Source organism: Nitratireductor sp. OM-1, assembly GCF_003296175.1.
Classification (GTDB): domain Bacteria; phylum Pseudomonadota; class Alphaproteobacteria; order Rhizobiales; family Rhizobiaceae; genus Nitratireductor; species Nitratireductor aquimarinus.
Genome location: NZ_CP029208.1, coordinates 2146006 through 2203676 on the forward strand (window position 1 = coordinate 2146006; position 57671 = coordinate 2203676).

The 57671-nt window shown below is 63.2% G+C and carries 43 protein-coding genes (2 of these 43 only partly in view); 25 read left to right on the top strand and 18 right to left on the bottom strand.

The features are described 5' to 3' along the window. The 5 genes from DEJ54_RS10115 to DEJ54_RS10135 all read left to right on the top strand — a co-directional run. A protein-coding gene (locus tag DEJ54_RS10115; protein ID WP_113154454.1) for a polysaccharide biosynthesis/export family protein crosses the window boundary here: on the top strand, positions 1–256 show its 3' portion. 1085 nt of this gene lie to the left of the window's left edge; the window shows 256 of its 1341 coding nt (coding positions 1086–1341); its start codon lies beyond the left edge, outside the window; the stop codon is at positions 254–256. A gap of 46 nt (positions 257–302) precedes the next feature. After that, a complete protein-coding gene (locus DEJ54_RS10120) occupies positions 303–2567 on the top strand; it encodes a polysaccharide biosynthesis tyrosine autokinase (RefSeq protein ID WP_113154455.1) in 2265 nt (754 codons plus the stop codon). Further along, a complete protein-coding gene (locus tag DEJ54_RS10125) occupies positions 2557–3480 on the top strand; it encodes a glycosyltransferase family 2 protein (protein WP_113154456.1) in 924 nt (307 codons plus the stop codon). The genes DEJ54_RS10120 and DEJ54_RS10125 overlap by 11 nt, the downstream gene beginning before the upstream one ends. A 9-nt stretch (positions 3481–3489) precedes the next feature. Further along, positions 3490–4800: a glycosyltransferase family 4 protein gene (locus DEJ54_RS10130; protein WP_113154457.1), complete on the top strand. Its 1311-nt coding sequence runs from the start codon at positions 3490–3492 to the stop codon at positions 4798–4800. A 199-nt stretch (positions 4801–4999) separates the two neighbouring features. Then, positions 5000–5677, top strand: coding sequence for a sugar transferase (locus tag DEJ54_RS10135; RefSeq protein ID WP_113154458.1), 678 nt, complete (start codon positions 5000–5002; stop codon positions 5675–5677). Between the two features lie 82 nt (positions 5678–5759). Here the strand turns inward: DEJ54_RS10135 and DEJ54_RS10140 are convergent, their stop codons facing one another. Beyond that, positions 5760–6026 carry a hypothetical protein gene (locus DEJ54_RS10140; RefSeq protein ID WP_113154459.1) on the bottom strand — a complete coding sequence of 89 codons (267 nt, stop codon included), beginning with the start codon at positions 6024–6026 and terminating at the stop codon, positions 5760–5762. 111 nt (positions 6027–6137) lie between these two features. On the opposite strand from DEJ54_RS10140, the gene DEJ54_RS10145 reads away from it, so the two are divergent. After that, positions 6138–7631, top strand: a complete 1494-nt coding sequence (locus tag DEJ54_RS10145) for an oligosaccharide flippase family protein (protein WP_113154460.1) — start codon at positions 6138–6140, stop codon at positions 7629–7631. Between the two features lie 21 nt (positions 7632–7652). Here DEJ54_RS10145 and DEJ54_RS10150 read toward each other — a convergent pair whose 3' ends face one another. Next, positions 7653–9308 carry a GMC oxidoreductase gene (locus DEJ54_RS10150; protein WP_113154461.1) on the bottom strand — a complete coding sequence of 552 codons (1656 nt, stop codon included), beginning with the start codon at positions 9306–9308 and terminating at the stop codon, positions 7653–7655. Between the two features lie 318 nt (positions 9309–9626). On the opposite strand from DEJ54_RS10150, the gene DEJ54_RS10155 reads away from it, so the two are divergent. Beyond that, positions 9627–10805, top strand: a complete 1179-nt coding sequence (locus DEJ54_RS10155) for a DegT/DnrJ/EryC1/StrS aminotransferase family protein (protein ID WP_113154462.1) — start codon at positions 9627–9629, stop codon at positions 10803–10805. Next, positions 10795–11601, top strand: a complete 807-nt coding sequence (locus DEJ54_RS10160) for a 4'-phosphopantetheinyl transferase superfamily protein (protein ID WP_113154463.1) — start codon at positions 10795–10797, stop codon at positions 11599–11601. The genes DEJ54_RS10155 and DEJ54_RS10160 overlap by 11 nt, the downstream gene beginning before the upstream one ends. Here the strand turns inward: DEJ54_RS10160 and DEJ54_RS10165 are convergent. From DEJ54_RS10165 to DEJ54_RS10185, 5 genes are all read right to left on the bottom strand, one after another. Continuing rightward, a complete protein-coding gene (locus DEJ54_RS10165) occupies positions 11571–13277 on the bottom strand; it encodes a hypothetical protein (RefSeq protein ID WP_245447480.1) in 1707 nt (568 codons plus the stop codon). The two genes, DEJ54_RS10160 and DEJ54_RS10165, sit on opposite strands and share 31 nt — an antisense overlap. Continuing rightward, positions 13180–16002 carry a condensation domain-containing protein gene (locus tag DEJ54_RS10170; protein WP_113154464.1) on the bottom strand — a complete coding sequence of 941 codons (2823 nt, stop codon included), beginning with the start codon at positions 16000–16002 and terminating at the stop codon, positions 13180–13182. The genes DEJ54_RS10165 and DEJ54_RS10170 overlap by 98 nt, the downstream gene beginning before the upstream one ends. After that, positions 16002–24062, bottom strand: a complete 8061-nt coding sequence (locus DEJ54_RS10175) for a non-ribosomal peptide synthetase/type I polyketide synthase (protein ID WP_204360790.1) — start codon at positions 24060–24062, stop codon at positions 16002–16004. The genes DEJ54_RS10170 and DEJ54_RS10175 overlap by 1 nt, the downstream gene beginning before the upstream one ends. Beyond that, positions 24059–26032, bottom strand: a complete 1974-nt coding sequence (locus DEJ54_RS10180; RefSeq protein WP_113154465.1) for a non-ribosomal peptide synthetase — start codon at positions 26030–26032, stop codon at positions 24059–24061. The genes DEJ54_RS10175 and DEJ54_RS10180 overlap by 4 nt, the downstream gene beginning before the upstream one ends. A gap of 305 nt (positions 26033–26337) precedes the next feature. After that, positions 26338–27093, bottom strand: coding sequence for a glycoside hydrolase family 16 protein (locus tag DEJ54_RS10185; RefSeq protein ID WP_113156208.1), 756 nt, complete (start codon positions 27091–27093; stop codon positions 26338–26340). Positions 27094–27367: 274 nt separating this feature from the next. Between DEJ54_RS10185 and DEJ54_RS10190 the strand changes: the two genes are divergently transcribed. The 4 genes from DEJ54_RS10190 (at position 27368) to DEJ54_RS10205 (ending at position 32244) form a co-directional block, all read left to right on the top strand. Then, the gene (locus tag DEJ54_RS10190) at positions 27368–28777 is read left to right on the top strand and encodes a hypothetical protein (protein ID WP_245447484.1); all 1410 of its coding nucleotides are present in this window, start codon (positions 27368–27370) and stop codon (positions 28775–28777) included. Continuing rightward, positions 28774–29988 (top strand): polysaccharide pyruvyl transferase family protein, encoded by a 1215-nt coding sequence (locus DEJ54_RS10195; protein WP_162742253.1) that lies wholly within the window; start codon positions 28774–28776, stop codon positions 29986–29988. The genes DEJ54_RS10190 and DEJ54_RS10195 overlap by 4 nt, the downstream gene beginning before the upstream one ends. A 377-nt stretch (positions 29989–30365) precedes the next feature. Beyond that, positions 30366–31043, top strand: a complete 678-nt coding sequence (locus DEJ54_RS10200; RefSeq protein WP_245447486.1) for a Crp/Fnr family transcriptional regulator — start codon at positions 30366–30368, stop codon at positions 31041–31043. 442 nt (positions 31044–31485) lie between these two features. Then, positions 31486–32244, top strand: a complete 759-nt coding sequence (locus DEJ54_RS10205) for a response regulator transcription factor (RefSeq protein WP_113154468.1) — start codon at positions 31486–31488, stop codon at positions 32242–32244. Between the two features lie 134 nt (positions 32245–32378). Here DEJ54_RS10205 and mtnA read toward each other — a convergent pair whose 3' ends face one another. Next, a complete protein-coding gene (gene mtnA, locus DEJ54_RS10210; protein ID WP_113154469.1) occupies positions 32379–33488 on the bottom strand; it encodes an S-methyl-5-thioribose-1-phosphate isomerase in 1110 nt (369 codons plus the stop codon). Further along, complete coding sequence (mtnK, locus tag DEJ54_RS10215; protein ID WP_113154470.1) at positions 33485–34750, bottom strand: S-methyl-5-thioribose kinase; 1266 nt, start codon at positions 34748–34750, stop codon at positions 33485–33487. Before mtnK ends, mtnA begins: the two co-directional genes overlap by 4 nt. 212 nt (positions 34751–34962) lie before the next feature. Here mtnK and DEJ54_RS10220 point away from each other — a divergent pair, with 212 nt between their 5' ends. Genes DEJ54_RS10220 through DEJ54_RS10230 form a run of 3 tightly spaced genes read left to right on the top strand, consistent with a single transcriptional unit; the run spans position 34963 to position 38646 of the window. Next, positions 34963–36480, top strand: coding sequence for a sugar ABC transporter ATP-binding protein (locus DEJ54_RS10220; protein WP_113154471.1), 1518 nt, complete (start codon positions 34963–34965; stop codon positions 36478–36480). A gap of 3 nt (positions 36481–36483) precedes the next feature. Then, positions 36484–37551, top strand: coding sequence for an ABC transporter permease (locus DEJ54_RS10225; protein ID WP_245291769.1), 1068 nt, complete (start codon positions 36484–36486; stop codon positions 37549–37551). A 39-nt stretch (positions 37552–37590) separates the two neighbouring features. Beyond that, a complete protein-coding gene (locus tag DEJ54_RS10230) occupies positions 37591–38646 on the top strand; it encodes a substrate-binding domain-containing protein (RefSeq protein ID WP_113154472.1) in 1056 nt (351 codons plus the stop codon). 963 nt (positions 38647–39609) lie between these two features. On the opposite strand, the gene DEJ54_RS10235 is transcribed toward DEJ54_RS10230, so the two are convergent. The 3 genes from DEJ54_RS10235 to DEJ54_RS10245 form a co-directional block, all read right to left on the bottom strand. Then, a complete protein-coding gene (locus tag DEJ54_RS10235) occupies positions 39610–41664 on the bottom strand; it encodes a bifunctional aldolase/short-chain dehydrogenase (RefSeq protein WP_113154473.1) in 2055 nt (684 codons plus the stop codon). A 60-nt stretch (positions 41665–41724) separates the two neighbouring features. After that, positions 41725–42690 carry a sugar-binding transcriptional regulator gene (locus tag DEJ54_RS10240; protein ID WP_113154474.1) on the bottom strand — a complete coding sequence of 322 codons (966 nt, stop codon included), beginning with the start codon at positions 42688–42690 and terminating at the stop codon, positions 41725–41727. Positions 42691–42897: 207 nt separating this feature from the next. After that, positions 42898–43167 (bottom strand): YMGG-like glycine zipper-containing protein, encoded by a 270-nt coding sequence (locus DEJ54_RS10245; RefSeq protein ID WP_113154475.1) that lies wholly within the window; start codon positions 43165–43167, stop codon positions 42898–42900. A 425-nt stretch (positions 43168–43592) separates the two neighbouring features. On the opposite strand from DEJ54_RS10245, the gene DEJ54_RS10250 reads away from it, so the two are divergent. Then, entirely contained in the window at positions 43593–45182 is a 1590-nt protein-coding gene (locus DEJ54_RS10250; protein WP_113154476.1) for a BCCT family transporter, read from the top strand. 63 nt (positions 45183–45245) lie between these two features. Here DEJ54_RS10250 and DEJ54_RS10255 read toward each other — a convergent pair whose 3' ends face one another. Next, a complete protein-coding gene (locus DEJ54_RS10255) occupies positions 45246–46253 on the bottom strand; it encodes a polysaccharide deacetylase (protein ID WP_245447488.1) in 1008 nt (335 codons plus the stop codon). A gap of 217 nt (positions 46254–46470) precedes the next feature. Here DEJ54_RS10255 and DEJ54_RS10260 point away from each other — a divergent pair, with 217 nt between their 5' ends. From DEJ54_RS10260 to DEJ54_RS10295, 8 genes are all read left to right on the top strand, one after another. Next, positions 46471–47136 (top strand): tetratricopeptide repeat protein, encoded by a 666-nt coding sequence (locus DEJ54_RS10260; RefSeq protein ID WP_113154477.1) that lies wholly within the window; start codon positions 46471–46473, stop codon positions 47134–47136. A 19-nt stretch (positions 47137–47155) separates the two neighbouring features. Next, a complete protein-coding gene (gene der / locus DEJ54_RS10265; protein ID WP_113154478.1) occupies positions 47156–48586 on the top strand; it encodes a ribosome biogenesis GTPase Der in 1431 nt (476 codons plus the stop codon). A gap of 175 nt (positions 48587–48761) precedes the next feature. Then, positions 48762–49946 carry a cell wall hydrolase gene (locus DEJ54_RS10270; RefSeq protein ID WP_113154479.1) on the top strand — a complete coding sequence of 395 codons (1185 nt, stop codon included), beginning with the start codon at positions 48762–48764 and terminating at the stop codon, positions 49944–49946. A gap of 246 nt (positions 49947–50192) precedes the next feature. Next, entirely contained in the window at positions 50193–50546 is a 354-nt protein-coding gene (locus DEJ54_RS10275; RefSeq protein ID WP_113154480.1) for an AtpZ/AtpI family protein, read from the top strand. A 39-nt stretch (positions 50547–50585) separates the two neighbouring features. Continuing rightward, positions 50586–51335: a F0F1 ATP synthase subunit A gene (locus DEJ54_RS10280; RefSeq protein ID WP_113154481.1), complete on the top strand. Its 750-nt coding sequence runs from the start codon at positions 50586–50588 to the stop codon at positions 51333–51335. Between the two features lie 128 nt (positions 51336–51463). Continuing rightward, complete coding sequence (locus DEJ54_RS10285) at positions 51464–51688, top strand: F0F1 ATP synthase subunit C (protein WP_009451405.1); 225 nt, start codon at positions 51464–51466, stop codon at positions 51686–51688. A gap of 65 nt (positions 51689–51753) precedes the next feature. Further along, a complete protein-coding gene (locus DEJ54_RS10290; RefSeq protein WP_113154482.1) occupies positions 51754–52335 on the top strand; it encodes a F0F1 ATP synthase subunit B in 582 nt (193 codons plus the stop codon). A 9-nt stretch (positions 52336–52344) separates the two neighbouring features. After that, positions 52345–52824 carry a F0F1 ATP synthase subunit B gene (locus DEJ54_RS10295; RefSeq protein WP_113154483.1) on the top strand — a complete coding sequence of 160 codons (480 nt, stop codon included), beginning with the start codon at positions 52345–52347 and terminating at the stop codon, positions 52822–52824. A gap of 164 nt (positions 52825–52988) precedes the next feature. Here DEJ54_RS10295 and DEJ54_RS10300 read toward each other — a convergent pair whose 3' ends face one another. Continuing rightward, complete coding sequence (locus DEJ54_RS10300; protein ID WP_113154484.1) at positions 52989–53729, bottom strand: TetR/AcrR family transcriptional regulator; 741 nt, start codon at positions 53727–53729, stop codon at positions 52989–52991. Between the two features lie 70 nt (positions 53730–53799). Between DEJ54_RS10300 and DEJ54_RS10305 the strand changes: the two genes are divergently transcribed. Next, complete coding sequence (locus DEJ54_RS10305; RefSeq protein ID WP_113154485.1) at positions 53800–54369, top strand: NnrU family protein; 570 nt, start codon at positions 53800–53802, stop codon at positions 54367–54369. Here the strand turns inward: DEJ54_RS10305 and DEJ54_RS10310 are convergent. From DEJ54_RS10310 to DEJ54_RS10325, 4 genes are all read right to left on the bottom strand, one after another. Then, positions 54295–55038: a ribonuclease HII gene (locus DEJ54_RS10310; protein WP_113154486.1), complete on the bottom strand. Its 744-nt coding sequence runs from the start codon at positions 55036–55038 to the stop codon at positions 54295–54297. The two genes, DEJ54_RS10305 and DEJ54_RS10310, sit on opposite strands and share 75 nt — an antisense overlap. Before the next feature lie 189 nt (positions 55039–55227). Then, positions 55228–56382, bottom strand: coding sequence for a PA0069 family radical SAM protein (locus DEJ54_RS10315; RefSeq protein ID WP_113154487.1), 1155 nt, complete (start codon positions 56380–56382; stop codon positions 55228–55230). A gap of 230 nt (positions 56383–56612) precedes the next feature. Then, on the bottom strand, positions 56613–57167 hold the full coding sequence (gene moaB, locus DEJ54_RS10320; protein WP_113154488.1) for a molybdenum cofactor biosynthesis protein B: 555 nt from the start codon (positions 57165–57167) through the stop codon (positions 56613–56615). Next, positions 57145–57671, bottom strand: partial view of a 4-(cytidine 5'-diphospho)-2-C-methyl-D-erythritol kinase gene (locus DEJ54_RS10325; RefSeq protein WP_245447490.1) — the 3' portion only. The gene runs 373 nt beyond the window's last position; 527 of the gene's 900 nt are visible here — the last part of the coding sequence; its start codon lies beyond the right edge, outside the window; the stop codon is at positions 57145–57147. Before DEJ54_RS10325 ends, moaB begins: the two co-directional genes overlap by 23 nt.

Genomic DNA, 57671 nt, shown 5'->3' on the forward strand with positions numbered 1-57671 from the left:
ACTGCGTCGCGGGGTAACGGAGCAGCTTCTTCAGGCAACGGGCGCTTCGCTCCTGCGGCGCGGTGAGCGCGCGGTGGAGCAGCAGCCGCTGCGCTTCAGCGTGTTGCGTGGCGGCGATCAGGCAATGCGGGTCGAGGCAAGCGAGACGACGCGTCTGGAGCCGGGCGACGTTCTTGACGTGCAGCTTGATCTGCTGCGCGCCGCAACGCCGCGCGCTTCGCTGGAAAACGGAATCATGCAGGCGCAGTCGCGCTAGGCCGCCGTGCCTTCAGGCGGCGCTACAAGACGGGGCGGTACAGGACATGGTGGTGCAGGAAATCAGAAAGCTGACCGGGACGGACATGGCGTCCAGGGAAAGCCGGCAGCAACAGGACTACATCTCATTCCGCGACATATGGGCGTTTCTGCGCCGGCATTTCTTCATCCTCGCGCTGGCCTCGGCTGCGGGGCTTGCGCTTGGTGCGCTCTACATCGCCAAGACCCAGCCCACCTACACCTCCATCGCGCGCATCGTGATCGACCGCGAACAGGCCCGCATCGCGTCGCAGGATGCTTCCACCGGCACCATCATCATCGAGACGGCGGAAATCGCCAGCGAGGTGGAGATCGTCAAGTCTGAGGCCATTGCCCGTTCGGTGATCAAGCAGCTCAACCTGACCGAAGATCCGGAGATACAGACCAGCACTTCCTGGCGGTCTGCGGTGCGCGGTGCGATCTCCGCCCTGTTATCGGTGTTCGATCAGGGGGATGAAGGCGCTGCGGCGGCGGGCGAACCCGATGAAGAAGACATCATGCGCCGCACCATGGCGGGTTTCCTCGGGCGCGTTTCGGTTCGGCGTGTGGGTCAGTCCTATGTGCTTGAGATCGGCTACACCTCCACCGATCCGGTCAAGGCGGCGCGGGCGGCCAACGCCATTGCCAACACCTATATGCAGTCGAGCCTCGACGCGAAATCGCAGATCATCGCGCGGGGTGCGCAATGGATCGAGGACCGGCTGGTCGAGGTCGGCCAGCAGGCGCATGAGGCCGCACTCAGCGCCGAGGAATACAGAAACCGCAACGACATCGCGCAGGTGGGCGCATCCGGTCTCGATCAGCAGCAACTCACCGAAATCAGCAGTCAGTTGCTGTCCGCGCAGGCGGCAAAAGCGGGTGAGGCCGCGCGGCTTGCCACCATCAACCGCATGCTCACCGGTGAACTGCCGGACAGCTATGTCGGCGAGGCGTTGGGCAACACCGAGATCAACCGGTTGCGCAGCGAATTAGGCGCCGCGCGCACCCGGTTTGAGGCGCAGCAGACGCGCTATGGCGCAGAAAGTGAGCCGACGCTTGCGGCCAAGGCCGAGATCGCGCGTCTTGAAGGTCTCATCACCACCGAGCTGGTGCGCATTCAGGGGGTCTACAAATCCAATCTCGACACGGCTGAGGCGCGCGAACAGCTTCTTCAGGAGCAGCTTGATGCGATCAAGGGCAATGTGTCGGAAAAGAACCTCGCACGGGTCGAACTGACGGAGCTTGAGAGCCGCGCGACCACCTATCGCCGCATGTATGAGAGCGTTTTGCAGCAGCTCATCAGCACATTGCAGAAACAGTCCTTCCCGATTGGTGATGCGCGCATGGTGACGGCGGCCACGCCGCCGCTCGCGAAGAACTGGCCGAAGACGACCCTCATCATGCCGATGGCGCTGATGCTTGGCTTTGCCGGCGGGCTGGGGCTTGCGGGCCTGCGCGACGTGCTCGACCGTCGCATCAGCTCCGGCGAACGGCTGGGGCGCGAACTGGGCCTGCCCACGCTTGGCTATGTGCCCTTCACGCGGTTCCAGGCCCCCGGCAGCAAGGGCGCGCTGCGCTTCGTTCTGGATGCGCCCTATTCGGGTTTCTCCGAAGCGCTGCGCGGCGTGAAAAGCTCCATAGACGCGGCCTTTCCAGCAGGCGGGCCGATTGTGGTTGGCCTCACCTCGGTGGGGGGCGGCGAGGGCAAGAGCACCATTGCGGCCAATCTCGGTCAGCTCTACGCCAATGAAGGGCTGCGGGTGGTGCTGGTCGACGCCAGTTTCAAAAAACCATATCTCAGCATCCAGGCGACCAGTGCAGGCCAGAAAGCCGGACTTGCGATCTTTAGCGATGATGTGGAGGCGGACACGCCTGCCGATGGAAAACGCAAGGGCGACAAGCAGGCCCGGCACGATGAGGCGCCGATCCTTCCCGTCCTGACCGTCGACCAGATCCGAAAGGCCGCGCATCCGGGGCACCGCTTCGGCCACCTGCCGGCGCTGAAGAAGAAGCTGGAAGAGCTCAGGCACGACTATGACGTGATCATTGTCGACCTCTCCACCTTCGCAACGTCCGCCGATGCGCGCGCGGCAAGCGCCTATGTCGACGGCATTCTTCTCGTGCTTGGAAACCGCCGCAACATGACGGTGGAGTGGCTGGCGAATGCGCTTGCCACTTTCGGCAAGTCGCGCGTCGGCATTCTGGGCGTCGTCTTCAACAAGCGCAAATCGGGGCAGTGGTGGCGACCTTCCAGCAGAAACACGGTCGGAGCAGGAGAGCATCATGGCGTTTGAGTATCTTCATGGACGCATGAACTGTCGGGTGGCCGTGGGCATCGCGACCACCGGCCGGAGGCCGATCCTTCATTCTGTCCTGCCGCATCTCATGCACCAGTCGCAGCCGGTCGATGAGGTCGTTATTTGCGCGGCTGCCGATGATGACGTCGATCCCGCCGCACTTGGCGCGCTTGGCGCACTTTCCGGGCGAACCCGCGTGGTGTTCTCGGATCGCGGGCTCTGCCGGCAGCGAAACCGCATTCTTGAATGCGTCGGCGAGGCCGATATCCTGCTCTTTCTGGATGACGATTTCCTCGTCGCTCCCTCCTATGTGGAAGAGACGGTGCGCATCTTCCGGCAATATCCGGATGTGGTCATGAGCACGGGAACGGTGGATGCCGACGGCATTCTGGGGCCGGGCATCCCGCTGGAAGACGGGCTGCGGATTATCCGCACCCGGTCGGACGTCCCGCCGAGCGGCGGCGAGCAGCCGGTCTATAACGGCTATGGCTGCAACATGGCCATTCGCATGTCGACGGTGCGTGGCTATGGGCTGCGGTTTGATGAAAACCTGCCGCTCTATGGCTGGCTGGAGGATGTGGATTTCAGCCGGCAGCTTGCGCGCCATGGGCGCATCGTGCGCTCACAAAGGCTGCGCGGGGTGCATCTGGGCACCAAGACGGGGCGCACATCGGGCATCCGGCTTGGCTATTCGCAGATCGCCAACCCGGTCTATCTGATGCGCAAGAAGACCATGAGCCCGCGCCATGCCGCGCCGCAGATCATGCGCAATCTCATCTCCAACACGGTGAAGATCTTCCGGCCAGAACCCTGGGTGGACCGGCGTGGCCGGCTTTCGGGCAATTTGCGCGCGCTGGCGGATCTCGTGCGTGGCCGGCTTGCGCCGCAAAACGTCACCGTTCTGGAATAGGAGCCAGCCATGCGTCCGGGACGTGTCGTCATCATCAATGACAGGTCAGCCGAGATCGGTGGCGCATCCAACCTTTCCTGCCTGTCCGCGCGCCTGCTGCGCGAGGCCGGCGTTCCGGTCACCTTCTTTGCCGGCGACAGTCCGCCTGAGGCAGGCCAGCCAGACGCGGTACATCTGGGCGACAGGCCGCTCGTGGAGCGCGGGCGGCTCGCGGCCTTCGCCGGCGGGCTTTACAATCGCAACGCCCATGCCGCACTCAGAGGCTGGATCGAGGCACACGACCGACCCTCGACCATCTATCACGTGCATGGGTGGTCGAAGATCCTGTCACCCTCCATTTTCCGCGCGCTGATGCGGGTGCGCGGGCGTGTCGTGCTGCACGCGCATGACTATTTTCTGGCCTGCCCGAATGGCGGCTTCATCAACTACCCGATGGCGTCGGTGTGCAAGCTTGCGCCCATGTCGCTGCGCTGCCTGACCACGCAATGCGACAAGCGCGGCTTTCATCAAAAGGCCTGGCGCTCGGCACGGCATATGATGATGCAACGCTTCTTCGCGCTTCACAGCCAGCCGGCCAATATCGTTCTCGTGCATGAGGCGATGCGGGATTACTTTGCCCGTTCGGGCATCGATGACAGCCGCATGGTAACCATCCGCAACCCGGTCGAGCCCTTCCTGCGGTCGGGCGCGCGGCCGCAGGCGATGCGTGATTTCTTCTTCGTCGGGCGGCTGGAACCGGAAAAGGGCTTTGAAGACGCGGCACAGGCTGCCCGTCTGGCAGGCGTCCCGCTTCACGTCATCGGCGAAGGGGCAGGGCGCACCGTTCTTGAAAACCGCTATCCGGAAGTCACGCTGCACGGCTGGTGCAACCGCGCCCGCATCGCGGAGCTGATGCGCACTGCGCGCTGCGTGGTCATTTCCTCGCGTGTGCCCGAGCCGTTCGGGCTGGCGGCGCTCGAAGCGGTGGGCAGCGGCATTCCGGTCGTGCTGCCCGGCCACGCGCTTCTGGGGCGGGAGCTGACGCAGGCGGGCGCGGCCTTCACCTTCCCGACCGGCGGCATCGAGGCGCTGGCCGCCACGCTGCGCCGGCTTGCCGATGATGACGGGCTGGTCGCGGCGATGAGCGACGATGCGCTTGCCGTCGCGCCGCTCATCGCCAACACGGCGCAGACGTGGCTTTCTGCGCTGCTTGCGCTTTATGGCAGCGTGCTGGAGCGCGCCAGTGCAGAGCACGGACGCCGCATTCTGCGGGCCACGCGTGCAAAGGCCGCCGCAACCGAAACAGGGCGTTCCCTCCATCGCACAAGTCTGGAGCGCTAATGCTTTTGGCCAGCCGCCCAGCAACTCAAATGATGCCGATTAGACCGGCGGCTTTGCGGGGGTAGGGATGGTCCGATTGTTCGGTGGATTGCACCTAAATAGCGCCGTCCACTACCCCGATGGAGTTATATCACGCGGTTTGCGCGGCTTTATAATGATCGACGGCGAGGCACACAGAACAACACCCAGGGGCGGGTTCATGCTGTACGCATACGATAGTTCCGTAAAACAGGAATTGGAGCTGCGGAAAGTAAGACATTTCCGCTCCTATTTTGTTTTCAAGAGAACATTCGACATCGTCTTCAGTATTCTTGTTCTCTTTTTTCTTTTGCCGGCTTTCGCCGCGATCTCCCTGTGCATCCTTATCAGCGATGGAAGGCCGGTCTTCTATCGGCAGAAGCGCATCGGCCGCGACGGGCGCGTTTTCGACTGTCTCAAGTTTCGCACCATGCGGCGCGACGCCGACCGGCTGCTCAAGGAGCTTCTGGACAAGAATCCGGTGCTTCTTCAGGAATGGCGCGCCTGCCAGAAACTGCGCGACGACCCGCGCATCCATCCCATTGGCCGTTTCCTGCGGGTTTCGAGCCTCGATGAGCTGCCGCAGTTCGTGAACGTGCTGAAAGGCGAGATGAGCGTCGTCGGGCCGCGCCCGATCGTGGAAGACGAGATGGTGCGCTATGGCGAACGCATCAATGATTATCTGCTGATGAAGCCGGGCATCACCGGGCTGTGGCAGGTGTCAGGCCGCAACGACACGTCTTACGACAAGCGTGTCAGCCTTGATGTGCACTATTTCCAGAACCGCACGACCTGGCTCGATCTCAAGATCGTCTGGCGCACGGTCGGCGTGTTCCTGTTCGATCACAATGGTTGTTAGGGCGTTTCCTACGCAATTCCGGACGGAAAACCGGTTCCCGCTTTTCCTGGAATTGCTCTGGCGCAGAGCGCACACGGGAATTCTAGAGGAGGTAGAGAAAGACAACGGCCAGCCAGACGACAAGACAGAAGGCAATAACAATCCAACGCGTGGCGATCTTTGCGCTGATCGCCTTGAAGGGCCGGGCCAGGAAACCCTGGTTCATCTGGTCTTCTTTACTCGCGTCTCGCACTGTCTGCTCGTTGTTCGCCGAAAAGCACCAAAGCTGTAACCGCTCACGAGGAACCACAACCATCTGCAGCCCCTGTCTCAACGCCGGGCCGCACCGAGATCGGGCATCGAAATCCATGCAACCGCACTTCCGATTTATGCACCGCCAGAGACGGCGAATCATCGATCATTTCCAGGAAAGCGTAGCTGATGCGCCCGCGCAGGTGAATAGCGGCAGGGGGAACCTCTGGTGAAACCGGATCACAAACCTCGGCAGGATGACACACAGCCTGCCGGCTTTCTCGGTCTGCCGCTCTCCACATTGCTGGGTGGCGGGGTCTGGGTCATGGTGGCCCGGCTGTTCGCGCAGGTGGCGCAACTTGCCGTTTTCGTGGCTGCCGCCCATGTGCTGGAACCGGCCGAATTCGGCCTCTTCGCCTTCGTGTCGGCCATCGCGTTTCTGCTGGTCGTGGTCAGCGAAGGCGGGTGGGCCGAGTTCATCATGCGCTCCGAACATGGCGAGCAAAGGCTTCCCGAGCTTGCGGCAATCGCACTCCTGAGCGGCAGCGGCTTCACGCTGCTTGGCCTCTGGAGTGTTCTGATCGTCGGCGGGCTCTGGTTCCCGGTGTGGCAATCCTGGCTGTTCGCGCTCTTCACACTGTGGTTCGTGCCCGCCGCGCTCAACACGGTCTATGACGGCACGCTGGTTCATCGCCATATGCTCAACCGTCAGGCGATCATCCGCATGATCAGCGAGGCGGGCGGTCTGGTGGTGGCGCTGTTCGGCCTCTGGGCGGGCTGGAACATCGTCGCGCTGGTAATCGGTCGTCTTGTCACGAACCTCCTCAATGTCCTTGGCGGCATCTGGGTGCTGGGCTGGATCGCACCACGCTTGCCGGACCGCAGCGTGCTGGCCGAAGTGATCCACTTCGCGCGCTACATTGTGAGCGTCCGGCTCATCGTTTTCGGCCGCGCCTATTCGGGAACGCTGCTTGTGGGCAGCCTGCTTGGCCTTGCCGATGCGGGCTATTACCGGGCGGCCGAGCGCATCGTCGCTGCCTTTTCCGAACTCGTCGGCGAGCCGGCGCGTCTTCTCGCCTGGGTGATCTTCCGCCGTGCCGGCAATCAGGATGCAGGGACGGGCGACGATGCTATCACGCGGACGGGCAACGTCTTCCTGCCGGTGCTTTTCGCCGTGGCTGCCCCTGTCTATGTCGGCCTTCTTCTGGTGGCGACCAATCTGGTGGATGTCGCGCTTGGCAGCGGCTGGGCGCCGGTGGCGCTGGTGGTGAAGATCCTCGCCGTTCGGCAATTGCTCATGTTCCAGGGTTATGTGACCGAACCGCTGCTTTCGGTGCGTGGCGAGGTGAGCCGGCTCTGGCCGCTCTCGCTGATGATCAGCGTCACCTCCATCGGCATGATGGTTGCGCTTGCGCCTTTCGGGCTTGTCTATGCGGCGTTCGGTCAATGCGTGGCGGCGGCCTTCGCCGGCGGGCTCTCGATCTGGTATCAGGCGCGCTATGGCCGGCTCGACTGGTCCCGCATCGCGGCCAATAGCGGTCTGATCGGGCTCGCCGCCGCGGTCATGTTCGTGGGTGTCTCGTCGCTTGCGCACTGGCCGGCCGAAGCGCATCTGCCCAGCTATTCGCAGATGGCCGTTCAGGTGCTCGTCGGCGCACTGATCTATCTGAGCGTTCTCTATGCAAGCTGGAAATGGACCGGCTGGCTGAAGTCCGAAGGCTAGAGGAAACCCCGGCAGGGGTTTTCAGCGCAAGAGCCGTGCTTTCAGGTGGTCTGCCAGCCGCAGGGTCAGCGCGAGGATCATCAGCGTCGGGTTCGCATGGCCGGGTGTTGGAAAGACGGAGCTTCCCGCCACATAAAGCCCTTCGACGCCATGAATTTGCGCATTGCGGTCGACCACGCTGGACGACGGGTCTTCGCCCATGCGGGTGGTGCAGGCGGGATGCGCCATGTCGGCAAAGGGCGCGTGTTTGAAGTCTTCATCCAGAACCCATTGTTCAAGGCCTGGCTGCGGCAGGCCCACCCGCCAGAATTCCGCCGAGATCAACTCGGCAAGCCGCGCCACGCTGGCCGTTTCCGCCCAGCCTATCTTCCAGTTGACGCGCGGCATGGGGATGCCAAGCGGATCGCGCCGCGATGAAAGCGTCACCCGGCTTTCGCGGTTGGGCCGTTGCTCGACCATCGCGTCGAAGCGCAGTTCCGTCATCTGGCGCGGCAGGCCGCGTTTCATGATGAGCCGCCGGTGCAGGCCAGCTGCCAGCCCGCCGGGCGCGGCAAGGGCCGTGCGCAGATCGCCGAGCCGAAGCCGCTGCCTGCCTGCATAAAAGCGCTTGAGCGCCACCCACGGGTCGGTCGGTGCAAGCATCTGCACCGGATAGGTGGCGCAGTTGAGCAGCCCTTCGCGGGCCTGAAGACGCGGGCTCAGCGCAAGTCCGCGCAGATAGAAATGCGTGCGGTGATTGTGCGTCAGGCCGTAAAAGCCGAAATGCTCGGCCACGTCCTGCAGCGTGTCCCTGCCGAACCGCGCGATCACGGTGCGCGGATGATCGGCGAGATACCGACCCACGCAGTCGCGCTCATTGCCGATGCCCTCTTTCGCCACATCGTTCGAGGCAAGCAGAAGCCGTGCATTCTCGATGCCGCCGCAGCACAGAACCACCTTGCGCGCCCGCACGCTCGCCTCGACGCCCGAAAGGCTCTTCAGGTCGAGCGTCTCGATCCGCCGTCCATTCTCGGAAAGGCCGATGCGGGTGACGGTCGCATGGGTGAGGATGTCGATGTTCTTCGCCGTCAGCTTTGCCGCGATATCGGCAAAACGCAGCGGCTCGCTGCTGCCCGCCCTGTGGCTGAACTGCCAGAAGAAGGTGCGCACCAGATCGTCGTTCAGATCTATTTCGGCTGGCGGCGAGACCAGCCGGTGATAAAGCGCCCTGTCATAGATGTTGGGGCCGAGATTGAGCAGTTCCGCCGCGCGGTCCAGCTCGCCGGCGAGATCGCGGCGCGGAAAGGGCCAGCCGGAGCCGGGAACCCATTTGCGCATGTCGAAATCGATGTCATCGAAGGCGGCGCATTTGCCCACCCAGGTGTGGGTGCTGCCGCCCACCAGCCGGTTGCGCAGTTCGAAGGCGGGAATGTCGTTGAGCCAGGCGAGATCACCCGTATAGCCGCGCTGGAGCGGCATGGCGTCCCGCGCATTCGGGTCGCCCACATTTTCCACCCGGTTCAGCGTCTGCGCGTCCGGGTCGAAATCCGTGCCGCCGCTTTCGATCAGCAGAACCTTTACGGGCGTGTCGGCAAACTCGCGGGCAATCGCCAGCCCTGCCGGTCCCGCGCCCACAAGGGCGAGATCGGCTTCGAACTGAGTGCCGGAAGGCATGGTTCGCAAGTCTGTATCGGACACATTGCCACCTGAGAGGGCGGCTCAGCCATGGACAAAACGGCTTGCCGCGCCGTGAAAACCCCGCAGCAAGGCTAGCAAAAACACGGCCCAGGCCGAATTCATCCAAATTGCATAGAAGGGGCTACTTGCTAAGGGTTTTGGCCATGGCCGGGTAGGGCCGCAGCGCCCCTGTTTCGGATGATTGGATTATTTGAAAACCCCTTGGGCGCGGCATAGGCTCGAAGCGTAAATGGGGCGCCGCGGCGCAAGCGACGTGCCCCTTCTGCGCACCGCGCAGACCGGGCATGAAGCCGCCCGCCGGCAAAGCGGGAAAACACTATGGCAAAGGTTGGTTTGCGTGAGTGGCTGGCCATCGGAAGGGTCATCGCCTCTGGTCGTCTGGCGCGTTATGGGGGACCGGGCGAAGGACCGCTCGACCGGTTCGAGAAGGCGTTTTCGCAACAGTTCGACATCAGGCATGTGCTCACCGTCAGCAGCGGCACCGGGGCGCTGATCAGCGGCCTTGCAGCTTCAGGCGTGGGGCCGGGCGATGAGGTTCTGGTGCCCGCCTATACGTGGATCGCCACCGCCGCCGCCGTGCTTGCGGTGGGGGCCGTGCCGGTGATTGTCGACATCGACGAAACGCTGACCATGGACCCCGACGACATCGAGCGCCGGATCACGCCGCGCACCCGCGCGATCCTGCCCGTGCACATGGCCAACATGGTCTGCGACATGGAAGCGATCATGGCGCTGGCGCGAAAGCATGGCCTGCTCGTCATCGAGGATGCGTGCCAGGCGGTCGGCGTCACCTATCGCGACCGGCGCGTGGGCACCATTGGCGACATTGGCGCGTTCAGCTTCAACCAGTTCAAGAACATCAATATCGGCGAGGGCGGGGCGGTGGCCTCGCAGAGCGACCGCTTCTTTGCCCGTGCGCGCATGTATCACGATGTGGGCGAGCTCTTTCGCGGCCATCTCGACAATTACAATGAGCCGAGCTTCTTTGGCGTGAACTTCAAGGCAAGCCAGATCCAGGGCGCGATGCTGAATGTGCAGCTCGCGAAACTCGACCCGATGCTGAAGCGGATGCGCCGGCGGCATCAGGTCATGACGCGCATCCTGTCGGGCTGCGACGCCTTCCGGCTGGGACCGCACAATGATCCGCAGAATGCGATTGGCCTTCACCTTCTCTTCGAGACCGAAGACGAGGCGAAGACGTTTGCCGCAAAACACAGGCGCGGCGTGTATCGGGTCTTCGATTCCAGCCGTCATGTCTGCACCCACTGGACGCCGATCCTTGAAAAGCGCGCCTTCCATCCGGCCATGAACCCCTATGGCTGGGCAAAGGCCAGCGTGGATTACGGGCCGGACACGTGCGCCCGCTCGCTCGACATTCTCAAGCGCACCTGCCGCATCAGCCTTGGCGAGAACTATCCGACGGCGCTCATGGCCTATCTTGCCCGCCGCATGGCCGGCCAGAGTTCACAGGAAAGGCGGTTGTCCTATGCATCTTAAACCGATCGGTATTGGCGCCAGCACGATCGATGTCTGGCAATGGTCGCTCGATGTTCCGCTCGATGCGCTGCCGCAGCTCGTCTCCGCTCTCGATGAGGCGGAATTCGCACGCGCAGGACGCTTCGTGCATGAGAGGCACCGCCTGCGCTTCATCGCCGGCCGGGGCCGGCTGCGGGCCATTCTGGGGGCGTATCTCGGTGTTCCCGCAAGGCGTCTTTCCTTCAGTTACAATGCCTTCGGCAAACCACGGCTGGCCGGACGCGGCGAGCCGCCGCTGCACTTCAACCTGAGCCATAGCGGGGGCATGGCGGTGCTCGCCGTATCGGACCGCTACCGGCTGGGCATCGACATCGAGCGCGTTCTGCCGTTTCGGGAAAACCTGGCCGCGCATTTCTTTTCGCCGGCAGAGAACGAGGCGCTCGCCGCCGTTCCCTCGCAGGATTATCTGGGAGCGTTCTTCCGCTGCTGGACCCGCAAGGAAGCCTTCGTGAAGGCGCACGGGGCAGGGCTTTCGCTGCCGCTTGAATCCTTCGATGTCACCATCGAGCCGGAAGGTCAGCCGCGGCTTCTGAGGCTCGATGGCGTTGCCGATGCACCGGCCCAGTGGCGGCTTGCCAACCTGGCGCTGCCGCGCGGCTATATCGGTGCGGTGGCCGCGATGACGGCCGGCAACGCCGTTGCGCTCAACTATCGCGGCCGCAGGCAATCTGCTCCGGGGCGTGAAACGCGCGGCGCGTGGCATCCGGGCGCTCGCCTTGAGCGCTCTCAGGCGTTGAGGCGTGCATCCAGTATGTAGCGGGAGCCGCTGGCATCGAAATGGTGGCAGCCGCTCAGGCCCGGCTTGAAGTCGGGCAGGATGCGTCGCACGCAGGTTTCCCGATAGTCTTCCATGTCCAGATGTTCGATCTCCATGATGTTGAGACCGTATCCGTAAATGCCATGGGCATTGTATTGCGCGGGCCGGTAGAGGCGGCGATGGCGCGAGAAGATGCGGCCACCGTTGCGCGCCGTGGCGCTGCCGATCACCACCGGGTTGCGCCGGTGCGACACAAGCCGGTTGAGTTCCGGGCCATCGACCTGGAAAGCGTAGAGCGCCGAGCAATGATCTTCGAAAGCGTGATGCTCTGACAGATTGGTGAAAAGCCACCACTGGCCGCGATGGTGGAACAGCGTGCTGTCGGCGGCCGACCAGCCTTCGAGCGCCCGCGAATAGGGCTCCCAGATCAGCGGAAAGCTGACCGCGCGCCAGATTTCGATGCGCTTTCGCTGATGCGTTTCCGGCATCATGAAAATCTCGTCGCCATGCTTGAAAACGAAGGGGAACGAGAGGTGTTCGTCTCCGCCAAGCGCAATGCCGATGGGTTCGAAGCCGCGCCGCGTAATCTCGCCGACCGCGATGTGCGCCCTGGTGTCGCCGCGCCCGTAATTCTCGTAGAACAGATAGGTCTTTCCCTGATGGTGAAAGAGAAAGGGATCGGCCTTGATGGCCGTGTCCGTTGGCGGGATTTCCGTAGCCTCGCTCGGATCAAAATCATCAATGGACCCGCGCCCGCTGTAGAGCGTCCACACTGCCGTATCCTGATGGGAGGCGCGGCGCACGGATTTCAGCGCCCGCTGCGTCACGTTTTTTGCAAGTGCTGCCGCATAGCGACCGGTCGTCAGAAGGCCGGGCGGTGCAGCAGGTTGAACACTGTCAGCCGCTTTCAACGGTTTCGGCAGTTTACGGGTCTCGGCCAGCCGCCGCAGTTCCCGAACCAGAAGCAGAACCGATTTCTCCTTCATGAAGGCGTTGTTGCGCGCGGCGCTGAACTTCACATTGAACTCGGCCTCCGCAATCGCGCGCCGTTCCGGCTGGCGCGCAGTCTCAATGAAAAGCGACAGATGGCTGGTCGGCGCGCCTTCGGCCACATCGCCCATGCCCTCCCAGTTCACGGGGCCGGACTGGGTGAAGACATGGCTGAGCGACCAGATGCCAAAGCGAAGGTTTTCGGTCAGCGTTTCCGGCAGCGCGCCCTCGCAATGGCGCAGCACCAGATCGAGCTGCAGCCCGTGGCGGTCGCTGTTCTCTCCGGTTTCGTCCAGCGGAATGCTCACGATGGAGCTGCGCGCGCGCTCGAAGCGGCGTGCGCGATAGGCGGGCTGGCGCGCGAAAAGCGAATTGTCGATCCGCGCCACCGTTCTGGCCAGAAGGCCGGGTCGGGCCGTATGGTGTGGAGCGGGACCGGTGAGGAACGAGACCAGCCTGAAGCGCCGGTCCGAGAGCAGGCGCTCGATCAGAAGCAGTTCCCAGTTTTCGAAGGTCTGCCCGATGGCGCGCGCAATCCCGATCCGCAGGGGACGCGCCTGCGGCTTCCTGTTGCCTGTCGGTTTCGCCCTAGCGTTCAGAGCCGCCTCCCAGTTCCAGGCGCTCGCCGAGCACGGTCGAGAGCTTGTCGATGCCGCTGTCGCTGAGCGAATCCTCGTGCCAGCCACGCAGGTCGAACACGGGTGAATCATCCGGCACGAAACCGCGCCAGCCAAACAGAAGCGGCTTGGCGCGCGGATGGTTCGCCTGGCTGCGGAACAGGAGCACCGTTTCGCCATCAAGCGCGCGCGGGGTGTAGCGCCGCGCCGCCCGCACCAGAAACTGCGTCACCGCCTCGTTTGCCTCTTCCTCGGGGTTCAGCGCCCGGTCCGGCGCATAGCGCTCCACCAGCTTCAGCGAAAAGCTGAATTCCTTCAGATAGGTCATCATCGAAATGCGGCCGCGGATCAGCTTGCCGGTGAAGTAGAGCAGGCGCTTGGCGCGTTTCTCGGTGTTCCAGCGCCAGCGGGTGAAGCGTGGCTGCGAGCGCACATAGCCCGGAGCCCAGCTGTCGATCAGCGCCACGAAGCGCACATCGTGGCCCTTGAGGCGGATCTGCCGCGTCATCTCAGCCGCCAGAATGCCGTTCACGCAAAGCCCCACCAGCGCCACCGTTTTGGGCCGGTCGCCAAGCTGCATGGCGTCCACCGCATCGCCGGCGATCTGTTCCAGCGTCAGGTTCTCCGTTTCCGCATTGATCCGGGCGTTGAACATGTGCAGGTTCACGACCGAGGCATGGCCGGGAAGCGTTTTGGCCATCCGGTAATAGAGGAAGGGGTGATTGAGCGTGTAGATCGCGCAATCGCCACTGCCCTGCCGGTAGATGGTGGTTTCCCAGTCGATGATCGCCGGGCTCTGCTCCGCCGTTTCAACGTCAGGCGGTGCAGCGGGTGCATGGTCTGCGACCGGTGCTTCCGCCTCACCGAAGACCGCGCGGGCAAAGCCTGAAAGCGTCGGCTCCTTGAAGAGCACCGCCAGGTCCGGCTGCACGCCGAAGGTCTCGCGCATTGCCGAGAACATGCGCAGCGCCAGAAGCGAATGGCCGCCGAGCGCAAAGAAATCATCACTTCCCTGCACCTGCGGCACAGCGAGAACGCGCGCCCACACCCGGCCCAGCTCCGCCTCCCGATCTGCTGGCGCGGCCACTTTGCGCGCGACCTGTGGTGCGGCGGGCGTGGGCATGGGGGCAGGAATGGGAAGGGCGGCATCCTCCAGCGCGCCGTCGGCCCGGCGTGGCAGGGCAAGCAGAATGCTGATGCCTGCCGGCATCTCGTCGTCAGGCAGCCGTTCTGCGAGATAGGCGGTGAGATGCGCCGGCAGCGTTTCAAGCGGTGTGGCAAGGCCGGCAGCCGGCGCCGCATAGGCGTGAGACGCACCGGAGGCATCGCGCCTGACCGCCGCATCGGCCACGTCACGATGCGCAAGAAGCAGGGCTTCCACGCGCGAATCCGGCTCTGCCCGCGTCTCCTTCGGTGATGCGGGTGCGCGCACGGGGCCTTTCATGTCGCCGATCTTCGCCTGCGGGTCGGTCAGCGCGAAGGCATAGGCCTTCTGCCAGAGGTCGAGCAGTTCCTGCGCCGTCGCCTCATCGAACAGATCGGTGTTGTATTCCACCGACATGCGCCAGCCGGTCGGGCGGCCGATCATGATGAAGTTCAGATCGTAGATGACGCCCGGCGACTGCGAGGGCGCGCTGATCAGCTCGAAATCGCCATAGCGCGTGTCTTCCAGAAACGCCTTCTGCTGGTTGAAGTTCAGCGAAACCAGCGGATTGCGCGAGGGATCGCGTGCGGGATTGACCAGCTCCACCAGATTGTTGAACGGCATTTTCTGATGATTGAGCGCGGCCCCCACCGTGGCGCTCACCCGCGCCAGGTGATCGGCGAAGCTCAGATCGTCGGCAATGTCGAAGCGCAGCACAAGATTGTTGATGAAGACGCCGATCAGGCTTTCCAGATCCACATCCTCACGCCCGGCGATCTGCGTTCCGAACAGGATTTCGCGGCTGCCGGAATAGTGATGCAGCGCTGCGCTGATCACCGCCGCGCCATAGCTGAACAGCGAAACATGCTGCGCCCGCGCCGCCGCCTCGATCCGCTTACCGAGCTCCATCGGAAGCACGGCGGAGAGGATTTCGCCACGGCTGGTCTTCACGCGCCCACGCGGCCGGTCGGGCGGGATCTCGAAATAGGGCGCATCGCGCAGCTGCTCGCGCCAGTAGGTTTTCTCCGTCTCAAAACCGTAGCTGTTGCGGTACTCGTCCTGCCAGAGCGCGAAGTCGCCATATTGCAGCGCCAGTTCCGGCAGCTGCGCCGGGCGTCCGGCGTCGATGGCGGCTGCCAGTTCGCCAAGCTCGCGCCCCAGAACCCGGATCGACCAGCCGTCGAAGCAGGACTGATGCGCGGTGATCAGGATGAAGCCGCGCCGGTTCTCCACCATCAGGAGCGTGACGCGGAAGAGCCCCGCCTGGCCAAGATCGAAGGGTGCCGCCGCCGTCTCCCTGCTGATCGACTGGATGCGCGCCTCGCGCTGGTCGGCCGGCACATGGCGCAGATCGATCACCGGCATGCGAAACGAGACCGCCCGCACCACCTGCTGTACGGGTTGCCCGCCCGTCTCGATAAAGCGCGTTCGCAGGATTTCGTGCCTGTCGATGATCTGCCGAAAGGCCGTTTCGATGCTTTCGGTCTTGAAATCCCCCCGGATCTCCCAGCGCACCGCCACGTTGAGCGCCGGGTTTCCCGGGCTCAAGCGGTCCAGAAACCAGCAGCGCAACTGCGTCTGAGTGCAGGGGAATTCGCCGATGATCTCGTCTGCCCCCTCGGCAAGCGGGCGGTGCTCCGTGTCGGTCATCAGTGCGCCTCCATGCGGCGGCGTGCGCCATGCCGGAAATCCTTGAGCGAGGGCACATGCGGCTGCACGCCATTGACCGGCTCATCGCCTGCTTCCCCGGCGATCAGCGCCAGTTCGCCGATGGTCGGGTGCTGCAGAAGATGCCGCGCCTCCAGCGGCAGGCCGGCGTCGATCATCCTTGCGGCGATGCGGAAGATGCTGAGCGAATCCGCGCCCAGCGCGTAGAGGTTTTCCTCGACGCCAATCTCGGGAATGTTCAGCACGTCGCGCCAGATGGCCGAGAGCTTTTCCTCCATCGGTGTGCGCGGCGCGGTTCGGATGATGGCCGCTTCCTGATGCGGAATGCCCTGTTGTTCCAGCGTCTTGCGGTCGAGTTTGCCATTGGCCGTCTGCGGAAGCGCCTCGGCCTCGACCCAGAAGGCGGGGACCATGTGGCCGGGAAGATGCGCCTTTGCATGCGCGCTCAGCGCATCCGGGCGTGGCGGGTTCGCTGGATCATCGGGCACCACATGACAGACAAGCTGCCGGTCGCCATTGCGGTTCACGGGTGCGGCCACCGCGCACTGCCGCACACCCTCCGCCGCCGAAACCACCGCCTCGATGTCGCCAAGTTCGATGCGGAAGCCGCGCAGCTTGATCTGGTTGTCGCGGCGGCCCAGAAGCTGGAGCGAGCCGTCTGGCATGCGCCGCCCCACATCGCCCGTCTTATAGAGCCGTTGCGGAACGCCGCCAATGGAGACGTTGCGGAAGGCCGCATGGGTCTGTTCGCCATTCTCGAAATAGCCGATGGCGAGGCCATCGCCGCCAATGTTCAGCTCGCCCGTCACGCCAACCGGCGCGATCCGGCCCCGCGCATCGAGAATGTGAAGCTGCGTGTTGGCGATCGGATGGCCGATGGTGATGGGCGCATCCGCATCATCGATGCGCGCCACGGACGACCAGATCGTCGTTTCCGTCGGTCCGTACATGTTCCACAATTCGCCGCCGGTTTCGATCAGGCTGCGCGCCAGCGCCGGCGGCAGGGGCTCGCCGCCGCACAGCATTTTGAGCGTCGGACGTTCGCCAAGCCCCGCCTCGATCAGCATCTGCCAGAGCGTCGGCGTCGCCTGGAGCACGCTCGCCCCGCACGCGTTCAGAAGGTGCACGAGCTGAAACCCGTCCTGCACCTGCTGCCGGTCGGCGATCACCACCCGCCCGCCGCAGATGAGCGGCAGATAGAGTTCGAGTGCAGCAATGTCGAAGGAGATGGTGGTGACGGCCAGAAGCGTGTCCTGCGCCGTGAAACCGGGCTCCTTCGCCATGGATGTGAGGAAGTTCACCAGCGCGCTGTGGGGCACTTCCACCCCTTTGGGCACACCGGTCGAGCCGGATGTGAAGATGATATAGGCCGCCTGCGATACGCCATGCGCGCGGATCTGAAGCGGCGCGGCATCCTGCGCGGCAATGGCCGCACGTTCTTGATCCAGCCGGATCGGCAGCACATCGTGGCCTGCAAGCGCGGCGATGCGTTGATCCCGGCAGATCACGGCGGCGATATGGGCTGCGTCCATGGTCTGGCTGAGACGCGCTTCGGGATGATCCGGGTCGAGCGGCACATAGATGTGATCCGCCTTCATGATCGCCAGCAGCGTGACCAGCATGTCGATGGACCGGTCCAGCGCCACCGCGATGCGACGGCCGGGGATGAAGAGCTTTTCCTGAAGCAGGCGGGCAAGCTGCCAGCTTTGCGCATCCAGTTCGCCATAGGTGATCGTTTCATCGCCATGCATGGCTGCGATGGCGTCAGGTGTCTCAGCAGCCCGGTCGCCGAAAAGTTCGAAGGCGAAGCGCTCGCTTTCATAGGGCGTCTCGGTCTGGTTCAGACCATGGGTCAGCCATGCCGCCTCGTCATTCGAGAGAAGCGGCAGGCGCTCGATCCGCGCATCGATGTCGTCGGCCAGCGCCGCCGCCAGCGTGGCGAAGTGCCCGAGCCAGCGCTCAATGGTCTCCGGGTCGAACACATCGCCATTGTAATCGACATCAATGCGGATGCCGTCGCTGCTCTCGATCATGTTGAGGAACATGTCGAAATTGGAAAACGCCTTGGGATTGGGCGTCACGTTCGCCGACAGTCCGCCAAAGTCGAGCCCCTTGCTCATGCGCTCCAGGTTGAACTGGATTTCGGTGAGCGGCAGGCGGCTCGGGTCACGCTTCAGCCCGAGTTTCCGCACCAGCGTTCCATAGGTGTAGTCCTGATGCTCGAAGGCCTGCAGAACGAGCGTCTGTGTGTCCTTCAGATGGGCGGAGAAGGCGCGGTCCTCGTCCAGCGTCTGGCGCAGCGGCAGGAGGTTCACGCAATGGCCGACCAGCGTTTCTTCGCCGACAAGGCTCTGGCCCGCCGAAGGCACGGCGATCACGATGTCGTTGCTGCCGGAAAGGCGCGACACCATCACCTGCAGCGCTGCCAGCAGGGTCGAGAACAGCGTCGCGCCGCTCTTTGCGCCGGCCTTCTTCAGTCGCTTGTAGGTGTCCTCACCGATATGCGCGGTGCAGGTGCCGCCGGCAAAGCTGCGCCGTTCCGGCCGTGGCCGGTCGGTGGGCATGTCTGGCAGATCCGGCACGGTCTCAAACTGCGAAAGCCAGAACTGTTCCGTCTCGCTGCTCGCCCCGGGCCGGTTCGCCCGGTCCTGCGCATAGGCCGAGAAGGCCAGCGCCGGCGGCAGGTCGGGCGTCGCGCCCTTCACGAGCGCCGAATAGGCTTCGGCCAGTTCTTCCACCAGCACATTCACCGACCAGCCATCGCACACAATGTGGTGTGCGGTGAACACGAGCACGTGCCGGTCTGCCGAAAGCTTCACGAGTTCCGCACGCGCCAGCGGTCCATTGACCAGATCGAAGGCGGTGCGGGCCTCGCGGTCCATGATCGCGGCCAGCGCCGCTTCATTGGAAATCTCGGTCAGCGGCATTTCAATGCGGAAATCGGGCATCACCTCGAAATGCTCGCCGGTGCGCGCAAATCTGATGTGGAGCGCATTGTGCCGCGCCACCACCAGATCGAGCGCCCGACGGAAAGCGGCTTCGTCCAGGGCGCCATCGAGCGTGAGATTGAAGGATTCGTTGAACGAGCACGAGGCTTCATCGCCCGCCTGCGCGGCAAGCCAGATTTCCTTCTGTGCTTCGGTCAGCGGGGCCTGCGATGGAGCGGGCGGGGTTTCCGTTTTCGTCACTTCCGGCGCGGGCTTTGAAAGAGGGGCGCTCTGCGCGTCCTCACCGCGAAGAATGCCGGCTCCCTGCAAGGCATCGAGCGTGTTTGCGAACACGGCGGCAATGCGCTGAAAATCCTCTTCCGAATGCGCGGTCGTCAGGAAACAGGGATAGCCGTCCTGCACATGCAGGCCCTGAAGGCGCGCATGGGGGTAGAACAGTGAGCCGAGTGGATCGGCATTGCCGAAATCGGTCACGAACCAGCTCTTGTAGCCGTGGATCGGCATGGCGATGCCACGCTCGGAAAGCTGCGCGTTCAGCTCCGTCACCAGTTCTTCTGTGCGACCGGCCACCCGGTCATAAAGCGCGCGGCCTTCGCCCTTGATGTGTTGCAGCACGGCGCGGGTTGCCGCCAGCACCACCGGATGCCGCACGAAGGTGCCGGCAAAGAAGGTCGGCGCGACCATGGGCACGCTGTCATCGCCATAGTCCCAGCGACCGCCATCCAGCGCATCCATATAGCGGCTGTCGCCGGCCAGAACGCCGATGGGCATGCCGCCGCCCAGCACCTTGCCATAGGTCGCCAGGTCTCCGCGAATGCCCCACAGGGCCTGAATGCCGCCGGGGTCGACGCGGAAGCCGGTTACCACCTCGTCGAAGACCAGCGCGAAATCGCGTTCCGTCGCCACCGCGCGCAGCGCGCGCACGAACTCGACAGGCTGCAATTCGGGATGCCGGCTCTGCACCGGCTCGATGATGACGGCGGCGATGTCCTCCGCATTGGCGCGGATCCAGTCGAGGCTCTCCGCTGCGCCATAGGGCAGAACGGTGATGTTCGAGAGTGAATCCGACGGAATGCCCGCCGCAATCGGCAGCGTCCGGTGCTGTCCCGCGCGGCTGCGCCCCTTCACCAGAACCTCGTCGAACTGGCCGTGATAATCATTGCCGAACACGACGATGCGGTCGCGGCCCGTCACCGTGCGGGCAACCCGCATGGCAGCCATCACCGCTTCGGAACCGGTGTTGCAGAAGGTTACGCGCTGGTGCCCGGTCAGCTCGCTGATGAGATCGGCCACCTCGCCGGCAAGCGGCGTCTGCGGCCCGATGGCGAAGCCTTTGTCCACCTGCGCGCGGATCGCCTCGGTCACGAAATCGGGGGCATGGCCGAAGGCCGTCTGGCCCATGCCGTTCACGAGGTCGATATACTCATTGCCGTCTATGTCCCAGATGCGCGATCCCTTTGACCGGTCGGAGACGACGGGAAACACCATTTCCTTCCAGTCGGAGCGGAAGCCCGAGGCTGCGCGCGGATCGGCCAGATGCGGCCGGTGCTTTTGCGTGAACGCCCTGGAGCCTGCGTTCCTCGCGCAATAACGCGCCACCAGATCGTCGATGAAGGCGCGTTTTACGGGCGAAAGCGTCTGATCGCCGGCCTGTGCGCCGGGCTTGTAGACACGGATGCGGCTGCCGCCGATTTCGCTTTCATCACCGGTTGTTTCGGGTGTCGGGGCAGGGGAGGGCGCTGGCGCAGGGGGCGCGGCCTCCTGTGCGGCGGGAGGCGGCATTGCCGCTGCCGCCGTGCCGCCCAGCGACTGGATGGTCTGCATCTGCTGCGCAAAAAGTTGCTGCGCCATCTGCAACTGAGACTGGAACAGCGCCTCGAGCCCGAGAGGCGGCTGTGGGGTTCCATTCACCGAGGTAGATGGCGCAGCGGGCGCGACGTCCGGCGTGGGGGGGACCTGTTTCACCGGAGGGGGAGAAGCCGTCTGCAAGGCATCTGCCGGCAGTTCGGCATCCAGGTGTCGCGCCAAGTCATGAATGGTCGGAATGTTGCCGAGCAATTCGCGGAAGGAGAGCTTGATCCGATATTCCTTCTCCACCTTCTGCGCGAACTGGCCGATGAAGAGTGAATCGAAGCCAAGCTCAAGAAAGGTCGCGCCGGCCGCGTCGTCAGGCATCTCCTCGCCCGAAAGGTCGGCGAGAAGGGCAATCAGGGCGCTTTCCAGCATGGCTGGCCGGTCGGTTGTCGAAGGTGCAGCGGTCATTGGGCTCGTTCCGTCTGTCATGGTTGTCTGGGTCTGGGTCTGGGTCTGGGCCGGGGCCACGGGCTGAGGCTCCGCCTGCGGCGCATCGGTCGTGGCGCTCGCCCGGTTTTCCGGCTTCGGTGCGTCGATCCAGTGCATCTGGCGCTGGAAGGGGTAGGTCGGCAGCGGGATCTTCCGCCGCGCCGTTTCCGGCAGGGCCGGCCAGTCCAGTGCGCAGCCGGCGATCCACGACCGCGCATGCGCCTCGGCGAAGGCTTCTTCGCCGAAGGATGCGCGGTCGTGTTCGGGCAGGGACTGGATGATGGCGGCAATGGCGTCGCGCTTCAGCGTCTGCGCGGTGAAGACCGAAAGCGTGCGGCCGGGGCCGCTTTCGATGAACACCGGCTGGCGGTCGCGCGCGATGGCCTGAATGCCATCGGCAAAGCGCACAGCGTCGCGACAGTGGCGCGCCCAGTAGGCGGGTGACGCGCCCTGCGCATCGGTCTGCCAGTCGCCACTGACGCAGGAAATGTAGGGAATGGTCGCCGGGCCGTATTGGACCTTCGCCGTCTCCTCTTCCAGCGCGTGCGCCGCCTCGTCCATCATGGCCGAGTGGAAGGCATGCGAGGTGTGCAGCCGGCTGTAGGCAATGCCTGCGGCATCGAGCGCGGCGCATGTTCCATCCATGGCCTCGAACGTGCCGGAGATGACGCTGAGCTTCGGCGCATTGACGGCGGCGATCTCCACCCCGTCGGTCAGGTGTGCGGCAGCCGTTTCGGCATCGGCGCGCACCGAGACCATGGCCCCTTTGGGCTGGTCCTGCATCAGCCGGCCGCGCGCAGCCACCAGACGCAGCGCGTCCTCAAAATGCATCGTGCCGGAAAGCGTCGCGGCGACGAACTCGCCGACGCTGTGGCCGATCATGGCGTCGGGCATCAGGCCCCGGCTCATCCAGAGTTTCGCCGTCGCATATTCGACGAGGAAGAGCGCAGGCTGCGCGATCTGCGTGTCGCGCAGCGCTTCGGCAAGCCCTTCTGCCGCGCCGCTCTCCGGCAGGCGGATGAAATCGCGGATGTCGCAGCCGATCAGCGGTTCCAGAAGTGCGGCACCCCGGTCGATCCACTCGGCAAAGACAGGCTCGCTCTCATAGAGCGCGCCGCCCATGCCCACATGCTGCGCGCCCTGGCCCGGAAACATGAAGACCACGGGCGGGGCTTCCGGTGCTGCTTCGCCGCTGATCGGGCGTTCGGCCTCCAGCCCGGCAATCGCCTCGTCGCGGGTGCGTGCGACGACCGCTGAGCGATGGGCAAAAGCGTGCCTTCCTTCCTGAAGCGTGTGCGCCACGGCGGCAAGCGGCTGTGCGCCTTTGCGCAGCGCATCGGCCAGGTACTGACGCATGGCGGCGAGCGCCGCCTCATTGCGCGCGGAAAGCGGCAGGATGAGTGGTCGGGTGGTGTGGTCTTCCAGCGTGCTGGTTTCGGGAGCCTGTTCCAGAACCACATGCGCATTGGTGCCGCCAACCCCGAAGGAACTGACGCCGGCGCGGCGTGTCGCGCCTTCCGCCTTCCATGGCGTTAGCCCTGTCGGGATGCGGAAGGGGCTGCCTTCGAGCGCCATGTGGGGGTTGGGCGACACGAAATTCGCCACCGGCGGGATTTCACCATCGCGCACCACGAGCGCCGCCTTGATGAGCCCGGTCACGCCCGCGCCCGCATCCAGATGGCCGATATTGCCTTTGACGGAGCCCAGCGCGCAGTGCCCTTCGGGGCCGGCGCTGCCAAAGGCGTTCATCAGGCCGTTGAACTCAATGGGATCGCCGAGCGGCGTGGCGGTGCCGTGGCACTCCATATAGCCAACACTCGCCGGATCGACGCCCGCACTTGCAAGCGCCATCGCAATGGCTTCGGCCTGACCGGAAACGCTGGGCGCGGTGTAGCCCACCTTGTCGGCGCCATCATTGTTGACGCCATAGCCACGAATGACGGCGTGGATCGTGTCGCCATCCGCGATGGCGTCTTCCAGCCGTTTCAGAAGCACCACGCCGCCGCCATTGCCGAACACCGTGCCGCCCGCCTGCGCGTCGAAGGGGCGGCAGAACCCGTCCGGCGAAACCATGCCGCCTTCCATGTGGATGTAGCCGCGCTTCTGCGGCACCGAGATCGACACGCCGCCGGCCAGCGCCATGTCGCAGCCATAGGTCAGGAGGTTCTGGCAGGCCTGCGTCACCGCCAGAAGCGATGTGGAGCAGGCCGACTGGATGGTGAAAGCAGGCCCTTTCAGGTCCAGCTTGTAGGCCACGCGCGTCGCCAGCGTGTCGTTGATCGCGCCCACCAGCTCGTTGAACATGTCCACCTGATAGCCGGAGGTGAAGGCCTCCGCCTTCTTCCGGTCGGACAGGATGTTGTTGATGAGATAGGTGCTCAGCGACGATCCGGCGAAAACGCCGATGGCGTCCTTCGCTGCGAAGGGATCGCAGCCAGCACTCTCCAGCGCTTCCCAGCAAAGCTCCAGAAACAGGCGGAACTGCGGGTCGAGCACCGCCGCTTCGCGCGGATACATGCCGAAGAACTCCGCATCGAACATGCCCACATCGTCCAGACAGGGCCGCGAGGGCACATAGTCGGGCGACGCGCGGGTGGCGTCGTCATAGGCGTCTTCGATCTCGTCGGGCGCAAAGGTGCGGAAGGCATGCCGCCCTTCGCGCGCCATCTGCCACAGCGCATCGACCGAGGGCGCGCCGGGAAAACGCCCGGCCATGCCGATGATGGCGATGCTGCCAATGCCCGCATCGTCTTCCGCCATCGGTGCGTGTTCGTTCGGCGTCGTGTGCTCTTTCGTGCTCTGCCCGTTCATGCTCTGCTCCGGCGGAATTGCGACATGACCTGTCTCTGCCTCGCGGCGCGGCTCTGGGCGGCGGCGGTCTGCGGGCCGTCCGCCGCCTGCTTCTCGAGAAAGCGCGCGAGGATGCGGATTTTCGGGTGCTCGAAGAGGGTCACCACATCGATGGCGCGGCCAAGTTCCTGTTCGAGTGCTGCGTGAATGCGCATCAGCTGCATCGACGTGCCGCCGAGGTCGAAGAAGTTCTGGTCCGGGCCGATGGCGTCCGTTCCAAGAACGCTGCGCCAGTGACGCGCGACGACGGCCTCCATGCCCTCTGCAGGGGGCGTCGCCGCAGCCGGTGTGGAAGCGGGAGCATCGGCCGGGTTCGGCAGGCGCGCACGGTCCACCTTGCCGGCGCGGTTCATGGGAAATTCGTTCAGAACAATGGCTCGCCCCGGCACCATATGGGCCGGCAGGACGCCCTTCAGCCGCCCGAGAACCGATGCGGCAAAGCCCAACTCGTCATAACCGTTTATGGCTCCGCCCTCCGGGCGCGGGCGCAGATAGGCGACCAGCCGTTTGGCCGTTCCAGCCTGATGACACTGCACCACGGCGTCTGCCAGATGCGCGTCACGGCGCAGCGCGGTCTCGATCTCGTCCAGCTCGATGCGCTTGCCGTCAATCTTGACCTGCCGGTCGCGGCGACCGCGAAAATGCAGGAGCCCGTCCGCCTCCATCACCGCCATGTCGCCGGTCAGATAGACGCGCAGGCTTTCGCCGTCTGCGGTGCGGATCGTCACGAAACGCTCCTGCGTCAGTTCCGGCCGGTTCAGATAGCCGATGGCGAGCCCGTCGCCGGAAACCGCAAGCTGTCCTTCCTGGCCGGGCGGCAGCGCGCGAAGATCATCATCAAGAATGTGAACGCCGCTATGCGCGATGGAGTGGCCGATCGGCATCGCGTCGTCCCGGAAATCCGCCGGAACCTCGAAAGTCGAGGCGATGACGGTCACCTCGGTCGGCCCATAGGCGTTGGTCAGGCGGCATGTGGGGTGAGCGGCGAGAAACCGCCGCGCATGATCCGCTGACGCCACTTCACCGCCGAAAAACACATGCCGAAGCGAGGTGAGCCTGCCGCCCGGATGATCGACCAGAAGGTTGAACAGCCCCGTGGTGAGCAGCATCACCGAGACGCGCTCATCATCAATCGTTCGGGCAATGCGCTGCATGGAAAGCGTGCGGTCGCCAATGCCGGCAAGCCGCGCCCCGTTGAGCAGCGCGCCCCAGATCTCGAATGTGGCGGCGTCGAAAGAGATTGTCGCCGTGTGCAGCACCACATCGTTCGGGCGGAAGTCGACATAGTTCTGCGCGCGCACCAGCCGCAGAATGCCGCGATGGGGAATGACCACGCCCTTGGGCCGCCCGGTCGAGCCCGACGTGTACATGACATAGGCAGCATCACCGCCCGAGACGGCCACGGCGCTGCCGGTCGGCGCATTGTCTTCAGCCAGCCCGGTCATGGCCGCGTCAATGTCGATGAGGCGCTCTGCACTTATGGGAAGTCTGGCTGCAAGATCTGCGCTTTCGGCGTCGATCATCAGGGCGCGCGGCGCGCAATCCTGCGTCATGTAGGAAAGGTGTTCCAGAGGATAGGCCGGATCGAACGGCGCATAGGCAGCGCCCGCCTTGAGGATCGCCAGCTTGGCAACCAGCGTCTTCAGCGCGCGTGGCAGAAGCAGGCCCACTATGTCGCCCCTGCGCACGCCCATCGCGGTGAGGCGGGCGGCGAGTTTTGCGGCCAGCCGGTCGAGTTCCGCATAGGTCAGGCGCTCGTCGTCGAAGCCGACCGCAATCGCATCGGGGCGCTGGCGCGCCAGCGCCTCCACGGTTTCGTGAACCGTTGCGTCGCGGTCGTAGCCGCGCTCCGCGCTGTGCTGTGAATGATGACTGGAAGAAACGGCCGTTCCGGAAATGGACAGCTCGGTGTCGTTCTGGTTTCGATGCATGTAGACGCCCCGCCCGAAAAAGCCCGCGCCTATATTTCAAGCATCTGCAAATGCTCACTGTTTATAGTTGTGGCGCGGGAGAAAAATTGGTTCTCATGCCTTCAACGCCAAGACTTCCACGTGGGCGGCCAAAGAAACAGATGGCCATCTGGATGAGCCCCGCGCCGACCGGAGGTCTTAGGTTTTTACCCATCTAGGTCATTCGGCGATGGGTCCTGCGGGAGGGGGTGAAGGCCTATCCCAAAGCATTAAGCCCCGGGGCTCTGAGGGGGCATTTGCGGCTCCGGAAGGGCATTGGCCGCCCGTCAATCAAGGCGGTAGGCCCGCACATAGTCGACGATCATGTGCGAGGGGTCGGGGGCCTCGTCCTTCGTCGGTCCGTCGACCAGAGCCAGATTGAGCAGGATGTAGAGTGGTTGGCGATGCTCTTCCTGCGTTTCGGTCTTCCAGACGAATGTGCGGTCGAAATAGAAGCGGATCCAGTCGCGGTCGATCCTGACGCCATAGGTATGGAAGTCGCCCGGTCGCGCATCCTCAAAGACATTGTTGCGGTGAAAGCGCGAATAATGGCGTCCGTCGCGGTGCCAGATATGCACGACCGATGAATAGCCATCCGGCTTGTCGCCGTAGAATTCGATCACGTCGATCTCTGCGGTGGATTGCGAGCGGTCCTTGCCGATCAGCCAGAAGGCCGGCCACACGCCGGGGCCGTCGGGCAGTTGGGCGCGCATTTCGAAATAGCCGTATTGCTGGGCAAAGCCGTTGCCCTTGGGGTCCATCGAGGCGAGCAGGCCGGATTGCCAGTCGCCCTCCGGGTCGCGTTTTGCCTCGATCTTCAGCATCCCGTCTTCGATGCTGAAAGGCGTGCGTTGACCGGGATCGGCAAAGCGCGCACCGCCGAAATCGCCCGACCAGGGCGTATGCGCGATCCAGCGCGTGCCCGGTCCCCAGGCCGAAACGTCGAGACTTGTGAAATCCTCGTCGAACGACAGGCGCATCGCGTTAATGTCCAGCCGGTCGGCTTCTGTGCCCGGCTCGTCATTGGCGCTGGCCTTGAGCATGCCGAGCGTAAGGGCCGTGGCAAACCCGAACACAAGGAACCGGCGTTTCGCCGAGATCCGTGATGCGCCAGAAGCGCGTGATGTATCTGAGGAAAACGGCAATGCGGCAACCTCCCGGGCGGCAGATTATCACTGCATCTGCCAATCCCGGAATTCAGCCAATCGCGGTCCCACTGTCCATAAGAGGTATCCCCGAAACAGGGACGCTCCATTGCATGCGTGGTATCCTCGACCGGGTTTACGCCGCTCGTGCGGCTAAAGGGCGAGGCGCGCCATGCGCATCGAATTACTGGGTTTATTGTCGCTTGTTCTCGGTGGGGTGGTCCTTCTGGCGCCGCCGCGCATGGCATTCTACGTCATCGTCCTGTCCACGCTGTTTGGCGCTGCGGCAGCCTTTGGCGTGCCGGGTCTCGGCGGCGCTTCGGTGCTCGTGCCGAGCCTGCTTCTGGCCTTTTTCTGCCTGCGTCTCTTCATGGCGCATGGCGAGCGCCCGGTCTTCGCAGCCGTCTCGTCATCCTCGCCGGGCATCTGGCTGCTTCTGCTCACGGTCTATGGTGTCTTTTCCGCGCTTTTCTTCCCGCGCATTCTTCAAGGCGTCACAGAAACGATGATCGTGCTGCGCTCCTCCGCAGGGCACCGGATCATCGATCTCACGCCATTGTCGTTCTCCAGCAACAACATCACCCAAACGGTCTATGCGCTGGGCGGTCTTTTCTGCTTCGCCTTCACCTATGCCTATCTGAAACGCGGCGGCACGGCGCGGGATGTGGTGAATGCGATGCTGGTTCTGGCGGTCGCCAACCTCGTCTTTGCGCTGCTTGATGTCGTCACCTATCGCACGGGCACGGCCTATCTCTTCGATTTCATCCGCACGGCGAATTACGCGCTTCTGACCGGCTCGGAAAAAGCGGGCTTCAAGCGCATTTCCGGCACCTTTCCCGAAGCATCGGCCTTTGCGGGCTACACCATCGTTCTCTTCGCCTTCACGGCCAGCCTGTGGCTCGACCGCACGCGCTCCATGACAACCGGCGTCATTGCGGGCCTTCTCCTCCTGGCGCTTCTTCTGTCGACCTCGACCACGGCGCTGGTAAGCCTTGCCGCCGTCATGGTCTTCCTGTCATGGCGCGCGCTGCCGGCAACCGGCCCCTATGGCGTCACCGGTCGACCGGCGGCGATAGCGCTCGCTCTCCTCAGCGTTCCACTCTGCTTCATGCTTGTTCTGGTCTTCGCGCCGGGATTTGCCGATGGCGTTCAGTCATTCCTCGACGAGACGCTCTACTCCAAGCTCAGCAGCCAGTCGGCGCGGGAGCGCATGCAGTGGAATGCGGTTGCGTTCCAGGTTTTCCTCGATACCTGGGGCTGGGGTGCGGGGCTCGGCAGCGCGCGCGCTTCCAGCTATGCGCTGGTTCTCCTCTCCAATGTCGGTCTCATCGGCGCGATCCTGTTTGCGCTGTTCGTCGGCAACACGCTGATGCTGCGCAGCGATGCCGGGCGCTTTGAGCGGGCCGCCACGCGGGCGGCAAAGGCCGGCGTGTTTGCCGGTCTCTGCGAGGCCATGATTTCAGGCACCGTCTACGATCTGGGGCTTTTATTCTTCATCCTTGCCGGATCTGCCGCCGCCCTGCGCAGCGAGCCGGTGGCGGCCGGCGCCGGCAGCAGGACCCGTCTGGAGACGGTCTCGTGAGGGTCGTGGTCTTCAATGTGCGCTACAGCCCCAATCTGGGGGACGGCATTCTGGCCGAATGCCTTGAGCGCGAGCTTGCAAAGGCCCTGCCGGGCGCTGAGGTCGAGACGGTGGATCTTGCCGGGCGCGACGCTTATGGCGCTGCGGACAGCCGGCGCTTCGGTGTTTTGCGCCTGCTGGGCACGATGCCCGCGCCGGTGCGCCGCATGGTCGTGGAGCGCGTGCTTGGCCGCCGTCTTGCGGCGCTGCGCCCGGTCTGGAAACGCAGGATCGAGGCTGCCGATTTCGTTGTCATCGGCGGCGGTAATCTCTTTCAGGACGACGATCTCAATTTTCCGCTGAAGGTCGGGCAGGTGCTGGACCTCTGCCGGGAGACGGACACGCCGGTTGGCGTTTTTGCCGTGGGCGTCAGCAGCCACTGGTCGCCGCGCGCGGCGGCGCTGTTCGGTCTCTTGCGGGAGTGCCGGGTCTTTCATGCATCGGTGCGCGATGCGGGCGCTTTGCAGAACTGGCAGGCGCATTTTTCCGACTGGCGGGATGCGAGCCTCGCGCCCGATCCCGCATTGACGGTGGAGCGGGCGGAACAATCCCATGGGCACGCCCACCGGGTCCGCCCGCTTGTCGGCCTGTGCGTCACTCATCCGGTCGTTCTCCATCGGCATGCAAGCGGCGATGCGCAGGCCATTCCCCTTGCGTCGGTCGAAAGCTATCGGAGCCTGTCCGGGCAGCTTTTGAACGCGGGCTGCGATGTGGTGCTCTTCACCAATGGCGCGCTGGAGGATCAGGCTTTTCTGGAGCGGGTCCGGCTTGACCTTCCCGAGACCGACGGGCGCATGACGGGGCGGTGCGGTGTTGTCGCGCGGCCATCATCTCCCGACGAACTGATTGCCCTTATCGGCAGTCTCGACGGGCTCGTGGCTCATCGGCTGCATGCCTGCATCACGGCCTATGCACTGCGCATTCCTGCCGTGGGGCTTGGATGGGATCAGAAGGTGAAGGGCTTCTTCCGGCTCACCGCCCGTGAACCCTTCTTCGTTTCAGCGCACCAAGAAGATGAAGCAGCCATCGCGAAGCGCGTGCTGGCGGCGCTGGAACAGGGGATTGACCCAGAAACGCACCGTCTTTGCGTTGCCGGAGCACGGGGAGCGATCCTCAGACTCACGCGCGACATGAAAATGCCAGCGCCCGCCGCGGATCGCGCTTCAGCGTGATGCTTCGCTGTAAATCGGCGTGCGAATTGGTCAATCCGGCCCTCAATCGAAGAAATAATCATTATTCGGTGAAATTGGGGCTGGCTGACATATTTGTGATTAGGGCAGAATACCATGTTAATTAGAGACTTATCCGCGTGTCTCCTGATCGTGGGGCGGGGTCTGCGACTGCGAAAGCAGTTTTATGGAACCGGGTTTACGAACAGGGCGTTTAGTTCGTGGTTAGAAGCCACATGACTGCCTCTGGTCGACATGCCGGTCAGCCTGGTGGCCAGAAGTGGCGCAAAGAGCGGGGAAGTATGCGGGCTCGGGGCTCCGATAATTATAGAGAAATACTGCACTACCTGGAGGCTGAGACGGCGCGGGGCCTGTTTGGAATGGGCGCTGGCAAGGCAAACGGCTCGGCTCTGCGAAAGCGTCTTTACGCGAGTGGCGACACGATTGCCGATATGGATGGGCAAAAGCGCGCCGTTCTTCTGGTCATTTCGGGCTGGGTGGCAAACGGGAAGGAGCTGGAAGACGGCTCCAGAACCGTGGTCGATTTCTCGCTGACCGGTGACGTGATCACCGTGGGATCAACCGAGTGGTCGCGCGAGGAGGTGCGGGCGCTGACATCGGTGACGCTGTTCGAATTTCCCGGTGCGATCTACGAAAACCTTTCCACCTATCCCCGGCATGTGCGCGAGTTCGTTCTCAAGGGAATGGCCCGGCGGTACGCACGTGCGGCCGAGCATTTCGTCAATATCAGCCGCCGTGGCGCATTCGAGCGGGTGGCGCATCTTCTGCTCGAGCTGTCCTTCAGAGTCGGCCTCTATGAGGGGCAGGGAGCCAGTTCCTTCGCCTGTCCGCTAACCCAGGTCGATCTGGGCGATGCGCTCGGCCTTTCGGTGGTTCACGTCAATCGCGTTCTGCGCAAACTGCGCGAGGGCGGGTACGTCTCCTTCCGGGGCGGGGTGGTGACGTTTCAGAACCGCGCCGGCCTGATCACGGCCAGCGGCTTCGATGATGCCTATCTGGCTCTTTCCGATGCGGATGCCGCGCCTGTGGATAACTGACCCCTCGGGCACTCACGGAAGGGGTATTCGCGCGGCTCCCATAATCGTGATTGCCGCAATGCGAAGCGCATTTGATATAATCAGTATTAGACTTCAGATGTATGCGCGGTATGCCCTGTGCGGAGCGCAGTGGTTATGAAATGAAGAGAACCAAATTCGCGAGTGGCGCGAATTTATCATCTGATTGCAACTTTAAGTATCTATTTTGCAAGTATAATCATTTTGAATGATTCTTTAAATGCATTGATCCATGTTAATGCAAATTATCCCCAATTGTGAGGATAATAAATCTCCAAGTGATAGTCCTGATGGAAGCCTCTTGGGGAGGTTTCATTCTGCCGATAGTTCATCGGCGGGGCGGGCGGGGTGTGCAAACAATAAATATAGCGCTTTTCCGATGTCACTGGGGCTTGGTTTGAGTGAGTGTTGGGGAGCATTTGAAATGGAACAGGCAAAGGTAGGACATAGCAGTGATTTACATGGGATCATGAATGCGTCCGGCGGTGCACTTGCGGCATCGTCACGAAAGGACTGGGACGCAGCGGACAAGGACGCTGATCGCGAACTTGTTCTTTTGATCGATCCCCGGGTGCTGGACCGGGAATGCCTGGCCCGCAGCCTGGAAACACAAAATCCTTCTCTTGAAATTGTTGCAGTCGGTTCTTCGGAAGAATGGCACAAGGCCTCCGGAGGACGTCATCCCGAGGCCGTTCTCCTGATTGTCGGGAGCCGCAAGATTTCCGAACAGGGGATCTGCGCGGAAATTCATGACCTGGCCGAGGAATTCGAAGAACAGCCGGTGATCGTGATCGCCGATACGGATGATCTGGGACAGATCCTCAAGGCGCTGGAAGCCGGCGCGAAAGGCTATATCCCGAGCAATGTCGGGGTCGATGTCGCCGCCGAGGCGATCCTTCTGGCCCGGGCAGGCGGTGTGTTCGTGCCGGCGAGCGGTGTGCTCGCCATGCGCGATGTCATCAACTCGAACAGCAGTCGTGTTGTCGGGCTTGGCAATCTGTTCACCGCCCGCGAAGCCGAAGTGGCGGAAGCGCTCCGGCGCGGCAAGGCGAACAAGATCATCGCCTATGAACTTCAGCTCTGCGAGAGCACCGTGAAGGTGCACATTCGCAACATCATGAAGAAGCTGAACGCGACCAACAGAACCGAGGTCGCTTACAAAATTCGCGAGATGCAGGCCTGACGGAGTGTACGCTCGTTTGATGACAGACTGGGGCTGACCGCGAGGTCAGCCTTTTTGTTTGTTTTGGTCCGGTTTGGCGGAAAACGATTCAAAATCAGCGCATTTCAGGCCATTTCTGAATCGTTTTCTGAAATTCACGCAGCGTCTGCATTCGCCCGTTCAGGGAAGAGTTTGGCGAGCCCTTCGGGCGAGGCGTCGGCAATGCCGCGCTCGGTTATCAGGCCGGTGACAAGCCGCGCCGGCGTCACGTCGAAGGCCGGGTTGCCGGCGGGCGTCGCGTCCGGCGAAATGCGCACCTGGCGCACCTGGCCGCTCTCGTCCTTGCCCCACACCAGCGAAACCTCGTCGCCCGAGCGTTCTTCAATGGGGATCTCCTTCACCCCGTCGCGCACGGTCCAGTCGATGGTGGGCGAGGGCAGCGCGACATAGAAGGGGACGCCATTGTCGCTTGCCGCCAGCGCTTTCAGATAAGTGCCGATCTTGTTGCACACATCGCCATCGGCGGTGGTGCGGTCGGTGCCGACGATCACCATGTCGACCATGCCATGCTGCATCAGATGTCCGCCGGCATTGTCCACCACCAGCGTGTGCGGCACGCCGTGGCCGGCCATCTCCCAGGCGGTGAGCTGGGCGCCCTGATTGCGCGGGCGCGTTTCATCCACATAGACATGCACCGGAATGCCTTCTTCCACCGCGTGGTAGATGGGCGAGGTGGCGGTGCCGAAATCGACGGTGGCGAGCCAGCCGGCATTGCAGTGAGTGAGGATGTTGACCGTTTCGCCGGGCTTCTTGCGCGTGGCGATTTCGCGAATGATTTCCAGTCCGTGACGGCCGATGCTGCGGTTGAGCTCGACATCCTCGTCGGCGATCTCGGCAGCGCGTTTGTAGGCGGCCTCGGCGCGTTCGCTCGCGGGCAGTTTGCCCAGAAGGCCGCGCATCTCGTCCAGCGCCCAGCGCAGGTTGATGGCCGTGGGCCGCGTTTCGTGCAGCGTTTCCCAGACCGCATCAAGGGCCGCGTCGGATGCGTCTTCGCGCATGCGCAGGGCGACGCCATAGGCGGCGGTGACGCCGATCAGCGGTGCGCCGCGCACCCACATGTCGCGGATCGCGGTGGCGATGCCGTCAACGGTGCTGACGGTTTCCACGCGCAGCTCATGGGGTAGCCAGCGCTGGTCGATGAGATCGACGGACCAGCCATCCTCGTTCACCCAGATGGTGCGGTAGTGCTTGTCTGCGACCTTCATGACAGTTTCCCCTGGTCCAGTGCCTCGGCCAGCCGATCAAGCTCGGCAAGCGATTGAATTCTGTTGCGGTTGACGACGATGTGCCGGCCGAATTTGAGCGCTGCCGTCTCGCAGGAGGCGCGCAGATCTTCATCGGCGATGTCCTCGAAATCGGCATTGTGGGCAAGGCCCAGAATGCGGCGGTGCATCTCGATGCCGGCAAAGCCCAGCATGTCGGTCCACAGATCGTGGATGACATGGTTGAGCGCCTGTTCGGCGGCGAGCCCATCCTCCTGATCTTCATAAAGGGCGGCCTGATAAAGCATGCCGCCGCGTTCCGTGCGCCAGAGATGGGCGAACTCGTCGCGGAACGTGTTCCATGTCTCGTCGATGACGCGCAGGAGATAGGTGCGCATGGAGGCGCGGTTGCCATTCTGCTCGTGCCCGCGCTGCGAGAAATAGGCCATCCAGTAATTGGCGATCAGCATGCCCACGTCGAAGGCCATGGGACCATAGAAGGCGAATTCCGGATCGATGATGCGCGTGTCGTCGGGTGTCACCATGACGGAGCCGGAATGCAGGTCGCCATGCACCATGGTTTCCGCCCGCGAGGCGAAGGCGTGCTTCATGCGCTGGGCCTCGACCTTCAGGTCGCGGTCGGCACGAAGCTCTTTCACCACCGCGTCGAGGCCCGGCGTGTGCCGGTTCATCGGCGCTTCGAAATAGGGATCGGAGAAAACGAGGTTTTCGGTGATGTCGCAGAGTTCGACATTGTCGGAGAAGAGCGCGAGATCGGCCTTGCGTTCCGATGCCTTCATGGAAAGGTCAGAGCCGCGGAACAGGGTGCGGGCCATGAACAGGCCGAGATCCCGGCCGATCTTCGGCAGCTCCTGGCCTTCGATGAGGGCGCGGCGCAGGATGATGTGCGGCGACAGGAACTCCATGGCGATCAGCGCCTGCGTCTCATCGAAGTAATGGACGGCGGGCACGGTGCCGGGCGCACGCTGCTCCTGGCGGGTGAGTGCGTGATACTCGAAGAAGGAGCGTTTCAGAGGCAGGGGCCAGCTGTCGCCGACGAGCCGCACATAGGGAAGCGCCTGCTTGATGATGAGCGTTTCGCTGCCGCCCTCGACGATGAAGACGAGATTGAGATTTCCGTCGCCCACCTCGCGGACCTTCCAGTCAGCAGGCACTCCGCCAAGCCGATTGGCGATATCCGGGATGCTGCCCAGGCGCGCCGGCAGGGTTTCCACCGTCAGGGCCTCAAAGGCGTTCTCTTTCATGTCTCTGTCTCCTCCCGTTCGCGCCGGCGCGCGCAAATCATGACGTTCGCTCCTCATCCGCCCGCCATCGCCTTCTCCCGCACACGGGCGAGAAGGGCGATGGTCTTCCTGTTTGCACCACCGGTTCTGACGTCACGCTACCAAGGCTCTGTCATTTGTCAATCATGTTGACAAATGCTTGTTACCTGTTAGCGTCACCTTGGGAGGAGAGCATGGGCGACATCGCGATTTTTCGCATAGCCGGCCTGACCAAGGCGTTCGGACCCAACGCCGTGTTGCGTGGAGTGGGGCTCGACCTGCGCGCTGGCGAGGTAACGGTTCTGATGGGCGCCAACGGCGCCGGCAAGTCGACGCTCGTCAAGATCATGAGCGGCGTTCACCGCGCCGACCGTGGCGTGATGATGCTGGGCGACAGGCCCTTCTCTCCTGCCACCCCGGCAGAAGCGATGCGCGCCGGCGTGGTGACGGTGCATCAAAACATCAATGACGGTGTGGTGGGCGCGCTCGACGTGGCCAGCAATCTGGTGCTCGACCGGCTGAATGGCGCGGGCCGCGGCTTTTTCTTCAATCCACGAAAGGTGCGGCGCGAGGCGCGCGAGGTGGCCGAGCGCATGGGGCTCGGGATCGACCTCAGCGCCGAGGTGACCGACCTGCCGCTCGCCGACCGCCAGATGGTGGCCATTGCGCGCGCCATGGCGCATGAACCGCAGGTGATGATCCTCGACGAGCCCACCTCTTCGCTTTCAAGCAATGAGGCAGAACGGCTCTTTGAGCTGATCGACCGGCTCAGGGCGCGCGGCGTCGCCATTCTCTACATTTCACACCGCATGTCGGATATCCGGCGTCTGGCCGACCGGATTGTCAGCCTGCGTGACGGGGCCATTGTCGGGCAGTTCGATGAAAAGCCGCTCGACTATGAGGGCGCGGTCAATGCGATGCTGGGCCAGAATCTCGGCCTGCACAGCATTGATGCGCGCGCTGCCGGCGCGCCGGTTTTCTCGGTCCGCGATCTGCGCATCGCACCGGGCGCAAAGCCGCTTTCCATGGAACTGGGCGCGGGCGAGGTGGTGGCGGTAACGGGGCTTGTGGGCGTCGGCAAGACCCGGCTTGCCGAAACGCTGTTCGGCATTCATGCGCCGCTTGCCGGCTCCATGCAGCTCGATGGCAGGGCCTATGTGCCCAGAACGCCGGCCAGCGCGATCAGGGACGGCGTGTTTCTTGTCGCCAAGGACCGCGCCTCCACCGGCATCGTGCCGGAATTCAACATCTACGAGAATATGAGCCTGCCGTTTCTGCCGCGCTTCTCGAACATAAGCGTGACGCGGCGGCGGGCCGAACGGCAGACCGCGCGCGAGCAGATTGCGGACCTCAAGATCGTGTGCCGCTCCGAGCGCGACGATCTGGCGACCCTTTCGGGCGGCAACCAGCAAAAGGTGACGGTGGCGCGCTGGCTGACACAGCCCTCGCGGCTTCTGATCCTGGACGAGCCGTTTCAGGGCGTGGACATTGCCGCGCGCCATGACATTGCGGCCAAGCTGCGCGAAAGCGCCCGCGACCGCGCAACACTGGTCTTTCTGACCGAACTGGACGAGGCGCTGGAGACGGCGGACCGTATCCTCGTCATGTCCGAAAACACGATTGTCGGCGAGCATCGCAATGCCGACGTGGATATGGACCGGCTGCTGGCCGAAGTTGCCGGCCAGCGTCTGGAACCCGCAGGGAGCGTTTAGAGAATGGACAGCCGTACGGCGGACAAGACCCCGGTTGAAACCCCGGCTGAGGCGCTGGCGCAGCCGAAAGACGGCCGCTCGCTGCGTGAGCTGGCAATCCGCTATGGCTTTCTGAGCCTTCTGGTGGGGCTGATCATCTTCTTCTCGCTTGCGACGCGCGGCTTCACCTCGCCGCAGGCGGCGGTCTTCATCCTGCAATCGGTTTCGATCACCGGCATTCTGGCGCTCGGCGTGACGGCGACGCTGGTGGTGGGCGGCTTCGACCTTTCCATCGGCTCCATCGCCACAAGCTCCATGATGGCGGCGGCCTATGTGATGGTGGTGCTGGAGCAGAACGCACTGGTGGCGGTTCTGGTGTGTCTCGCGATCGGCGCGCTGGTCGGGCTGATCAATGGTTTGATCATCTGTTACATGCGCGTGCCCGATCTTCTGGCGACGCTCGGCATGATGTTCCTGCTGATCGGTCTGCAGCGCATTCCGACCGAAGGGCGCTCCATCGCCACCGGCATGACGCTGCCCGATGGCTCGACCGCCGAGGGCACGTTCAGCCAGGCCTTTCTGGCGCTGGGGCGGCACCGGTTCGATCTGTTTATCGAAAACCTCGTGCCGGCCTCGGTGGTGGTGCTGATCGTGCTGGCGATCCTGATCTGGTTCTTCCTCGAATACACGCGGTTTGGCCGCATGATGTATGCGGTGGGATCGAATGCGCGCGCTGCGGAGTTTGCCGGCGCGCCGGTCAAGGCTTACCGCATCTGGGCCTATGTGATCTCGGGCGTCTTCGCCTCCATCGGCGGCATTCTTCTGGCCGCGCGCCTTGGGCGCGGCGACATCGCATCGGGCAACAATCTGCTTCTGGATGCAGTGGCGGCGGCGCTGATCGGTTTTGCGGTGCTGGGTGCAGCCAAGCCGAATGCGTTCGGCACGGCCATCGGGGCGCTGTTCGTGGGCGTGCTCCTGCAGGGGCTCACCATGATGAACGTGCCGTATTACACGCAGGATTTCGTCAAGGGCGCGGTGCTCGTCATCGCTCTGATCTTCACCTTTGCGCTGCTTGGGAGGAATGCCCGGTAGCGCCGTTCAAAAGCAAACAGGCAGTGGAGGAGAAAGAGTATGGAAATTTCACGCAGACTTCTGGGCAAGATGGCCGTGGCGCTGGCCGGCGCGACCATGCTTCTGCCGGCAGCCGCCGGCGCACAGGACAAGCCCGCGCCGTTCGACAATCCGGGTGATGTGGAGATTGCGCTGGTGCGCTATCTTTCCACGGGCGACTTCTTCCAGGCCTATCTTTCGGGCGTGGAAAAGCAGTCCGAGGCGCTGGGTGTGAACCTGCGCGTGCTCGACAGCCGCCAGGACGCCGCCCTTCAGGCTGACATGGTGGATCAGGCGATTGCGCTTGGTGTTGATGGCATCATCATCCAGCACGGCCTGACCGAATCCATGAAGGAAGCCGCCCAGCGCGCCGTCGATGCGGGCATCAAGGTCGTGGCCTTCGACGTGAATGTCGAAAATGATGCGATCCCGCAGATCGAGCAGTCCGACCGGGATCTGGCGCGTCTGGCGCTTGAGCAGGCCGTTGCCGACAATGGCGAAGCGTGGAAGGCTGGCTATGTCTATGTGGCCGGCATTGCACCGCTCGACCGCCGCGACGAGACCTGGCGCGAATTCAAGGAAAAATATCCGGGCATCGAGGAAGTGGCGCAGTTCGGCACGCTCGACAATCCGATCGCCAACTCGGTCGCCAACCAGGCGCGCTCGGTGGTGACGGCAAACCCGGACATCCAGGTCATGTTCGCGCCCTATGACGAGTTCGCCAAGGGCGTGAAGATCGCCGTGGACGAGGCCGGCCTTTCCGATGGCATCAAGATCTATTCGGCTGACGTTTCGACGGCCGACATTTCGGCCATGCGTGAGCCGGGCAGCGCCTGGGTTGCGACTGCCGCCACGAACCCTGCTGTTGTGGGCGAGGTTTCGGTGCGCGCGCTCGCCATGCTTCTGGCCGGCGAGGAGCCGGGCAAGAGCGTCATCGTTCCGCCGACGCTGATCACGCAGCAGGCGCTCAACGACGGCGACATCAAGAACATGGACGATCTGTCGGCGAAGATGCCACAGTTTGCCCATGCCGATGTGGCGGTGCCGGACTGGATGCCGCTGCCTGCGCGCGACTGAGGCAGTGCGTGGGGTGGAATGGAAAGGGCGGCTTGCGGGCCGCCCTTTTTGTTTTGTCGTTCAGGCATGGATACCCGGCTCGGGGGCGGGCATGACGAACGGGGGAGGGAGGATGCAAATCTTCGGTATCCGCGATTGACGCCACCACTTTTGCCATTCGTCACCCTCGGGCTCTGACCCGAGGGGCCATGCCGGAACGGCCAAAGCCCGTATGCCGGCGTCCTTATCGCAGGGCGGCTGCGATGTTGCGCGCCTTTTCCTCCGCCCTTCGACGAACTCAGGATGAGGGAAGGGCAGGAGGACGTATGGCGGCTTGAAGTGTGCGGGAATGTTTTGTGATGACACCGCGACGAAAGCCCTCATCCTGCGCTTGTCGAAGGGCGAGGGCGGGATGGCGGGTGCGATCTTGTGAGCGTTGGCGCTCGCCCCTCATCCGCCTGCCGGCACCTTCTCCCCGCTGGCGGGGAGAAGGAGAGCGCGGCTGTTGGGTCACCCTTTTTGTTTTGCCGTTCAGGCATGGATACCCGGCTCGGGGGCGGGCATGACGAACGGGGGAGGGAGGATGCAGATCGTCGGCATCCGCGATTGACGCCACCACTCCTGCCATTCGTCACCCTCGGGCTTTGACCCGAGGGGCCATGCCGGAACGGCCAATGCCCGTATGTCGGCGTCCTTACGGCAGGACGGGTGCGATCTTGTGAGCGTTGGCGCTCGCCCCTCATCCGCCTGCCGGCACCTTCTCCCCGCTGGCGGGGAGAAGGAGAGCGCAGCTGTTGGGTCACCCTTTTTGTTTTGCCGTTCAGGCATGGATACCCGGCTCGGGGGGCGGGCATGACGAACGGGGGAGGGAGGATGCAGATCGTCGGTATCCGCGATTGACGCCACCACTCCTGCCATTCGTCATCCTCGGGCTTTGACCCGAGGGGCCATGCCGGAACGGCCAATGCCCGTATGCCGGCGTCCTTACCGCAGGGCGGCTGCGATGTTGCCGCCGTCGACGGTGGTGACGTCGGCGGTGGTGCGTTCGGCGAGGGCGTGGTTCAGGAAAGCCTGCGCCACGTCTTCGGCGCGCACTTCAAGGCCGAGAAGATTGCCGCCCATATAGTCCCTCTCCGAGACGCCGCGCGCGGTGGAGCGGTTGGCGATCATCTCGTTGGTGAGGAGGCCGGAGCGGATGCGGTCGGCGTTGACCGCGTTGGAACGCACGCCGATGGAGCCGTAATCCAGCGCATATTGCCGCGAAAGGAACAGCGTCGCCGCCTTGGGCAGGCCGTAAGCGCCGAAATTCGCTCCCGGATTGACCGCCTGCTTGGAGGCGTTGAAGAGCAGCACGCCGCCGGTGCCCTGCTGTTTGAAGAGACGCACCGCGTTCTGCGCCACGCTCTGATGGGCGAAGAAGTTGAGCTCAAAGCTCTGGCGCAGCGTGGCGTCTTCCAGCTCACCGATCTTGCCTTCCCAGGCCGCACCCGCGTTGGAGACCACGATGTCGACGCCGCCGAACACATCACGCGCCCTGTCGAAGGCGGCGCGCACGGCGGTCGCGTCGGTCACGTCCGCGCCGATGCCGATTGCGCCATTGCCGATGGATTTGGCCACATCCCCGGCCCTGTCGGCATGCATGTCGACGACGACCACATGCGCGCCCTGCGAGGCAAACAGCTTCGCCGTGGCTGCGCCGATTGCACCGGCGCCGCCGGTTACCAGCGTGACCTGGCCGGACAACGGTTTGGGCTTGTTGGACGCGAGCTTGGCCTGTTCGAGAGACCAGTATTCAAGCTCGAAGAGGTCGGAGAGCGCCAGCGGATGGAAGGAGCCGATGGCCTCGGCGCCAGTGACGGCTTCCACCAGCATTTCGCCCACATCGGCGGCGATCTTCGCTTCCTTCATGCTGCGGCCATGGCCGATGAGACCGAGACCGCGCACCAGCGTCAGGCGCGGCATTGTGTCGAGCATGGTGCGCTCCACATCGTCGGCGGCGTTGTTGGTCTCGAAATAGTCCTTGTAGCGGTCCGAGAACGCGGCGACCTTTTCGCGGATGATCTTGCCATAGGCGTCGAGCTTGCCGGCCTCGGGGGCGGGCAGAACCATGGGGCCGGTCTTGATGCGGATAGACAGATCGGGCGTGGAGACGCCGCGGGTGGCGAGCTCTTCGGCGGTGTCGGCGTTCACATAGTCGAGGATCTTTGGCGAGGTGCGGAAGTCGCAGACCATGCGGCCATATTTGCCTTCGCCCTCATCGATGGCGATTGCGCCACGCAGGTAGGGCATGATCTGCGACGGGGTGGCGAGTTCCTTCGGCAGCACCACCGGGTTGAACGGCGTCTTGCCGTGCCCGGCGACGTAATCCTCGGCCATGGTGACGAACTCGATCATGAGATCGTAGGCCGTCTTGGCGTCCTCGGCGAAGGTGAAGATGCCGTGCTTGTCGAGGATAAGGCCCTCGACGGACGGGTTTGCGTCATAGATGTCGGCGGCTTCCTTGGCGAGGTCGAAGCCCGGCTTGATGTAGGGCACAAAGCCCATCCGGTCGCCGAAGACCTTCTTGCAGAGCGCTTCGGAATCTTCCTGGTCAACCAGTGCGAGGATCGCGGTGGAATGGGTGTGGTCGACGAATTTGTGCGGCAGGAAGGCGTGCAGAAGCGTTTCGATGGACGGGTTGGGAGAACCCGGATCGATGAGGTTTGCACGCTGCATCGCCACCATGTCTTCATCCGACAGGGAGGGCAGTTCGCGGGCGGCCAGAAGCGCGTCCATCTTCACGGCAGGCAGGCCCTGTGGCTCGATCACGCCCATGTCCCAGCCGCTGCCCTTGACGCACAGAACATCATATTCGCGGCCCAGAATGTCGGTGGCGCGGCTTTTCAGCGAGGTGTTGCCGCCGCCATGCAGCACGAGGCGTGGCTCGCCGCCCAGAAGACGGGTCGTGTAGACGCGCAGCGCCAGGTCGCGTGCGACGCCCTTCTGCGCATAGTGCTCGACAAGCTTTTCGGCTTCGCTGTCTTTCCAGAGGTTCTGCATGTCTGTCCTGTACGTGTCTTGAAGGGTTGCGCTTGCCGGCGTCAATCAGGCTGGCTTTGATCAGGCCAGCGTGGGTTCACTGGCGGTGTGGTGTTTCAGAAGCTTCGTCGCCATGGATGACGTGGTCACCAGATGGGTGAAGAAACGGCCGGCGATGGCGGCCTGCAGGGGCTCGAACTTCTCGTCCTCCTGCACCACCATGAGCCGCCGGGGAATGGCGCGGATGGCGTCGAAATCGGCAGAGATCATGCGCCGGTTGTAATCGCAGTCGAGCAGGGTGCCGTCGGCGGTGATGATCTGCCCGGCAATGACGCCGGTCGCGCCCATTGTTTTCAGCCGTTCAAGCTCTTCAAGGCTGAGCGCGCCGCATTTGATGACATGGCTGTCGGCGTCCAGCGCGCCGACCGTGAAGAGCGCCATGTCGCAGGCGCTGATCCCGTCGAGCTGTTCGCGGATGACCGGCTCCTCGCGCAGGGCGCGCGCCAGCTCTTCGGTGCTGAGCACCAGCGGGGCGTAGAAATTCAGACCCTTGGCGTTCAGCCGGCGGGCAATCTCCATGGTGCACTGGTCGGGACGGTAGGCATAGGGCGAGCCGAGATTGCCGCACATCTCCACCACCGTGACGCCCTCACGGTCGGCGTAGCTCATTGCATCGGCGATGTCGTACACGGTGCGGCCCCAGGCAACGCAGACCTGGTTACCATTCTCGACCATCTCCAGAAACACATTGGCGGCAAGCGTGGGGATCTCTGAAGGAGGAGAGGGCGAAAGCGCATCTTCGCCGACGAGCCAGACGGTCTCAAGCCCGAACGCGTCTTCCATCTGGCGGGCAAGACGCTCGCCGCTGAAGAGATGCGTGGAGGTGGAGATGTTGACGATGCCGGCTTCGCGCGCCTTGCGCAGATAAAGCGCCACGGACGCGCGCGAAATGTTCAGCCGCTGCGCAACCTCGTCCTGACGCAGGCCGTGCGTGTAATAAAGCCAGGCGGCCTTGTGTATGATCTGTTCTGCCGGACGATAAGCCATTCCGCGCCTCCTTTCGACATTATTCATGGTGATTGACAAAAGTCAATTCGTCGCCGGGAAGAAGCGCGAACCATGGGGAAGCGGGTCTTGTAGTCATGACGGGCAGGCATGACGGATCGGGTGATCCGGACAAGAGAAAGGCCGGGATGCATGTGCATCCCGGCCTTTGCAGATTTTAAGGGGCAGCGCGGGGCGCTGCCAGTCAGATCAGTAACCCTGCGGGCAGCGCGCTTCGTAGCGGCGACCATACTCGTCGCGGTAGACGCAGACGTTTCTGTTTTCCTGCGAACGACCGACCAGAGCGCCGGCCACGGTGCCGACTGCGCCGCCGATGAGTGCGCCTTCAACCTTGTTGCCGGAAGCGAGCGCGCCGATGGCTGCGCCGCTGGCGCCACCGAAGGCTGCGCCCTGCTGGGTGGGGGTGCAGGCCGCAACGCCCAGAAGCAGCGCCGGAACGATAAGCAGTGACTTTTTCATAAAACCTCTCCAACTCTTTTCTTGATCATAAGCTTCGAAAGCCAATTTGGTTCCGCTTGAAGCTGTCTGATATAACAATGTCCCTATCGCCGTATACCATGCACATGAAATCCGGCAAAACTCGGTATCACAAGCATAGTTTGTGACGATTTAAATCCTAATTCTGTGAATTCCCCCGTTCAAACGGAGGTGGTTCCGAAGGCGAAGCAGGCATTTGGGCGAGAATCACCCCTTTTGTTGAACTTGCCGTGTTCCGCTAGCCGACTATTTGACTGATTCTGGTCTCAATCCACACCGTTGAGGTCGCATACAGACCATGTGCGATGGCGCTTTTGGGCCAAGTTTTCTCCTGTGGAGGAGCGCTCCGGTGGTGGGCGGCCATACTGTCGTTTGCTTCCAGCCCTCGGACAGAGATGGAGTGAAACATGTCAAATCAAGTCATTGAGGAGGACCACGGACTCGAGCCGGGGCAAGACAATGTCCGTCTGCTTGGTCTTGATGTTCACAATCCCGTATTTTTCATTTCCGCCGTGCTGATCGTCGCATTTGTGATCGTCACGCTGATTTTTCGCGATATCGCCGGCGACGCGCTTGGCGGTCTCAGGGTCTGGCTGACCTCGACCTTTGACTGGGTCTTCATGCTGTCGGCCAATCTGTTTGTTCTGTTCTGCATTGTGGTGGCGTTGACGCCGCTCGGAAAGGTCAGGCTGGGCGGCAAGGACGCCGTGCCCGAATATTCCTATTCCGGCTGGTTCGCGATGCTGTTTGCCGCTGGCATGGGCATTGGCCTGATGTTCTTCGGCGTGCTTGAGCCGATGTATCATTTCAACAATCCGCCGCTCGGCCTCACCCCGCCGGTTGTGGACGGACAGCTGGTTGCGGAAGCGGTTCCGGCCGCCCGCGAAATGGGCATGGCGGCGACCATCTTCCACTGGGGGCTTCACCCCTGGGCGATCTACGCGGTTCTGGCGCTTTCGCTTTCGCTTGCCGCCTACAACAAGGGCCTGCCGCTCTCCATTCGCTCGGCCTTCTTCCCGATCCTCGGGGAGCGCGTGCGCGGCTGGGCGGGGCATCTGATCGACATCATGGCGGTGTTCGCCACGCTGTTCGGTCTGGCCACATCGCTGGGGTTCGGTGCGTCGCAGGCGCTGGCCGGCCTCAACGAGCTTTACGGCGTTCCCAACACCGACACGGTGAAGGTGCTGCTCATCATGTGCATCACCGGCGTGGCGCTGATTTCCGTGGTGGCGGGTCTCGATGCGGGCGTGAAGCGCCTCTCCGAGATCAACATGGTGCTCGCCATCCTTCTTCTGGGCTTCGTCATCATCTTCGGGCCGACGCTGGCGATCATCACCGGTTTTTTCTCCAACACGTGGTCCTATGTGAAGGAGCTGCCGCAGCTTTCGAACTGGATCGGCCGTGAAGACACCGGCTTCATGCATGGCTGGACCACGTTCTACTGGGCGTGGTGGATTTCCTGGTCACCCTTTGTGGGCATGTTCATCGCCCGCGTTTCGAAGGGGCGCACGGTGCGTGAGTTCATCGTCTGCGTGCTCATCATTCCGACGCTGGTTTCGATCCTCTGGATGACCACGTTCGGCGGTACGGCCATGAACCAGTTTCTTGCAGAAGGCTATACGGGCGTTCAGCAGACGGTGGTGGACTATGTGCCGGAGCTTTCGCTGTTCGCGATGCTGGCGGATCTGCCGCTGGCCAGCATCAGCTCGCTGATCGGCATCATTCTGGTGATCGTCTTCTTCGTAACGTCTTCGGATTCGGGCTCGCTGGTGATCGACACGATCACTGCCGGTGGCAAGATCGACGCGCCGGTGGCGCAGCGTGTCTTCTGGGCGCTGTTTGAAGGGCTCGTGGCGATCGTGCTGTTGCTCGGCGGCGGGCTGGCCGCGCTTCAGGCCGGTGCGATTGCGACGGGATTCCCGTTCGCGATCCTGCTCGTGGTCATGCTTTATGCGACCTACAAGGCGCTGATGAGCGAGCGGGCGGCCGGGAACTAAATTTCGGTCTTCGCCTTAAGAGAAGGCCCCGGCGCCAAGCGCCGGGGCCTTTTTGTCCTGCAATCAGGTGCCGCCCTGCGCTGGCGGGGCTTCGGCCTTTTGGGTGGCCGCCAGATAATCGCGGTAGCTCACGCATTTCACGTCATCCATGCCGCAGACGTCACCGGCAAAACGCTCTAGCGCATCCCAGTACGCGCCGTCATTCATGAGGGTGAAGTGGAAGCCGAGCTGAAGGGGCGTGCGGCGTCCATCATACTCTTTCCTGAAGGACGCCATGAATGCATCATGGGTGCGCTTCTCGAAGGCCGGGGCCGCCTCGGGCTTCTCCTTGCCGCCGGAATGGCGGACATAAAGATTGTAGTCCATGGCGATGACCTGCCTCTCGCGTGGCCCTTCCGGGATCAGCGGAAGCGAAAAGCGCACGACGCCGCCACGCGCTTTCGGCAGGGCAGGCCCGCGCGACACGGTGCTGGCGTCATAGGCAAAACCCTTTTGAGCGAGAGTCTGGAACAGGCCCTTGTTGGTGGAGAGGTAGGGCGCGCGGAAGCCGTGGATTTCGTTGCGGGCGAAATCCTGCCACTCTTTCGGCTCGCCTTCGATCTCGTTGAGCTTCCAGGCATTGGCGACGATATTGCTGAACTCGTCGAACTCCTGGCCCCAGTCGGCTGCGTTCCAGTCCTTGCCGTCGAAATGCCCGCAGCCATGGCTGGCAATTTCATGACCCTCGGAGCGGGCGGTCCAGATCTGGCCGAGCCGGCCCTCGACATCCTCACGGCTGTAACCGCTACCCACATTCGAGCGCCCGCGTGACATGCCCGGCGCCTGATAGGCTTTGCGGGTCTCCGGCGAGAGCAGGTAGACGCAGGAGAGGAAATAGGTAAAGCGCGCGCCGGTCTTTTCGGCGATTGCGCGGCTGCGCTGCCACTGCTCCAGATGGAGCGCGCCATCGAACGAAATGATTACATATTGCGGCCTGGCGGTCTGAGGCTTGTCAGTCGGTGCGGCATCGTTGGCGAAACAAGAGCTTGTCAGCGCCAGCGCGGACGCCCCGGCGCAGAGTAATTTGAGCATGATCTCAATATCCAGAATGCAAAGTCGACGCAGCGGTAGCGAACAAATATGGCCGAGTTTGGAAGGCAAAGACCTGTTGAAACAAGACGCCATGAAAAGGCCGGAAATCAACAGAATGAGGTGGAATCGCGCTCGCCCCCTTCCATGGCGACAAATTTAGTCTAAAAAGCCCGAAACCGGGAACATTGCGGGACATCCCGCTAAACATGGGTCGCATATGTCCGACGACAGTTTTATTCGCGAAGTCAACGAAGAGCTCCGCCAGGATCAGTTCAAGTCGCTGTGGCGTCGATTTGGCCCGGTCGCCATTGGTGCGGCCGTGTTGCTCGTGGTCGCTACCGCCGGCTATGTGGGCTATGAGCGCTGGACCTCTTCGCAGGCCAATGCATCGGGTGACGCGTTCTCGCAGGCGCTTGATCTGGCGCGTCAGGGTGAAACCGCAGAGGCGCTGGCCGCATTCGAGGAACTCGAGGGAAGCGGCTATGGCTCCTATCCGCTTCTGGCACGCATGCGCGCAGCCACGGTTCTGTCGGCTGACGGCGACGCCGATGGTGCGGTCGCCGCATTCGACGAGATTGCCGCCGACAAGTCGGTGACCGACGTCATTGCCGATACGGCAAGGCTGCGGGCCGGCCTGATTCTGGTTGACCATGGTTCCTATGCGGATGTTGCAGCCCGCGTCGAGACGCTGACGGCCGATGGCAACGCGCTGCGCCACACGGCGCGCGAGGCGCTCGGTCTGGCAGCCTGGAAGGAAGGCAAGCGCGACGACGCGCTGACGCTTTTCCAGCAGATCTCGGGCGATGCAGCCGCGCCGCGCAACACGCGTCAGCGCGCCGAAATGATGGTGGAACTGATTCTCGGCTCAGGCCCGGCTGAATAGCCGTAACCGGTGTAACTCTATGGCTTTCAAGCTTGCAATCATCGGCCGACCCAATGTCGGCAAGTCGACGCTGTTCAACCGGCTCGCCGGGCGTCGTCTGGCCATTGTCGATGACACGCCCGGCGTCACGCGCGACCGGCGTTCGCATCCCGCGCGCCTGCAGGATCTTCGTTTTGAGGTGATCGATACGGCGGGGCTGGAGAGCGCCGCCGCGCCGACGCTGGAAGGGCGCATGCGCGTTCAGACGGAGCAGGCGATCGAGGAAGCAGACATTGCGCTGTTCATGATCGATGCGCGCGTCGGCGTGATGCCGGACGATGCGACCTTCGCCAATCTTCTGCGCCGCCGCGGCAAACCGGTGGTGCTGGTCGCCAACAAGATGGACGTGAATGCCGCCCGCAGCGGTGTTCTCGATTCCTGGGAACTCGGGCTTGGCGATCCGGTCGAGATTTCGGCGGAGCATGGTCTGGGCATGTCCGACCTGCGCGACGCCATCGTTGAGGGCCTTGGCGAAGACGTGGCGCTGGCTGAAGAGCCGGAAGACATCATCGTCACGACGGACGAAATTGCGGTCGGCGAGGACATCGAGCCCGATTCGGAAGAGGAGGCGCATTACGATACCTCCAAGCCGCTGCGGATCGCCATTGTTGGCCGACCCAATGTGGGCAAGTCGACGCTCATCAACGCACTTCTGGGCGAAGATCGCATGCTGACGGGGCCGGAAGCCGGCATCACGCGCGATTCGATCTCTGTCGACTGGCAGTGGCGCGACCGCAAGATCAAGCTGTTCGATACGGCAGGCATGCGCCGCAAGGCGCGCGTGCAGGAAAAGCTGGAAAAGCTCTCCGTCGCCGATGGGCTGCGGGCCGTGCGCTTCGCCGAAGTGGTGATCGTGGTGTTCGATGCGACCATTCCCTTTGAGAAGCAGGATCTGCAGATCGCCGACCTGATCATGCGTGAGGGCCGTGCGCCGGTCATCGCGTTCAACAAGTGGGACCTGATCGAGGACCGGCAGGAAACGCTGGCCGAACTGCGCGAAAAGACCGAGCGGCTGTTGCCGCAGGTGCGCGGGCTTCAGGCCGTGCCGATCTCGGCAGAGACGGGGCGTGGCTTCGACAAGCTGATGGAAGCCGTCGAGAAGACGCACCGCACCTGGAACAGCCGCATTTCCACCGGCCGGCTCAACCGCTGGCTCGAGGGCGCGACCACGCAGCACCCGCCGCCGGCCGTTGCAGGCCGCCGCCTGAAGGTGAAGTACATCACGCAGATCAAGACGCGTCCGCCGGGCTTTGTGGTCTCGTGCTCGCGTCCAGAGGCGATGCCGCAATCCTATGTGCGCTATCTGGTGAATGGTCTGCGCGAGACCTTCAACCTCCATGGCGTGCCGATCCGCATGGCGCTGCGCACCTCCGACAACCCCTATGCGGGGCGGGCGAAGAAGCGTCGCTGAGAGCGGTGTGACGCCACATCACAAGGTTTTTGAACGGGCTCTGCATGGCAGGGCCCGTTTTTTCTTGGCTGCCTGTGTCTGCCTGCGGGCACGCATTCGACCGCGTTAACCAGTGATCAAGGTTAACCAATTATGGTTTTTGCAATTGGGTCGAGTTGCGTAGCGGAGAGTGTGGGTGCTTCGTCGGACAGGAAATGTACCGCGTAAAGCGGATGGAGAATCACGTTCGCTTCTCGCGCCGGCAGTGGTGGCGCTGGGGTTCTGGATCGGCTTTCCGGGCGTGGTCGCACATCAGGACATAGCCGGGCTGGTTTCTGGAGAGGAGAGTGCGGCGCCGCGCTGGGCCGCCTATCTGGAGAAATCGGTAGCCGGTTCCATTCATCAGGCCGAGATGCCTTTCATTGACGGCGATCTGAAGACGGGCAGCATTTCCGGCTCGGGCATCGCTGCACCTGGCATTGGCGCGGTGGCGTTTCGCGGCAAGAAGGGTTTCACCGGCACGACGCCGGACGAGGCGCGCATCAACCGCGCCGACAAGACCGGCCGTCTGGTGCAGGTGATGCCGGTTCAGCCGCCGCGCCTGTTCGAGGCGGGTACGATTTTTGAGAAAACCAGCTTCCTTCTCGAGAAACCGAAGGCCGACCAGAAGCTGATGGCCTTCGTGAAGCCGGACATTCAGGGCGAAGAGGTGCGCATCGCCTCCGCCTTTTACATGAAGCGTGACAAGAGGGCCGATCCGGACATGCCGCGGGCGATTGCGGCGCTGGTCAACAATGACCGCGCCGACATTCTGGCGACCGCCTATGCGCCGCCGGAGCCGGACTATGCGAAGGCCTCGCCCTTCGCCAGCATTCTGCGTGAGGAAGAGCCGCAGGGCGGCCGCTTCATTCCGCCGGTCAGCGCCAAGGATCATCCATGGGCGCGCAGCCCGCTGCCTGCCGAAGTGTTTTCGGACCGCGAGCAGCAGTGTCTGGCTGCCGGCATCTATTTCGAGGCGCGCGGAGAATCGGTCGAGGGACAGGCCGCCGTTGCGCAGGTCATCTTGAACCGCGTGCGCAATCCCACCTATCCGAACAGCATTTGTGGCGTGGTCTATCAGAACGAGAAATGGCGCAATCGCTGCCAGTTTTCCTTCGCCTGCGACGGCATTCGTGACCGGGTGAAGAGCCCGGGCCACTTCAAGACCGCGCAGGACGTGGCGATGGCGACGACGGCCGGCAAGATCTGGCTGCCGGAGGTTGGCTCCTCCACCCATTACCACGCGACCTATGTGCACCCCCGCTGGGCGGGCGCGATGCAGCGCATGAAAAAGATCGGGCAGCACATTTTCTACCGCACTTATGGCGGCGGCTGGAACTGATCCGGCCTTTCAAACGGGGTCGCGCGGCGGGCGGAATTTACCGATGACCCGCCGCGATTCCCGTTCTCAGCGCGCCATTTGGCGCTGCGCGCATTGTCGCAGCAAAACATCGCATTGTTTTTGAATGCCTTTTCGCCTTTGTGAATGGCTGCAACAGCGGCTTGACTGGGGCGAGGGCGCTCACTATGTTGCGCGCGACTTTCAAGCGGATAGCCGCTGACCAGCAAACCCGGTACGGAGATTGCGGTGGCCAACAAGGATCAGCCGGACGAATTGGAACGCCGGCGCGCGGATCTGGAGAAGGCACTCGCAGAAAAACGGCCGGAATCGCGGGACGGCGACGAGGGGAAGACGAAGGGCGATATGGCGGGCGTCGGACAGGCGCTCAGACTATCCAGCGAGTTCATTGCCGGCGTTGGTGTCGGCGCTGCTCTTGGATGGGGCATCGACCATTTTGCCGGAACGTCGCCCTGGGGGCTTATCATTTTCCTGCTCCTCGGTTTTGGGGCAGGGGTTCTTAATGTCCTGCGTTCGTCAGGACAAATTGCTGAATTCGGGGTTCGCTCGTCGCAGAGCGGGCAGGATCCCGAGAAGAAGTGAACGGCGCAAGAGCGCCATTATAGAAGCGAGGGGGTCCAGGTGGCCAACGATCCGATCCATCAGTTCCAGATCTCCAAATGGATTCCGATTGAGGTCGGCGGACTGGATTTCTCCTTTACCAACTCCTCCGCCTTCATGGTTGCGACGGTGGTTGCCGCCGGCGCATTTCTCTTCCTGACGACCTCCAGCCGCGGCCTGGTGCCCGGCCGGCTGCAGTCGATCTCGGAGATGTCCTACGAATTCGTGGCGTCCATGTTGAGAGATTCGGCAGGATCGCACGGGATGCGGTTCTTCCCGTTCGTGTTCTCCATCTTCATGTTCGTCCTGATGGCCAACCTGCTTGGCCTGTTCCCATATTTCTTCACCGTGACCAGCCACATCATCGTCACCTTTGCGCTTGCGCTTCTGGTGATCGGTACCGTGGTCGTATACGGCTTCCTGAAACACGGTTTCGGCTTCCTCAAGCTGTTCGTGCCACAGGGGGTTCCCGCTGTTGTCGTTCCGCTGGTGGTGCTGATCGAGATTGTCTCGTTCCTTTCGCGCCCCGTCAGCCTTTCGGTTCGTCTGTTCGCCAACATGCTGGCCGGTCACATCACGCTCAAGGTATTCGCCGGCTTCGTCACTTCGTTGAGTGCGTTCGGCGTTGCCGGAGCCGCCGGTGCCGTGCTGCCGCTCATCATGACGGTTGCGATTACCGGCCTCGAGTTCCTCGTCGCCTTCATGCAGGCCTACGTCTTTGCCGTCCTGACCTGCATGTATCTGAACGACGCCGTCCATCCCGGCCACTGATCAAGAGGTTCCAACGACTGGCTTCGTTCCGGCCCTGAAAGGGCGGGTAGAGGAAAACAGGTTTCACCGGCGGTCTTCCGCCAAGTCTGAAGAAAACACGCAAATCCGCGATTACAAGGAGTTTCAAAATGGAAGTAGAAGCAGCAAAGGCTATTGGCGCCGGTATCGCCTGTCTCGGCATGGCTGGTGCAGCACTCGGCCTCGGCAACATCTTCGGCAGCTACCTCTCGGGCGCACTGCGCAACCCGTCGGCAGCAGACGGTCAGTTCGGCCGCCTGATCTTCGGCTTCGCCGTGACGGAAGCACTCGGCATCTTCTCGCTGCTCATCGCTCTGCTCCTCCTCTTCACCTAAGCGCGCCATTCGCGTGCGTGGCCGGCCGCTCAAGGGCGTCCGGCCGGTTTTAAGAGAGGTAGACAATGTTTGTGGCATCGGCATTCGCAGCCTCGGCGCAGGACGCCGCGGAAGCGACCCATTCGGAAACCGGCGTGGCGTCGGAAGGCGCTCACGAAGCTGGCTTCCCGCCCTTCGATTCGTCCACATTCCCGTCGCAGATTCTGTGGCTGGCGATCACTTTCGGGCTGTTCTACCTGTTCCTCAAGCGCGTTGTGCTGCCGCGTATCGGCGGCATTCTGGAAGTGCGGCGTGACCGCATTGCCCAGGACCTCGACCAGGCTGCGCGGATGAAGGAAGAGGCGGATCAGGCTGTTGCTGCCTATGAGCAGGAACTCGCCGACGCTCGCAAGAAAGCCAATGTCATCGGTCAGGAAGCCCGCGACGCCGCAAAGGTGGAAGCGGACGCCGAGCGTCAGCAGATCGAGAAGGATCTCGATGCCAAGCTCGCCAAAGCCGAGGAGCGCATTGCTTCGATCAAGGAAACGGCCATGAAGGACGTGGGCGCCATCGCTGAAGACACGGCGGCATCCATCGTTCAGGAACTGGTCGGCGGCCGGCTCGACACGACTGCAGCGAAAGCTGCCGTCAAGGCCGTCAAGCAGTAGGAGAAGGCCATGGACGCGACATTCTGGGCGTTTATTGCCCTGATCATCTTCCTGGGCGTTCTTGCCTACTTCAAGGTGCCGGGGATGATCAACGGCGCGCTCGACGGACGCGCCGAGCGCATCCGCAACGAGCTGGACGAAGCGCGCAAGCTGCGTGAAGACGCGCAGCAGCTGCTCGCCGAATACCAGCGCAAGCGGCAGGAAGCCGAGCAGGAGGCGCAGGACATCGTCAGTGCCGCCAAGCACGAGGCCGAGCTGATCGTCAAGGAAGCCAAGCAGAAGACGGACGAGTATGTCGCCCGCCGGACCGCTCTGGCCGAACAGAAGATCGAGCAGGCTGAAGTGGATGCGGTCAACGAAGTGCGCGCAAGCGCCGTCGATCTGGCCGTGGAAGCAGCTCGCGCCGTTCTGGCCGACAAGGTGGACGCCAAGACCAGTGGCGATCTCTTCAAGGCTTCGCTTCAGGACGTTAAGGCGAAGCTGAACTGATCGGCTTTTCCAGACGAAATCTCAAAAACGCCGCCGGTCTCCGGCGGCGTTTTTGTTTGTGCAGAATTCTGCAGGGCGGTGAAGGGCTTTCCGGTCGGGCAGTTGCGGGAAGCGGATGCCTTCACAAGCCGTGCGTTCTCATCGGCTTACAGGCAGTAAATGCATCACGCGGGCGCGGGCTCATAGGGCACGTCCAGAAGCGTACAGAGCTCGCTCAGGCATTCCTCGAAGGCTGGCTCCATGTCCGTATAGGCGAAGGCCATCTGCCCGAACACTTCCATGCACAGATGCCCATAGAGGCGGATCCAGCATTTTAGGAAAACATGCGCCGCGTCGGGCGGCAGGATGTTCCCGTTCTTCTCGCTGAAGGCGATGAGCTGCTCCACCTGAACGGGGGGCATGTCGTCGAGGTTCGGAATGGGGAAACGCTGCGTCTCCCATATCTCGGCAACCTGTTCGAGAAACACCTCTCCAAATGCACCGCAGCTTGCCGCGTCATCGTAGAGGGGCGCGGCGGCATCGCCCTTCGTCTCCACCGGGCTTGCAAACAGCCAACCGAACTCGGCCGAATGATCAAGCGCCCAGCGTCGCAGGGCGCGGCATGTGGCCCCGAGACGGCGTGCAGGCGTGTCGGCATGTGGCAGTGATGCGGCCTGGCGCATATGCGCCACCAGCTCGTTGAAGAACTCCCTGCGGAGCGCCTCGATGAGGGCCGCCTGGCTTGGATGGTAGCGGTAGAGGGCAGGGCCGCTCATGCCCATGCGGCGGGCGATCGCGTTGATGGTGACGGCAGCGCTGCCCTGCTCGACCAGCAGGGCGCGGGCGATGTCGTGAATCTCGCGGAATGTGGCGGCGCGCTGCATCTCCTTGCGGGTCAGCGTGGGGATATCGTCGGCAGGTTTCATATTGTCCGTTACAGATAATAGTTTTAGTTATAGTATCTAACTGAACTGAGATGCGCAAACGGAGATACGCATGACCGTGCTGGTGGCTGGACTGGTGCTTTTCCTCGCAATGCATTCGCTGCGGATCGTCGCGCCGGAGATGCGCGCCCGGGTGATGGCGGAGCGGGGCAAAAACGCCTGGCTGTTGCCCTATACGGCAGTATCGCTCGCAGGCTTTGCGCTCATCGTCTGGGGCTATGGGCTGGCGCGCATGGACCCGGGTTTGGTTTATGCGCCGCCGCTTGCGCTGCGGCATGTGGCGCTGCTCGTGCTTCTGCCGGTCTTTCCGTTGCTGATTGCCGCCTATGTGCCGAGCCGCATCAGGGCTGCCGTGGGGCATCCCATGCTGGTGGCGACCATCCTCTGGGCGCTGGCCCATCTGATGGCGAACGGCACGTTTGCCGATGTGATCCTGTTCGGCAGTTTCGCGCTGTGGGCGGTCATCGACTGGCGGTCGGCACGTGCGCGTCCCGCCAGTTCGTCTGCGAAGGTTCCCGCCGGGTGGGCCGGGGATGCAGTGGCGGTTTTAGGCGGGCTCGCGATCTACGGAATTTTTGTCGCCGGGCTCCATGAGTGGCTGATCGGCGTCTCGCCTCTCTGAGGAGGGCGAGGGCGCGTTCAGATCGCGCAGGGGCGCAAAGGTCATGCGGTGCAGGCGAAGCACTGCACCGTGCTCGGTGATCGCCGTGCGGTGCCGTTTGGTGCCATAACCCATATGGGCTTCGAACCCATATGGCGGGGCGATTTCGCTTGCCCGGCCCATCATGCGGTCGCGTGTGACCTTGGCGACGATGGAGGCTGCGGCGATGGACTGGCTGCGCTGATCGCCCTTGACGACGGCGCGCGCCGGGCAACAGAGGCCGGGCGGCACATCGCGCCCGTCTGCAAGGGCAAAGAGCGGTGTGACGCAGAGACCTGCGGTTGCGCGACGCATGGCCTCAAGGCTCGCACGCAGAATGTTGGTTTCGTCGATGCTGGTCGCGCAAAGAGAGGCGACGGACACGCTGACCGCCATGTCCAGAATGTTCTCATAGAGACGGTCGCGCGCCTCGGCGGAGAGACGCTTGGAATCGTCCAGCCCTTCGGGCAGCCGGTTGCCATCCAGAATGACGGCGGCGGCCACCACGGGACCGGCAAGCGGGCCGCGGCCGGCCTCATCCAGACCGGCGACAGGCGCCATGCCTTCGCGCATGAGTGCCGCTTCCATCTGGAAATCGGGACGAACGGGGAGGTCGAAGAGAGTGGGAGAATCGGAACGCGTACGAGCCATGGTGCGGCGATGCTCGCATCGGTTCCGATTCTCCGCAAGGTCTTCCCGGCGCAAGGGGCGGAAAAGCCGGGAAGCTTCCGTCGGCCCACGGGGATGCAAAGCCTGACGGGATTTCTGCGCCGCGCCGGAGCGCGGCGGTGTTCATGTGGAGAGGCGGGTCCGGTGGCGCTGGAGTGGACGCAAGGGAACCTAGAGAAGCATGAGCTGCTCGCCTCCCGGTGTGGGCGGGGTGAAGAGGTCACTCCTCAGCCGGCGCTTCTCCTGATTGAGGCCAAGCCGTTTGGCGGCGATCTCGAACCGGCGACCGATCTGCCAGGCATAGGGGCCGGCGCCTTTCATCCGCTTGCCCCACTGGGCGTCGTAATCCTTTCCGCCACGCATGGAGCGGATCAGCGAAACGACATGGCGATAACGATCGGGCGCATGGCGCAGCAGCCATTCCTTGAAGATGGGGCTCACCTCCAGCGGCAGGCGCAGGATGATGTAACCCGCCTCACGCGCGCCGGCGGTCGCTGCCGATTCCAGAATGCGCTCGATCTCGCAATCGGTGAGGCCGGGAATGACGGGGCCCATCATCACGGAGGTGGGGATGCCTGCCTCCGTCAGCGCGCGCACCGTTTCCAGCCGGCGCGACGGGGTGGCGGCACGCGGTTCCATGGTGCGCGCCAGCTTGCGGTCGAGCGTGGTGACGGAGAGTGCGACCTTGGCCAGCCCCTGCTCGGCCATGCGGGAGAGGATGTCCATGTCACGCATGACGAGCGCAGACTTGGTGACGATGCCGACCGGATGTTTGTGCGCCTCCAGCACTTCGAGAATCTCGCGCATGATGCGGTATTTCTTCTCGATGGGCTGGTAGGGGTCGGTGTTGGTGCCGATGGCGATGGTGCGCGGCTCATAGCCGGGCTTTGCGATCTCACGCTCCAGAAGGCGGGCGGCATCCGGCTTGGCAAACAGTTTTGCCTCGAAGTCGAGCCCGGCCGAAAGCCCCATATAGGCGTGGGTGGGACGTGCGAAGCAGTAGACGCAGCCATGCTCGCAGCCGCGATAGGGATTGATGGACCGGTCGAAGGAAATGTCCGGCGAGCTGTTGCGCGTGATGATGGTGCGCGGCTTTTCCACCTGCACTTCGGTCTTGAAGGGCGGCAGTTCCTCAATGGAACCCCAGCCATCATCGAAGACATGCCGCGACACCGGTTCGTAACGTCCCGACGGGTTGATGCCTGCGGCGCGACCGCGCCGGCGTTCGGCATCGATGCGGATGCCGGACCGGTCGATCACCGTGTTGGCCACCGCGGCGCCACCGCCATTGAAGGCGGCCGTATCTGCTCTGGTCATCTGTTCCATGGGTCACTCCATGCCTGGGCGATGTGGCCGGCTTTCTGGAACGCGGGAACTGGCGGAAAGCGGAATCAGCATCGCTGCCGATGAATCTATTCCTATCGAACAAATGAGAACAAAGCAAGAACTTTAATCGGGGAACGGAACAGCCCTGTTTATCCACAGGCGTCAGGAACCAGCATCCATGTGGATGCCAGCCTGGCCTGAAACAGGTTTTTGAAGAGGTGGGGTGCGGCTCAGGCGGACTTGCCGCCGCCGCGCTTCAGATGCTCGGCAAGTCGCGGCATGATTTCCACGAAATTGCAGGGCATGTGGCGGTAGTCGAACTGGTCCCTGAGGATGCCGTCCCAGGCATCGCGGCAGGCGCCCGTGGAGCCGGGCAGGGCGAAGACGAAGGTCTGGTCGATGAGGCCGGCGGTTGCGCGCGACTGGATGGTGGAGGTGCCGATCTTCTCAAAAGAGATGCGGTGGAAGACATGCGAAAAGCCATCCATGCGCTTGTCGAACAGCGGTTCGAGCGCTTCGGGCGTCACATCGCGACCGGTGAAACCGGTGCCGCCGGTGGTGATGACGGCATCGATGCCGGCATCGGCGCACCAGAGTTTGACGGCCATGCGGATGGCCTCGACATCGTCGGCAACGATTTTGCGGTCGGTGAGCGTGTGGCCCGCCTCCTCGATGCGTTCGGCAAGCGTCTGGCCGGAGCGGTCATCTTCGAGCCCGCGCGTGTCCGAGACGGTGAGAACGGCGAAGCGCACGGGGATGAATTCACGGGTGGGCGTGGTCAGCATCTGGCTGCTCCGCTGCAAGGGTTTCGGTTTCAAGGACGAACCATTCGGGATGTTCGCAGGCAAGGGCGCGCCGGGCGCGCGCTGCCGCATCCGCTGATGAGAAAATGCCGAAACAGGTGGCGCCAGAGCCCGACATGCGCGCGGTCAGCGCGCCGGCCCGCCTGAGAGCGCCAAGACCATCTTCGATCTGGGGCACGAGGCGGCGCGCCGGCATTTCCAGATCGTTGCGCGCGCCATCCAGCCAGCGGACGGCCGTTGCGGCGTCGGGCAGGTCCTCAAGGGCGGGAAGGGGAGCGTTGTCGCGCCGCTCAAGCGCTGAAAAGACTTCAGGCGTTGAGAGCGGAATGTTGGGGTTCACCAGAACGAGCGGCAGGGCGGGGAAGGCGGGGATCGTTTCCAGAGCCTCACCGATGCCGCGCGCGATGAGGGGTTTGGAGGCAAGGCACATGGGCACGTCCGCCCCAAGCCGGAGGCCCAGCCGGATGAGATCGGTCTCGTTTATGG

What these genes read in the sequence shown, in the direction of transcription:
- DEJ54_RS10120 (WP_113154455.1), top strand. Translation starts at nt 303, where the DNA reads ATGGTGGTGCAGGAAATCAGAAAGCTGACCGGGACGGACATGGCGTCC.
- DEJ54_RS10125 (WP_113154456.1), top strand. Translation starts at nt 2,557, where the DNA reads ATGGCGTTTGAGTATCTTCATGGACGCATGAACTGTCGGGTGGCCGTG.
- DEJ54_RS10130 (WP_113154457.1), top strand. Translation starts at nt 3,490, where the DNA reads ATGCGTCCGGGACGTGTCGTCATCATCAATGACAGGTCAGCCGAGATC.
- DEJ54_RS10135 (WP_113154458.1), top strand. Translation starts at nt 5,000, where the DNA reads ATGCTGTACGCATACGATAGTTCCGTAAAACAGGAATTGGAGCTGCGG.
- DEJ54_RS10140 (WP_113154459.1), bottom strand. Translation starts at nt 6,026, where the DNA reads ATGGATTTCGATGCCCGATCTCGGTGCGGCCCGGCGTTGAGACAGGGG.
- DEJ54_RS10155 (WP_113154462.1), top strand. Translation starts at nt 9,627, where the DNA reads ATGGCAAAGGTTGGTTTGCGTGAGTGGCTGGCCATCGGAAGGGTCATC.
- DEJ54_RS10160 (WP_113154463.1), top strand. Translation starts at nt 10,795, where the DNA reads ATGCATCTTAAACCGATCGGTATTGGCGCCAGCACGATCGATGTCTGG.
- DEJ54_RS10170 (WP_113154464.1), bottom strand. Translation starts at nt 16,002, where the DNA reads ATGACCGACACGGAGCACCGCCCGCTTGCCGAGGGGGCAGACGAGATC.
- DEJ54_RS10175 (WP_204360790.1), bottom strand. Translation starts at nt 24,062, where the DNA reads ATGAACGGGCAGAGCACGAAAGAGCACACGACGCCGAACGAACACGCA.
- DEJ54_RS10180 (WP_113154465.1), bottom strand. Translation starts at nt 26,032, where the DNA reads ATGCATCGAAACCAGAACGACACCGAGCTGTCCATTTCCGGAACGGCC.
- DEJ54_RS10185 (WP_113156208.1), bottom strand. Translation starts at nt 27,093, where the DNA reads ATGCTCAAGGCCAGCGCCAATGACGAGCCGGGCACAGAAGCCGACCGG.
- DEJ54_RS10190 (WP_245447484.1), top strand. Translation starts at nt 27,368, where the DNA reads ATGCGCATCGAATTACTGGGTTTATTGTCGCTTGTTCTCGGTGGGGTG.
- DEJ54_RS10200 (WP_245447486.1), top strand. Translation starts at nt 30,366, where the DNA reads ATGGGCGCTGGCAAGGCAAACGGCTCGGCTCTGCGAAAGCGTCTTTAC.
- DEJ54_RS10205 (WP_113154468.1), top strand. Translation starts at nt 31,486, where the DNA reads ATGGAACAGGCAAAGGTAGGACATAGCAGTGATTTACATGGGATCATG.
- mtnA (WP_113154469.1), bottom strand. Translation starts at nt 33,488, where the DNA reads ATGAAGGTCGCAGACAAGCACTACCGCACCATCTGGGTGAACGAGGAT.
- mtnK (WP_113154470.1), bottom strand. Translation starts at nt 34,750, where the DNA reads ATGAAAGAGAACGCCTTTGAGGCCCTGACGGTGGAAACCCTGCCGGCG.
- DEJ54_RS10220 (WP_113154471.1), top strand. Translation starts at nt 34,963, where the DNA reads ATGGGCGACATCGCGATTTTTCGCATAGCCGGCCTGACCAAGGCGTTC.
- DEJ54_RS10225 (WP_245291769.1), top strand. Translation starts at nt 36,484, where the DNA reads ATGGACAGCCGTACGGCGGACAAGACCCCGGTTGAAACCCCGGCTGAG.
- DEJ54_RS10230 (WP_113154472.1), top strand. Translation starts at nt 37,591, where the DNA reads ATGGAAATTTCACGCAGACTTCTGGGCAAGATGGCCGTGGCGCTGGCC.
- DEJ54_RS10235 (WP_113154473.1), bottom strand. Translation starts at nt 41,664, where the DNA reads ATGCAGAACCTCTGGAAAGACAGCGAAGCCGAAAAGCTTGTCGAGCAC.
- DEJ54_RS10240 (WP_113154474.1), bottom strand. Translation starts at nt 42,690, where the DNA reads ATGGCTTATCGTCCGGCAGAACAGATCATACACAAGGCCGCCTGGCTT.
- DEJ54_RS10245 (WP_113154475.1), bottom strand. Translation starts at nt 43,167, where the DNA reads ATGAAAAAGTCACTGCTTATCGTTCCGGCGCTGCTTCTGGGCGTTGCG.
- DEJ54_RS10250 (WP_113154476.1), top strand. Translation starts at nt 43,593, where the DNA reads ATGTCAAATCAAGTCATTGAGGAGGACCACGGACTCGAGCCGGGGCAA.
- DEJ54_RS10255 (WP_245447488.1), bottom strand. Translation starts at nt 46,253, where the DNA reads ATGCTCAAATTACTCTGCGCCGGGGCGTCCGCGCTGGCGCTGACAAGC.
- DEJ54_RS10260 (WP_113154477.1), top strand. Translation starts at nt 46,471, where the DNA reads ATGTCCGACGACAGTTTTATTCGCGAAGTCAACGAAGAGCTCCGCCAG.
- der (WP_113154478.1), top strand. Translation starts at nt 47,156, where the DNA reads ATGGCTTTCAAGCTTGCAATCATCGGCCGACCCAATGTCGGCAAGTCG.
- DEJ54_RS10285 (WP_009451405.1), top strand. Translation starts at nt 51,464, where the DNA reads ATGGAAGTAGAAGCAGCAAAGGCTATTGGCGCCGGTATCGCCTGTCTC.
- DEJ54_RS10290 (WP_113154482.1), top strand. Translation starts at nt 51,754, where the DNA reads ATGTTTGTGGCATCGGCATTCGCAGCCTCGGCGCAGGACGCCGCGGAA.
- DEJ54_RS10295 (WP_113154483.1), top strand. Translation starts at nt 52,345, where the DNA reads ATGGACGCGACATTCTGGGCGTTTATTGCCCTGATCATCTTCCTGGGC.
- DEJ54_RS10300 (WP_113154484.1), bottom strand. Translation starts at nt 53,729, where the DNA reads ATGAAACCTGCCGACGATATCCCCACGCTGACCCGCAAGGAGATGCAG.
- DEJ54_RS10305 (WP_113154485.1), top strand. Translation starts at nt 53,800, where the DNA reads ATGACCGTGCTGGTGGCTGGACTGGTGCTTTTCCTCGCAATGCATTCG.
- DEJ54_RS10310 (WP_113154486.1), bottom strand. Translation starts at nt 55,038, where the DNA reads ATGGCTCGTACGCGTTCCGATTCTCCCACTCTCTTCGACCTCCCCGTT.
- DEJ54_RS10315 (WP_113154487.1), bottom strand. Translation starts at nt 56,382, where the DNA reads ATGGAACAGATGACCAGAGCAGATACGGCCGCCTTCAATGGCGGTGGC.
- moaB (WP_113154488.1), bottom strand. Translation starts at nt 57,167, where the DNA reads ATGCTGACCACGCCCACCCGTGAATTCATCCCCGTGCGCTTCGCCGTT.